This is a genomic window from Rhodopila globiformis (assembly GCF_002937115.1).
Classification (GTDB): domain Bacteria; phylum Pseudomonadota; class Alphaproteobacteria; order Acetobacterales; family Acetobacteraceae; genus Rhodopila; species Rhodopila globiformis.
In genome coordinates this window covers 1-48,267 of sequence record NZ_NHRY01000041.1, presented here as the reverse complement: position 1 = coordinate 48,267, position 48,267 = coordinate 1, and the positions used below count along the sequence as shown (strand labels likewise).

At 67.0% G+C, this 48,267-nt stretch carries 51 protein-coding genes and 1 pseudogene; 21 read left to right on the top strand and 31 right to left on the bottom strand.

The annotated features are described in order from the left end of the window. Positions 1 to 212: 212 nt before the first annotated feature. The 5 genes from CCS01_RS02675 to CCS01_RS02650 all read right to left on the bottom strand — a co-directional run bounded on the left by CCS01_RS02675 (position 213) and on the right by CCS01_RS02650 (position 3,365). Positions 213 to 1,670 carry an NYN domain-containing protein gene (locus CCS01_RS02675; RefSeq protein WP_146101540.1) on the bottom strand — a complete coding sequence of 486 codons (1,458 nt, stop codon included), beginning with the start codon at positions 1,668 to 1,670 and terminating at the stop codon, positions 213 to 215. 233 nt (positions 1,671 to 1,903) lie between these two features. Beyond that, a complete protein-coding gene (locus tag CCS01_RS02665) occupies positions 1,904 to 2,215 on the bottom strand; it encodes a HigA family addiction module antitoxin (RefSeq protein ID WP_104517279.1) in 312 nt (103 codons plus the stop codon). Positions 2,216 to 2,229: 14 nt separating this feature from the next. Continuing rightward, on the bottom strand, positions 2,230 to 2,358 hold the full coding sequence (locus tag CCS01_RS34135) for a type II toxin-antitoxin system RelE/ParE family toxin (protein ID WP_456307581.1): 129 nt from the start codon (positions 2,356 to 2,358) through the stop codon (positions 2,230 to 2,232). 312 nt (positions 2,359 to 2,670) lie between these two features. Then, the gene (locus tag CCS01_RS02655) at positions 2,671 to 3,030 is read right to left on the bottom strand and encodes a PIN domain-containing protein (RefSeq protein WP_170114615.1); all 360 of its coding nucleotides are present in this window, start codon (positions 3,028 to 3,030) and stop codon (positions 2,671 to 2,673) included. 86 nt (positions 3,031 to 3,116) lie between these two features. After that, positions 3,117 to 3,365: a type II toxin-antitoxin system Phd/YefM family antitoxin gene (locus CCS01_RS02650; protein WP_104517278.1), complete on the bottom strand. Its 249-nt coding sequence runs from the start codon at positions 3,363 to 3,365 to the stop codon at positions 3,117 to 3,119. Positions 3,366 to 3,515: 150 nt separating this feature from the next. Here CCS01_RS02650 and CCS01_RS02645 point away from each other — a divergent pair, with 150 nt between their 5' ends. Further along, entirely contained in the window at positions 3,516 to 3,731 is a 216-nt protein-coding gene (locus CCS01_RS02645) for a type II toxin-antitoxin system VapB family antitoxin (protein ID WP_104517277.1), read from the top strand. Next, positions 3,728 to 4,177, top strand: coding sequence for a type II toxin-antitoxin system VapC family toxin (vapC, locus tag CCS01_RS02640; protein ID WP_104517276.1), 450 nt, complete (start codon positions 3,728 to 3,730; stop codon positions 4,175 to 4,177). The genes CCS01_RS02645 and vapC overlap by 4 nt, the downstream gene beginning before the upstream one ends. Positions 4,178 to 4,212: 35 nt before the next feature. Here vapC and CCS01_RS02635 read toward each other — a convergent pair whose 3' ends face one another. Next, positions 4,213 to 4,563, bottom strand: a complete 351-nt coding sequence (locus CCS01_RS02635) for a hypothetical protein (RefSeq protein WP_104517275.1) — start codon at positions 4,561 to 4,563, stop codon at positions 4,213 to 4,215. A gap of 29 nt (positions 4,564 to 4,592) precedes the next feature. On the opposite strand from CCS01_RS02635, the gene CCS01_RS02630 reads away from it, so the two are divergent. The 4 genes from CCS01_RS02630 to CCS01_RS35965 are packed head-to-tail and all read left to right on the top strand — an operon-like array spanning position 4,593 to position 5,851. Further along, a complete protein-coding gene (locus tag CCS01_RS02630) occupies positions 4,593 to 4,919 on the top strand; it encodes a type II toxin-antitoxin system RelE/ParE family toxin (RefSeq protein WP_104517274.1) in 327 nt (108 codons plus the stop codon). Positions 4,920 to 4,930: 11 nt separating this feature from the next. Next, positions 4,931 to 5,233, top strand: a complete 303-nt coding sequence (locus tag CCS01_RS02625) for a HigA family addiction module antitoxin (RefSeq protein WP_104517273.1) — start codon at positions 4,931 to 4,933, stop codon at positions 5,231 to 5,233. Between the two features lie 50 nt (positions 5,234 to 5,283). Beyond that, a complete protein-coding gene (locus CCS01_RS02620) occupies positions 5,284 to 5,511 on the top strand; it encodes an antitoxin MazE family protein (protein WP_104517272.1) in 228 nt (75 codons plus the stop codon). Next, positions 5,405 to 5,851, top strand: coding sequence for a type II toxin-antitoxin system PemK/MazF family toxin (locus CCS01_RS35965; protein ID WP_408887472.1), 447 nt, complete (start codon positions 5,405 to 5,407; stop codon positions 5,849 to 5,851). Before CCS01_RS02620 ends, CCS01_RS35965 begins: the two co-directional genes overlap by 107 nt. Positions 5,852 to 6,016: 165 nt before the next feature. Here CCS01_RS35965 and CCS01_RS02610 read toward each other — a convergent pair whose 3' ends face one another. The 5 genes from CCS01_RS02610 to mnmE form a co-directional block, all read right to left on the bottom strand. After that, entirely contained in the window at positions 6,017 to 6,304 is a 288-nt protein-coding gene (locus tag CCS01_RS02610) for a DUF2442 domain-containing protein (RefSeq protein WP_104517271.1), read from the bottom strand. A 1-nt stretch (position 6,305) separates the two neighbouring features. After that, on the bottom strand, positions 6,306 to 6,521 hold the full coding sequence (locus CCS01_RS02605; protein ID WP_104517270.1) for a DUF4160 domain-containing protein: 216 nt from the start codon (positions 6,519 to 6,521) through the stop codon (positions 6,306 to 6,308). A gap of 114 nt (positions 6,522 to 6,635) precedes the next feature. After that, on the bottom strand, positions 6,636 to 6,974 hold the full coding sequence (gene mazF / locus CCS01_RS02600) for an endoribonuclease MazF (RefSeq protein WP_104517269.1): 339 nt from the start codon (positions 6,972 to 6,974) through the stop codon (positions 6,636 to 6,638). Further along, entirely contained in the window at positions 6,975 to 7,229 is a 255-nt protein-coding gene (locus tag CCS01_RS02595; protein WP_104517268.1) for an AbrB/MazE/SpoVT family DNA-binding domain-containing protein, read from the bottom strand. It abuts the gene before it with no gap. A 401-nt stretch (positions 7,230 to 7,630) separates the two neighbouring features. Then, positions 7,631 to 8,929, bottom strand: coding sequence for a tRNA uridine-5-carboxymethylaminomethyl(34) synthesis GTPase MnmE (gene mnmE / locus CCS01_RS02590; protein WP_104517267.1), 1,299 nt, complete (start codon positions 8,927 to 8,929; stop codon positions 7,631 to 7,633). A 130-nt stretch (positions 8,930 to 9,059) separates the two neighbouring features. On the opposite strand from mnmE, the gene bchE reads away from it, so the two are divergent. Further along, positions 9,060 to 10,769 (top strand): magnesium-protoporphyrin IX monomethyl ester anaerobic oxidative cyclase, encoded by a 1,710-nt coding sequence (gene bchE, locus CCS01_RS02585; RefSeq protein WP_104517266.1) that lies wholly within the window; start codon positions 9,060 to 9,062, stop codon positions 10,767 to 10,769. 16 nt (positions 10,770 to 10,785) lie between these two features. Then, complete coding sequence (bchJ, locus tag CCS01_RS02580) at positions 10,786 to 11,388, top strand: bacteriochlorophyll 4-vinyl reductase (RefSeq protein WP_204848115.1); 603 nt, start codon at positions 10,786 to 10,788, stop codon at positions 11,386 to 11,388. A gap of 204 nt (positions 11,389 to 11,592) precedes the next feature. Here bchJ and CCS01_RS02575 read toward each other — a convergent pair whose 3' ends face one another. After that, positions 11,593 to 12,006 carry a cupredoxin domain-containing protein gene (locus CCS01_RS02575; RefSeq protein WP_146101539.1) on the bottom strand — a complete coding sequence of 138 codons (414 nt, stop codon included), beginning with the start codon at positions 12,004 to 12,006 and terminating at the stop codon, positions 11,593 to 11,595. A gap of 630 nt (positions 12,007 to 12,636) precedes the next feature. Between CCS01_RS02575 and CCS01_RS02570 the strand changes: the two genes are divergently transcribed. Both CCS01_RS02570 and CCS01_RS02565 read left to right on the top strand, forming a co-directional pair. Beyond that, the gene (locus CCS01_RS02570) at positions 12,637 to 13,491 is read left to right on the top strand and encodes an FkbM family methyltransferase (RefSeq protein ID WP_104517263.1); all 855 of its coding nucleotides are present in this window, start codon (positions 12,637 to 12,639) and stop codon (positions 13,489 to 13,491) included. A 224-nt stretch (positions 13,492 to 13,715) separates the two neighbouring features. Continuing rightward, complete coding sequence (locus tag CCS01_RS02565; protein WP_104517262.1) at positions 13,716 to 14,672, top strand: glycosyltransferase; 957 nt, start codon at positions 13,716 to 13,718, stop codon at positions 14,670 to 14,672. On the opposite strand, the gene CCS01_RS02560 is transcribed toward CCS01_RS02565, so the two are convergent. Then, the gene (locus CCS01_RS02560) at positions 14,654 to 15,460 is read right to left on the bottom strand and encodes a DUF169 domain-containing protein (RefSeq protein WP_204848114.1); all 807 of its coding nucleotides are present in this window, start codon (positions 15,458 to 15,460) and stop codon (positions 14,654 to 14,656) included. The two genes, CCS01_RS02565 and CCS01_RS02560, sit on opposite strands and share 19 nt — an antisense overlap. Positions 15,461 to 15,530: 70 nt before the next feature. After that, entirely contained in the window at positions 15,531 to 16,052 is a 522-nt protein-coding gene (locus CCS01_RS02555) for a hypothetical protein (RefSeq protein WP_104517261.1), read from the bottom strand. Positions 16,053 to 16,637: 585 nt separating this feature from the next. Between CCS01_RS02555 and fumC the strand changes: the two genes are divergently transcribed. Together fumC and CCS01_RS02545 are read left to right on the top strand one after the other, a co-directional pair. Continuing rightward, on the top strand, positions 16,638 to 18,038 hold the full coding sequence (fumC, locus tag CCS01_RS02550; protein WP_104517260.1) for a class II fumarate hydratase: 1,401 nt from the start codon (positions 16,638 to 16,640) through the stop codon (positions 18,036 to 18,038). 53 nt (positions 18,039 to 18,091) lie between these two features. Then, positions 18,092 to 19,735 carry an NAD-dependent malic enzyme gene (locus CCS01_RS02545; RefSeq protein ID WP_104517259.1) on the top strand — a complete coding sequence of 548 codons (1,644 nt, stop codon included), beginning with the start codon at positions 18,092 to 18,094 and terminating at the stop codon, positions 19,733 to 19,735. 42 nt (positions 19,736 to 19,777) lie between these two features. Here CCS01_RS02545 and CCS01_RS02540 read toward each other — a convergent pair whose 3' ends face one another. The 4 genes from CCS01_RS02540 to CCS01_RS02525 all read right to left on the bottom strand — a co-directional run bounded on the left by CCS01_RS02540 (position 19,778) and on the right by CCS01_RS02525 (position 23,363). Then, positions 19,778 to 20,002: a hypothetical protein gene (locus CCS01_RS02540; protein WP_104517284.1), complete on the bottom strand. Its 225-nt coding sequence runs from the start codon at positions 20,000 to 20,002 to the stop codon at positions 19,778 to 19,780. A gap of 90 nt (positions 20,003 to 20,092) precedes the next feature. Further along, positions 20,093 to 21,037, bottom strand: a complete 945-nt coding sequence (locus tag CCS01_RS02535; protein ID WP_104517258.1) for a sterol desaturase family protein — start codon at positions 21,035 to 21,037, stop codon at positions 20,093 to 20,095. Continuing rightward, positions 21,037 to 22,002, bottom strand: coding sequence for a YVTN family beta-propeller repeat protein (locus tag CCS01_RS02530; protein WP_104517257.1), 966 nt, complete (start codon positions 22,000 to 22,002; stop codon positions 21,037 to 21,039). The genes CCS01_RS02535 and CCS01_RS02530 overlap by 1 nt, the downstream gene beginning before the upstream one ends. A gap of 35 nt (positions 22,003 to 22,037) precedes the next feature. Then, a complete protein-coding gene (locus CCS01_RS02525; RefSeq protein ID WP_158258193.1) occupies positions 22,038 to 23,363 on the bottom strand; it encodes an O-antigen ligase family protein in 1,326 nt (441 codons plus the stop codon). Positions 23,364 to 23,490: 127 nt separating this feature from the next. Here CCS01_RS02525 and CCS01_RS02520 point away from each other — a divergent pair, with 127 nt between their 5' ends. The 4 genes from CCS01_RS02520 (at position 23,491) to CCS01_RS02505 (ending at position 26,064) form a co-directional block, all read left to right on the top strand. Continuing rightward, entirely contained in the window at positions 23,491 to 24,411 is a 921-nt protein-coding gene (locus CCS01_RS02520; RefSeq protein ID WP_104517255.1) for an SMP-30/gluconolactonase/LRE family protein, read from the top strand. 349 nt (positions 24,412 to 24,760) lie between these two features. Then, positions 24,761 to 25,042, top strand: a complete 282-nt coding sequence (locus tag CCS01_RS02515) for a GlsB/YeaQ/YmgE family stress response membrane protein (RefSeq protein ID WP_104517254.1) — start codon at positions 24,761 to 24,763, stop codon at positions 25,040 to 25,042. Further along, on the top strand, positions 25,011 to 25,511 hold the full coding sequence (locus CCS01_RS02510) for a YidB family protein (RefSeq protein WP_104517253.1): 501 nt from the start codon (positions 25,011 to 25,013) through the stop codon (positions 25,509 to 25,511). The genes CCS01_RS02515 and CCS01_RS02510 overlap by 32 nt, the downstream gene beginning before the upstream one ends. Before the next feature lie 22 nt (positions 25,512 to 25,533). Continuing rightward, positions 25,534 to 26,064: an ester cyclase gene (locus CCS01_RS02505; protein ID WP_104517252.1), complete on the top strand. Its 531-nt coding sequence runs from the start codon at positions 25,534 to 25,536 to the stop codon at positions 26,062 to 26,064. An 864-nt stretch (positions 26,065 to 26,928) separates the two neighbouring features. Here the strand turns inward: CCS01_RS02505 and thiL are convergent. Beyond that, positions 26,929 to 27,879, bottom strand: coding sequence for a thiamine-phosphate kinase (thiL, locus tag CCS01_RS02500; protein WP_104517251.1), 951 nt, complete (start codon positions 27,877 to 27,879; stop codon positions 26,929 to 26,931). Positions 27,880 to 28,040: 161 nt separating this feature from the next. On the opposite strand from thiL, the gene CCS01_RS02495 reads away from it, so the two are divergent. Next, positions 28,041 to 29,618, top strand: coding sequence for a hypothetical protein (locus tag CCS01_RS02495; RefSeq protein WP_104517250.1), 1,578 nt, complete (start codon positions 28,041 to 28,043; stop codon positions 29,616 to 29,618). A gap of 405 nt (positions 29,619 to 30,023) precedes the next feature. Here the strand turns inward: CCS01_RS02495 and CCS01_RS02490 are convergent, their stop codons facing one another. The 4 genes from CCS01_RS02490 to CCS01_RS02475 all read right to left on the bottom strand — a co-directional run bounded on the left by CCS01_RS02490 (position 30,024) and on the right by CCS01_RS02475 (position 32,808). Continuing rightward, on the bottom strand, positions 30,024 to 30,260 hold the full coding sequence (locus CCS01_RS02490) for a hypothetical protein (RefSeq protein ID WP_104517249.1): 237 nt from the start codon (positions 30,258 to 30,260) through the stop codon (positions 30,024 to 30,026). A 120-nt stretch (positions 30,261 to 30,380) separates the two neighbouring features. Next, a complete protein-coding gene (locus tag CCS01_RS02485) occupies positions 30,381 to 30,827 on the bottom strand; it encodes a type II toxin-antitoxin system VapC family toxin (protein ID WP_104517248.1) in 447 nt (148 codons plus the stop codon). Position 30,828: 1 nt separating this feature from the next. Next, complete coding sequence (locus CCS01_RS02480; protein ID WP_104517247.1) at positions 30,829 to 31,110, bottom strand: FitA-like ribbon-helix-helix domain-containing protein; 282 nt, start codon at positions 31,108 to 31,110, stop codon at positions 30,829 to 30,831. A 177-nt stretch (positions 31,111 to 31,287) separates the two neighbouring features. Further along, positions 31,288 to 32,808, bottom strand: coding sequence for a YifB family Mg chelatase-like AAA ATPase (locus CCS01_RS02475; protein WP_408887471.1), 1,521 nt, complete (start codon positions 32,806 to 32,808; stop codon positions 31,288 to 31,290). A gap of 55 nt (positions 32,809 to 32,863) precedes the next feature. On the opposite strand from CCS01_RS02475, the gene CCS01_RS02470 reads away from it, so the two are divergent. Continuing rightward, positions 32,864 to 33,268, top strand: coding sequence for a DUF2237 family protein (locus CCS01_RS02470; protein WP_104517246.1), 405 nt, complete (start codon positions 32,864 to 32,866; stop codon positions 33,266 to 33,268). Positions 33,269 to 33,536: 268 nt separating this feature from the next. On the opposite strand, the gene CCS01_RS02465 is transcribed toward CCS01_RS02470, so the two are convergent. The 6 genes from CCS01_RS02465 to CCS01_RS02440 form a co-directional block, all read right to left on the bottom strand. After that, positions 33,537 to 33,896: a hypothetical protein gene (locus CCS01_RS02465; protein ID WP_104517245.1), complete on the bottom strand. Its 360-nt coding sequence runs from the start codon at positions 33,894 to 33,896 to the stop codon at positions 33,537 to 33,539. 162 nt (positions 33,897 to 34,058) lie between these two features. Continuing rightward, entirely contained in the window at positions 34,059 to 35,576 is a 1,518-nt protein-coding gene (locus tag CCS01_RS02460) for a S41 family peptidase (protein WP_104517244.1), read from the bottom strand. Then, a complete protein-coding gene (gene rnr, locus CCS01_RS02455) occupies positions 35,573 to 37,630 on the bottom strand; it encodes a ribonuclease R (RefSeq protein WP_104517243.1) in 2,058 nt (685 codons plus the stop codon). The genes CCS01_RS02460 and rnr overlap by 4 nt, the downstream gene beginning before the upstream one ends. Positions 37,631 to 37,748: 118 nt before the next feature. Further along, positions 37,749 to 38,423: a PIN domain-containing protein gene (locus CCS01_RS02450; RefSeq protein ID WP_104517242.1), complete on the bottom strand. Its 675-nt coding sequence runs from the start codon at positions 38,421 to 38,423 to the stop codon at positions 37,749 to 37,751. Positions 38,424 to 38,672: 249 nt separating this feature from the next. Then, positions 38,673 to 39,110 carry a helix-turn-helix domain-containing protein gene (locus CCS01_RS02445; RefSeq protein WP_104517241.1) on the bottom strand — a complete coding sequence of 146 codons (438 nt, stop codon included), beginning with the start codon at positions 39,108 to 39,110 and terminating at the stop codon, positions 38,673 to 38,675. Positions 39,111 to 39,364: 254 nt separating this feature from the next. Beyond that, positions 39,365 to 40,381 (bottom strand): polyprenyl synthetase family protein, encoded by a 1,017-nt coding sequence (locus CCS01_RS02440; protein ID WP_408887470.1) that lies wholly within the window; start codon positions 40,379 to 40,381, stop codon positions 39,365 to 39,367. Positions 40,382 to 40,674: 293 nt separating this feature from the next. On the opposite strand from CCS01_RS02440, the gene CCS01_RS02435 reads away from it, so the two are divergent. The 3 genes from CCS01_RS02435 to CCS01_RS02425 all read left to right on the top strand — a co-directional run bounded on the left by CCS01_RS02435 (position 40,675) and on the right by CCS01_RS02425 (position 46,108). Beyond that, positions 40,675 to 40,881, top strand: coding sequence for a putative signal transducing protein (locus CCS01_RS02435; RefSeq protein ID WP_104517240.1), 207 nt, complete (start codon positions 40,675 to 40,677; stop codon positions 40,879 to 40,881). After that, positions 40,878 to 41,690, top strand: a complete 813-nt coding sequence (locus tag CCS01_RS02430; RefSeq protein WP_104517239.1) for a tRNA1(Val) (adenine(37)-N6)-methyltransferase — start codon at positions 40,878 to 40,880, stop codon at positions 41,688 to 41,690. The genes CCS01_RS02435 and CCS01_RS02430 overlap by 4 nt, the downstream gene beginning before the upstream one ends. Positions 41,691 to 42,808: 1,118 nt before the next feature. Further along, entirely contained in the window at positions 42,809 to 46,108 is a 3,300-nt protein-coding gene (locus CCS01_RS02425; RefSeq protein ID WP_104517238.1) for a transglutaminase family protein, read from the top strand. Positions 46,109 to 46,510: 402 nt separating this feature from the next. On the opposite strand, the gene CCS01_RS02420 is transcribed toward CCS01_RS02425, so the two are convergent. Continuing rightward, positions 46,511 to 47,707 (bottom strand): cation:proton antiporter, encoded by a 1,197-nt coding sequence (locus tag CCS01_RS02420; protein ID WP_104517237.1) that lies wholly within the window; start codon positions 47,705 to 47,707, stop codon positions 46,511 to 46,513. A 158-nt stretch (positions 47,708 to 47,865) separates the two neighbouring features. Continuing rightward, positions 47,866 to 48,267: pseudogene (locus CCS01_RS34540) on the bottom strand (hypothetical protein); the annotation flags it as partial.

The following is a 48,267-nucleotide window of genomic DNA, read 5'->3' as shown; positions in this document are numbered from 1 at the left end:
GAGTGATGGGAGGGGGGGGTGGCGGCCGTTGGCCGGGAGCGGAATGGCAGGTTCCAGTGGTTCGGCACGGTAAAGTGGACATTGTTGTCGAGCAAATACCTCGGCAAGATTCGACCCGACTTGGCAATCGGGATTGGGGCGACGCGCCTTGAAGTGGTTTCTGAGAAACCCCTTCGTTACGCGTTTCGATGGAATCCTTCAACTAAGGGCCATTACTTACCAAAAATCCTTATGATCTCCCACGTCAGCTTCGCTGCTCCTCCCGCCGCCTTCGCTGCCCCGACCGCCAACATCCTCCCAACGTACCATCTTGCGCGACTCTTGTCATATTCAACAAACGATATCTTCTCTCTTCCGATTGGTCTGTATTTGTTAATAATTTCAATCAACGCTCTCGGCCTGAGCGTCGCCGAACTGTCCCCGCAATGAGGGCACTTGACATTATCGTCAATAATAGCAACAAAGTCATTTCTTTTTATAGAGACGAATGCGTTGAATTTATCATAGTCATTTTGAATTGATGCAAGCTTCCAGCATTTCAGGCAAACCACATTTCGGGTGAAAAAATTCAGGAACGATCGAGTAGCTTCATCCCAACTATATCCATAAAAGGGGACTCCTATTTGCTCCACGCCGTACGTGGCAGCGGTCTTATCGAACTCATATGATAGGTTTTGCTCCGACAAAAACCTCCGCATGGCATTCTGCGTTTCCATAATGATTCCGGCTTCGACCGCACCATCAGGAATGTCATACGAAAATCGGGGTTTGCCAGGCGGGACATGCCGGTTTACAATTTCCGCAAGCTTAGCGGGTCTTGTCGTGATTGCGCCTTTTCCGCAGTTACGGCAAACGCCATTATCAACATATTTATCAAACTTTGACTCTATCGGGTAAATACTCCAGCAGTTTGTGCAAATTTTTGTGTTATCGAAGAATTTTTTAAAACCTGTCATTGCTGAATCCCAGATGAACCCATCGAAATTGACATGACTCCCATATTGCTGAAGAAAGAGCTGTAACTCCTTGCGCGTTTCCTGAACGTGCCTTAACTCAAGATTCAAATCTCCGTCTGAGAGATACAATTCGTCCGCCTTATTATGCCGTGGAGGTTTAGTGGCGGAAGACTTAAATTGATCGAACAGTTCTTGCAAATTTCTGTCGTTAGCGATGCGTATGTAAGGAAGCTTTTCAACCGTCATTATGCCATTAGGCTGCATATTGCCCTGTATAAGCCGGTCTGTATATCGATCTTCTAACCACTTATATTTGCCCCTATAGTCTCTATAAAGGTCGTTCGTGATAATTTTGCATTGCGTTTGGTCCGCAAATTCGCAGATTGCACTGTCCGCCCTTGTCGATGCCGTCACGCGATAAAATTTTTCCCTGTAAACCGAGAGGAGTTCGTCCAATATTTGGATCTCGCTCTCACCGCCATTTTCCCTAAGAATATTATCTATAGAGGCATCGAACACGCAATAGAAGTCATCTCCATTTGCAACTATGGTGTTGACAATTCGGAATATCGGCCGTAATGACGGAACGCTAGTAGGTATATTCCGCTGCCAGAAGGCCACGTTGTTTCCGTCTATTACATATTTTACTAACATTCTTGATGCTCCATGACACTTGCCTTTGCCACTGTTCCTGGAGGCAGGCAGGTTCGACACGTCTCATATCGTTATAACAAGGGATATCGTATTAGTCTACCGGTTCCCGAAAGTCTTAACCAACTTCCACGGTCCTCACCAGCAGCGCGGCACCACCCAAAGGCTGTTGGGAGACATCCGATTCGAAGACGACGGCCGAGAGGCCTGAAAGACGACAAAGGTGCTTTCCCGCCACCGCTGACAGGGCCGAGCTATCGAGGACCAGACCCTCCCGTTGCGTTGTCATCCCCACATCACGTAAGCCCCGGCTGCTGCGGCTTCTGCTCCGGCCTGACCGGGAGCGCGTCGATCTCGGCGCCGGCCGCCTGCTCAGCCAACCGGAGATCGTAAGCAGCCTGCAGATTGAGCCAGAACGCCGCCGAGGTCCGGAACCAGTGGCCAAGGCGCAAGGCGGTGTCCCCGGTGATGGCCCGCCTGCCGTTGATGATCTGCGAAACCCGGTTCGCCGGAACGTTGATCTGGCGGGCCAGCTCGGTCGGGGAGACGCCGAGTTCTTCCAGTTCGTCGCCAAGGATTTCGCCGGGATGGATCGCGGGTCTGGTCATGCTGGCTTCCTTCGTCAATGGTAATCCACAATCTCGACATTGCAGGGACCGGCGGCGTCCTGCGGCCACGCGAAGCAGATCCGCCACTGGTCGTTGATACGGATGCTGTATTGCCCGGCACGGTCGCCCCTGAGGGCTTCCAGGCGATTGCTCGGCAGGCCGCGCAGATCGCCCAGGCTGGTGGCAGCGGACAGGATCTCGAGTCACTTGTGGGCCTGCCGATCGAAACCGGAGAAGGCCGCCACGCGCTCACCTGCCGCGAACCGGGCCGTTCGCTTATCCCGAAAGCTCACGATCACACGCCACCATGACAGAATTTACGCTTGACGTCAAGCGTCCAGATCTTTTCCGGCGATCTGTCTGGCGATGCCACGACCCATAACTGGCCGGACCTGCAACGACTGTTTCAGAACGCTGATTCAAGTACCCGGATGACCACACCAGGCGCTTCCCCGTCACCCGGACTGCGTTGCCTCGTCCGGTGACACCACCTCGACCCCGAAGACCTGGAAGTGCCTGCTGTTGCGCGTCACGATGGTGATAGCGTGGGCTTTCGCAATGCCGGCGATGGTGGCATCGGCCATGCCAGGATCGTGTCCCGCGGCAACCGCCCTGGCTTCAAGCCGACCCGCCAACGCCGCGGCCCTTGTATCAACGGCGATGATCTTGTCGTCATAGCTGGCAACCAGCCCCGCAAGCCAGCCCCTGAGGCTCGCCGCTTTGGCGCTTGCCCCCTTGTGCTCCAGCAGGGCTATGCCTTTCTCGATCTCATGGACGGTGACGACGGACAGGAACACCCGGCCGCCGGCATCCATGCGCTCCTACCTGAGAAACGCCGCCGGTGCCTCGGCGCGCGCCGGCGAGAGCATCGAAATGACGTTCGTATCGAGCAGGTAACCGCTCACAGATCGACCGTCCGCGACGGCGCAGGATTGCGCTCGAACGTCTCCCCCGGAAAGGTCCGCAGATAAGCGACCAGGCCAGGACGTTTCTTCGCCATCGCCTTGCGGGCGATCTCCGCCGCCTCGACCGGCACCAGGGCGGCAACCGGCTTGCCGTGCCGCGTGATCGTCACGAAATTCCCTTTGACGGCTTCATCGACCAGGCTGGAGAAGCCCGCCTTGGCATCCTTCAAACTGACGATCGGCATGGCGCCTCCGGCGCGTATGGTCACAGGTGACCACATTAGGTCGCCCCGGCAACGGACTTCAAGGCTATTCCGCTGTGGCGCGGCCGACGTTGCCACACGTTGCACGGTATATGTATAACCATCCCCACCCATTACACACAGACCAACCCAATGCGGACCAACATTGAGATCGACGACAGGCTGATGGCCGAGGCCATGGCCGCAAGCGGCCTACCCACCAAGCGCGAGACGGTCGAGGCCGGGTTACGCCTGCTCGCCCGCCGCAAGCGCCAGGCCAGTGCGCGCGACCTGTTCGGCCAGGTGCAATGGGAGGGCGACCTCGACGCCGAGCGCCGCGATGATCCCGCCGGCCTGTCGGCGCGGTGACGACAGCGGTCTTCGTCGACAGTTCAGTCTGGATCGACCATCTCCGCGGTGCCGTCACGCCAGGAACGCGGGGGCTGCGCAGGCTGCTCGACGCGCTCGACCCCGACGCGAGCGAGGACGATCCGGCCGAGATCCTTGTCGGCGACCTGGTGCTGCTGGAAGTGCTGCGCGGGATTTCCGACGACCGCCAATACGACGCGACACGCAGCGCACTGCTCGCCTTCCCGCAGGTTCGCATCGGCGGCACGGCGACGGCGCTCGCTGCCGTGGATCATTATCGCAGCTTGCGCCGGCGCGGGGTTACCGTGCGCAAGGCGGTCGATTGCCTGATCGCGGCCTGGTGCATCGCGCGTGCCGTGCCACTGCTGCACGCAGACCGCGACTTCGCGCCGTTCGCCGAGCACTGCGGACTGCTCGTCCATGGGCGCGAACCGGGCGCGTCCTGACGGCTTCCGCCTGTCAAACGTTGCCTCGTCCGTGGTCATATCCCGGCATCGCAGGGTTCGGCGGCATCCGGCGGCCATGCGGCGCGCGTCCCGTCGATCGCATCGGTGGTTATGGCATGGACCAGCCTGATTGTGCGCGCGAGCCGGTCCGAGGCGAAGGACGCGAGCGCCCGGCGATCAGCGCGCTCCCCCTGGTCGTGATCCGCCTCGTCGAGCCGCCCGGGTAAGAACCCGGCATCCTCACAGGCCCCGTTGCCGATCGGCACGATAAGCCGCATGCGGCGCACGGCCGGCGTCAATTCGCCGGCGTCGAGGGTCGAGTCAGGCGGCCTCGAACGCCTCCCGCACAGCGACCCCTGCCCTGTCTTGACTGGTATCTGATACATACCATATATCACCCGCGGCGGAGACAGGCATGGCCATCACCGGTTGCAGGGATCGACGGACCGAGCGCTTTCTGGCCGGCGAGCGTGTCGCGGCATGTCAGGCTTTCGCGGACGCTGCGGTCAAGGCGCTGACGAAGCTCCAGGCAGCAATTGTCCTGGGTGACCTGCGCAATCCGCCCTCCAACCGGTTCGAAGTCCTGGGCGGCGATCGGAAGGGCCAGTCCAGCATCCGCATCAACCAGAAGAACCGCGTGTGTTTTCGCTGGGCGCCGCATGCGCCGATCCCGCCGGGAACGGATGCGCTCCTGACGCCAGGCGATGCCTGCGACGTTGAGATCGTCGTCGATTACCACTGACGGAGGATAGGATGACCAACCCGATCGACAACCTGCCCCCTGTCCATCCCGGCCGCTTCCTGCGGGATGAACTGGATGCCCTGGATCTCAGCGCACGGGCGTTCGCCAGGCGTCTCCATGTCCCGCACAACGCCATCACCGGCATCATGAACGGCGACCGCGCGATCAGTGCCCTGATGGCGATCCGGCTTGGCCGCGCGTTCGGCACCACGCCGCAGTACTGGCTGAACCTGCAGACGATCTATGATCTCAAGAAAGCGCAGGCAGACATGCCAACCGACGTATTGGAGATCGAGCCATGCGTGGCAGCATGAGGATGCAGGTAGCGCTCTACCTGTAAGCACGATCTCCCGGAGCCACCCCCATGCCCCGCCCCGCACGCCATGATGGCCTCGACAAGTTTCGCCGCTATCGGGCAACCCGCCGCGCCAGCGGGATGAAGTTGCTCCGCGTGTGGGTTCCCGATCCACAGGCGCCAGGGTTCCGTGCGGAAGCCCGGCGCCAGGCGATGCTGCTGCAAGGCGCCCCGGAAGAGCAGGAGGCCCTCGACTTTATCGAGGCCGTTGCCGACTGGGGCGACACCGGCCGGTGAAGCGTGGCGACATCATAACGGTCGCCATCACGGGCCATCACCGCAAACCCCGCCCGGCCCTGGTCATTCATCCGATTTCCTCCCCGGGACCGAGAGCGTCCTGGTCTGCCTGCTCACCACCACGCACCGGGATGCACCGTTGTATCGCCTGTCGCTGCCCGCCGGCGCGGCAACCGGATTGCATCAGGACTCGCAGGTAATGGTGGACGAGATCAGGGCGGTTCGCCGCGACCGCTGTGGCGCACCGGTCGGGCGGATCGACGCAGGCGACGCTGCTGGCGCTGGGGCGGCTGCTCGCCTTCGTCACCGGCATCGCGGACTGAAGCGGGACCGCGGTTGATCCTCGTCTGGCCTGCCAGGACCATTGTCCGCATGTCCGCGGCCTGGACACCGGAGGTCGAGCCGGACTGGGAAGCAGGCCCACCACGTACCGGCACCGGGGTTGCGGAACACGTCGTTTGAACGAGGCCATGACGCTGTCCGCCTCGCGCCGTCGCCCCCCGCTCTACCGTGGCGAGCGCCAGGCAGCCGAACCCGCCGGTGCCCGCGCGCCTGCCAGAAGGCCTTCGGTTCTCAGGTCCTCATCGAGGTCCGGCCAATGAATGCCATAGCCGGCACCCGCCACTTCCCAATGTGAGCGCTGGGCCGCCGTCGCCGCTTCCAGCCTGGGATACCAGGCCAGAGGCACGGTGATCGTGCGTCCGTCCATCAGCGCGACCGACAGTTCGTCCTCGCTGACCCTGACGTCGCGGACCCGGATATCGGCGCCTTCAGCCCGTGCCGAAGAACGCATGTCATGCCTCCAGAAGTCGCGGTTGATGGTGCCGGACCAACCGTAGAATAACACCCAGATCATGAGCGACAAAGCCGGCATTGCTGGCCAGCCGGACAGGCTCCAGCCATACCTTGGCCGATGCCCCGCCTTTGTCCAGATGCACATGCGGCGGCTCGTTTGGCTCATGGCTCCAGAAATAGACCCGGAAGCCATCAACGCGCAGGATGGTTGGCATCGATCGTCACCTTGGACAAACGAAGGTTCCTTTCGTGCGTTTAAGGATGCCGGGGCGGTTCCGGCAAGTATCCGCGGCACCCGGTTACGACGGCGCCGCCCCCACCACCAACCGTCACGTCCCGATCAGCGCTCGCAGCTTCGCCCGGATAACCGCCATCTCCTCCCGCGTCGCCGCCCCTTTCCGGCTTGCCCCGCGTGTCCGCCAATCAAGGCTCTTCACCTGGTCTGCCAGCACGACGGCAGGCGGCGACCCCGATAGCGGCACTTCGAACGGATAGCCCTTGATCCGTGTCGTCACCAGACAGCAGACCACCAGGCCGATACGGCCATTGTAAGCCGCGGGGCTGAGCACCACGGCAGACCGGCGTCCAGCCTGCTCGTGCCCGGTCTGCGGGTCGAAATCGAGCCAGATGATATCGCTCGTATCCGGTACGAAGCCGCCTCGAACCACCTAGAGACGTTCCTTGCCGACCCGTGGGCCAAAGCCGGTTTCCTCGTGGATATTCTCATCGGTGACCGCCGCGAGCAGGTCCGCAAGGCTGAACGCCGGTTCCGGTATCGGCTCGATGATCACACGGCCGCCCTCCTCGCGGATGTCCACGGGTTGGTCGAGCGACAGCTTGGCAGCCTCCATCACGGCAGCCGGGATGCGAACCGAGGCGCTGTTACCCCATTTCTTGACCAGAACCTGCATCGGCCCCCTCATATCGACAATGTCGATACATAGGAAGCGGTCGCCACGGCGTCAATGCCGCGTTTATGGCGAAACGCGCGACAGGCACCGGCCGCCCAAGCCCTGGCCGATGATGAAACCCGGCCGAGGCCCAAAGCCCCGTATGCGATAGCGCTGAACGCGGTGACCGGCAGGACGGTGTTGACCGCTCTGATGATCGCACGCAGGGGGGAGTCCGACGGTGCCTTACAGTGCTGATGCAGAAGAAGGCGTGGATGCCAAGCCTGTGCCCGGCATGACGATGAGACGCCGGTGCCAACGTGTCAGAACTTCGGGCGCCTGGTACTATGTCCTCCGCCCGGGCAGCCTCACGGCCACTCTTCTTTGGCCCGGGGCTTCAGCGGCCGGGTTATCCCGATTGAAAAAGCCCCGCCCTACTTCCCGATGCAGAACCGGGAGAACACCGTGTCGAGAATATCCTCCACCCCGACATGCCCGGTGATCCGCCCCAGTTCCCGCATCGCCAGCCGCAGATCCTCGCCGCGCAGTTCCGGCAGGTCCGCCCGTTCGGCGTCCGCCAGGTGCCCCGCCGCCGCCAGCAGAGCGGCGCGGTGGCGGGCGCGGGTCAGCGGCGGCGGGCCGCTGCTCTCCGTCATCCGGCGCGCGGCCGAGGCCAGGGTGTCGCGCAACGCCGCCATCCCCTCGCCCGTCTTCGCGCTGATCCGCAGCGCCCCCTCCGGCAATGGCTGTTCCCCTGGCCGCCCCAGGTCTGCCTTGTTGGCGACCAGCACCTGCTTCCTGGCCGCCACCGCCTCGGTCCCCGCCTCCACCACCAGCAGCACCAGATCAGCGTCCTCCGCCCGCGCCCGCGCCCGGCGCACGCCCTCTGCTTCGATGAAATCCGTCGTTTCCCGCAGCCCGGCGGTGTCAACCAGCGTGACCGGCACGCCCCCCAGCACCACCCGAGTCTCCAGCGCATCCCGCGTCGTGCCGGGCACCGCCGAGACGATGGCGACCTCGCGCTCGGCCAGGGCATTGATCAGCGTCGATTTCCCCACGTTCGGCGCGCCGGTGATGGCGAAGAACAGCCCCTCGCGCAGCTTCTCACCGCGCCCGGCATCGTCCAGGTGCGCCCGGATTTCCCCGCGCACCGCGCGCAGCGACGCCAGCAGCTGGTCCTCGACCTCCGGCGGCAAATCCTCATCCGGAAAATCGATCAGCGCCTCCTGGTACGCCAGCACCCCGCGCAGCCGATCGGCCCAGTCCTGGTAGAGGGCGCCCAGGGCACCGTCGAGCTGGCGCAGAGCCTGGCGCCGCTGCGCCTCGGTCTCGGCCGAGACCAGGTCGTGCACCGCCTCGGCCTCCAGCAGGTCCATCCGCCCGTTCAGGAAGGCGCGGCGGGTGAATTCCCCCGGTTCGGCCGGGCGCAGGCCCAGGCCAACCAACGCCTCCGCCACCCCGTCGATAACTGCACGGCCGCCATGCAAATGAAGCTCGGCACTGTCCTCGCCGGTGTACGACCCCGGCCCCGGCAGCCACAGCACCAGCGCCTGGTCCAGCACCGCCCCGGCCGCGTCCCGCAGCCGCCGCAGCGCCGCAACCCGCGGAACCGGCAGGCTTCCGCCGCACAAGGCGGCCACCGCCGGACCCGCCGACGGCCCGCTCAGCCGCATCACCGCGATCGCCGCCCGCGCCGAGCCGGAGGCCAGCGCGAAAATTGTGTCATCCAACATGCAACATTTATAGCACTGAGGCGGCTTGATGAACCGGTGCCGCGCGGTTTATCCAGCGGCTTTGATCTGCGTCAATGCCTGGCGACGGTGGTGCGTCAAGGGTGGTTGACAGATCGGGAGGTCATTCAGCGTGCGTATCCTTCTCATCCATCCGAACTACCACTCTGGCGGCGCCGAGATTGCCGGCAACTGGCCGCCCGCCTGGGCTGCCTACCTCGCCGGCGCATTGAAGGCGGCAGGTTACTCCGATCTGCGGTTCATCGACACGATGACCAACGACATCTCCGAGGAGAACCTGCGGAAGATCCTGGCCGAGGAAAAGCCCGACCTCGTCGGCTGCACCGCGATCACGCCCTCGATCTACAAGGCCGAGCGGGCGCTGCAGATCGTCAAGGAGCTGCACCCGAACGCCGTCACCGTGCTGGGCGGCATCCACGCCACCTTCATGTACCAGCAGGTGCTGACCGAGGCCCCGTGGATCGACGTCATCATCCGTGGCGAGGGCGAGGAAATCCTCACCAACCTGGTGCGCACCGTCGCCGAGGGCAACTGGCCGGCGCAGAAGCACAGCATCAAGGGCCTGGCCTTCACCGACCAGACCCCGGAAGGCGCCAAGATCGTCGCCACCGCCGCCGCGCCCACCATCAAGGACCTGGACTCGATCGAGGCCGACTGGGACATCCTGGAGTGGGAAAAGTACATCTACATCCCGCTGAACTGCCGGGTCGCCATCCCGAACATGGCCCGCGGCTGCCCGTTCACCTGCTCGTTCTGCTCACAGTGGAAGTTCTGGCGCGACTACCGCTTCCGCGACCCGAAGAAGGTCGTGGATGAGATCGAGACGCTGTACAAGAAGCACAACATCGGCTTCTTCATCCTCGCCGACGAGGAGCCGACGATCAACCGCAAGAAGTTCATCCAGTTCTGCGAGGAGATGATCGCCCGCGGCCTGAATGAGAAGGTCCTGTGGGGCATCAACACCCGCGTCACCGACATCCTGCGTGACGAGGAATACCTCGCCATGTACCGCAAGGCCGGCCTGATCCACGTCTCGCTCGGCACCGAGGCGGCGGCGCAGATGAAGCTGGACCTGTTCAACAAGGAGACGAAAATCTCCGACAACAAGAAGGCGATCCAGCTGCTGCGCGACGCCGGTATTGTGGTCGAGGCGCAGTTCATCGTCGGCCTGGAGAACGAGACCCCGGAGACCCTGGAAGAGACCTACCGCATGGCGGTGGAATGGGGTCCGGACATGGCCAACTGGTCGATGTATACCCCCTGGCCCTTCACCAGCCTGTTCCAGGAGATGAAGGACAAGGTCGAGGTTTTCGACTTCGACAAGTACAACTTCGTCACCCCGATCATGAAGCCCGCCGCCATGGAGCGCGGCGAGCTGCTCGACCGGGTGATGAACAACTACCGCCGCTTCTACTTCAAGAAGGCGCTGTTCCACTATCCGTGGGCCGGCACCGGCGATCGGCGGCGCTACCTGCTGGGCTGCCTGAAGGCGTTCCTGAAGTCCGGCTTCGAGCGCAAGTTCTACGACCTGGGCAAAGTCGGCTACTGGGGTCCGCAGTCGAAGAAGAAGGTCAACTTCCACTTCGACGACAAGCGCGCCATCCTGCCGGCCTCGACCGACGACTGGGAAGCCGCGGCGGATCGGTCGCGCAAGGCGCAGAAGACCGCGCCGGGCGGGGTCCCAGGGGGGATGATGGCCTGCGGCGGCGGCACCGAGCAGATGGAGGAACTCTCCGGCACGCCGGCCGGGGCGCCTCTGGCCTGCGGCGGCAGCCAGCAGCAGATGGCCGATCAGGACGCGGCCGCCGGCGGCGCGGACTGAGCGGCGCATGCATGGCATGACGGATGACCCCCGGGATACGGGGGTCATTGGACCAAACTCGGTCCTGCAACTGATCGAGGCGCTCAGGCTTGCCGGCCTGGGCGCCTTTTGCACGCAGGTGTTCGAGCGCGCCGGGGTTTCCGACTGGCTGCTGAACCCGCCGCAGGCGATGGTGGATGAACAGTTGGTCGGGCGGCTGCACCAGACGGTGCGGGCCATGGCGCCGCCCGGCCAGGGCAAGGCGCTGATGGCCGAGGCCGGGCGGCTGACGGCGGACTACATCCTGGCCAACCGCATCCCCAGGGCCGCCCAGGTGGTGCTGAAGCTGCTGCCGCCCCGTCCGGCGGCGGCGCTGCTGGTGAAGGCAATCACCGCGCATTCGTGGACGTTCGCCGGGACGGGGAAGTTCTCCGCTGTTGCCGGCCGGCCGACGGTGTTCACGCTGGTGGGCAACCCGCTGTGCGCCGGGGAGAAGGCCGCCGTGCCGGTGTGTGACTGGCACGCCGCGGTGTTCCAGCGGCTGTTCCAGGTGCTGGTGTCGCCGAAGGCCCGGGTGGTCGAGACGGAGTGTGAGGCCTCCGGCGGGACGTGCTGCCGGTTCGAGGTGGACTGGCGGTAGCCTGGAGTCCGGAGGCGCGGTCGGCCAGCCCGCCATCGTCGGCCCATCGTCATGGCCGGGCGTGTCCCGGCCAGCTCCCCCCAACCGTCGAAGCGCGGATGGCCGGGACACGCCCGGCCATGACGGAGGGGGTCCAGCCTCTCCAGCCACGCCTGTGCCTGTGTCAGCTCCCCCCACAGATGGCCCGCCCCGGCGCGCAACGTGCTACGGCGTCACCTCGATCGTCCCATGCATGCCAAACAGGCTATGCAGGAAATGCGTGCACCGGAGCGGGTAAGTCCCCGGCTTGCGCGGCACCAGCGCAATTTCAACCGTTTGTTCCGAACCGACGGATATGTCGCCATCCGGCGGAGCCGACGAACCCGTCGGGTAGGAACTGGCGGCAAAGAACGCCGGGGCGCTGAAATCGTGCCGCCCGCTGCTGTCGTTCACCAGCCGCAACCGCACCGGCATGTTGGCCTTGAGGTGGAGATGGTCGGGGTCATAGGAAAAATTCGACATCCGGACCGTGATGGTTTCGGCAGCGCCGGTGGCCGCATTGCTTTGCGCAACGCCACCAAGCGGCAGGATGAACACGAATGAAATTCCGACAGCCAAGGCGCCTGCGATCATCCGCATGGTTTCCTCCAGCACGAAGACGTTCAAGACCAACAGAATGGCATCGCGTTACGATAGCAAATCACCGTCCGGTTGGAACGTTAGCCCCGCCGTAGCTCGCAGCGGTGCGATGACATTGCCCTTCTGCGGCTCCCAGCCGGGTTTTCGGGTCGACAGCCGGAATCGAGATGGGGCGGGATATCAGTTTCATTGCAGCCCCTCCCTGCTCCGCGCGACCATCGGATTGGATGAACGCGGGGGGCGATCCTGGTTACTTCCCGCGATTGCCACTTTCGAAACGGTTTGGGGTGGACGTCGGGAAAGCCCTGCGCCAACGGAAGCCTCCTGCCGCGGTACAAAACGTTGGAGCGTATCATGGCTGGTTCTCGGTCGTGATCGCCGGGCAGCGATGCGACGGCGCCGACGGTTGCAGGGTCTGGCCAGGGCGGCTCCGGCGCACGTACCGCGGCCTGGCTGTGACGATACAGTCAGCGTGGGCTTGCCGAGGACCCGGTGGCTGCCATCTCGGCCGCATTGATCCTGAGCGACCCTTTGCGATTCACGACGAATGAGGCTGCCCCGGTGACTCGTCATTTACCATTCCGTGCCACGGTGTCATGGTGCCGGCAATCAATTTCGGAGTAGCGATGAATGCCGATTGCAAACGCTGTTCGTGCGCCGATCTGGCAGCCTGGCAAGGTAAAGAGCATGGTAGCCCAACTTGCCTATCCTGTTTTCCTCATGCTGAACCGCCCGTCAATGACCTGGTTCGGTAATCTGGCGTATGATTTTGCGCTTCGCTGCAATGGCATCGCCATCACCTTTGGCGGAACGCATGGATTGACGGCGGCGGAAGAGCACTTCCTTGACCGTATCAAAGGTCGTCTGCAAGGTGGTGTCCTGCTCGACGTCGGCGCCAACCACGGTGCCTATGCGCGCCGCCTGCGGCAGTTGGCGCCTACCGCCCGCATCATCGCCTTTGAACCTCATCCTGTAACTTTTGCTTATCTCGCGACACGGATGGCCGACATGCCTTCAGTCGCACTCATCAACCAGGCCGTTGGCGCCCAGGCGGGTTCCTTCACCCTGTATGACTTCGGCACATCGGACGGATCGACCCAGGCGAGTTTAAGTGAGGCTGCGGTGGGGTTGTATTCCGCGGACATCGTTCAGCACCCTGTCGAGTGCACCACAATTGACGCCTTCATGTCCCAGTCTGGCCTCGAATGCATTGATTTCCTCAAGATTGATACAGAGGGACATGATCTGTCCGTCCTGCAAGGCGCGGCCGCGGCGCTACGAGGAAAAAAGATCAAAATGATCCAGTTCGAGTTTGTTCCCGCCAACATTGCCACGGGCGTCACCATGCACGACTTCTTCAATGTCCTCGACGGGTACCGTATCAGTCGCCTCTGTCTGAACGGTGCTCTCCGGCCATTCACATCGTACGACGTGAAACGCTGCGAAATCTATGTGACGCACAATCTTGTTGCCACGCCATTGTAAGGGCTCGTCGCAATTGGATCAAAGCCGGCCGATCGGCTGGCCGATGCGGCACCCGGCGGCAGGAACAACGCGAAGCCATCCCGGACAGCCGCACAGGCTTTGCCGCCATCCGCCACGGCGCAACTATTGGCCTTGAAATACGATTTTCCGAGTCACTATGGTGCGCCGGAGCCAGGGATTGCAGCTTGCAATCCGCAGTCAGGGCGAGACAGGGACACGGTATCATGTGGGATTGGAACATCGCAGTGTTCTGCCGCAACGAGCAGGCTTCAATAGCCCGGTGCATCGAGAGCCTGACGCACGCCAGCAGGGGGCGTCGTGCCCTGATCACGCTGATCGTCAACGGCTCGACCGACGACAGCGCCGAAACTGCGTTGGCGGCAGCCGAGCGAAGCGGAATGCCGATCCTCATCTATGCAATTGCCTATGCCGACAAGGCGAACGCCATTAACCAGTTTTTCTACGAACTGCGACAGCCCGCAAAACACTACTTTTTCGTCGATGCCTACGTGAAGATCGGACCTCGGGCCCTAAGGGAACTCGAATCCTGCCTGGCGACACGACCCGATATTGCGGCTGCCACCGGGATCGGGGTCAACGGCCGCACGATGTATCGGAACGCCCAGACCACGCTGACCCAGGGCGGACACCTGCATGGCCAGCTTCATACCCTGAGGGCCGACTTCATCAACCGCCTTGTGGCAAGCAAAATTCGCCTGCCTATCAAACTTTATCGCGGGGACGGACTGCTTGGCTCCATGGTCATACACAATCTTGATCCGCTTCATACCCCTTGGGAACCAAAGCGCATCGGCAGCAGCCCTGGCGCAACTTATGAAATACCTGCCACGTCGATCTTCCGGCCCAGCGATCTGCGGCGGCAGTTCCATCGCGAGATCCGCCAGCAGCGCGGTCACCTGGAGAATGCCGCCATAAAGAGCATCATTTACGAGAAAGGCTATGAGGGCCTGCCGTCATCGGCCAGCGACATGATCCTGGCCTATATCGAGCGCTTCGGCCTGCCACGGGTCCCGCTCGCCGATCGGCCGTTCCAGGCGCTTGCGCTGCGCCATCTGAGACGCGCCCAGCGGCCCGAGCCCGCCCAGCTTCAGCCACGGCTGCTATCCAGTCTGAACACCGAACCCGCCGACGAGCAGCAGCTTCAACTCTTCCCCGCGTAGCTCTTCGCCATCCCCTCCCCCGGATCGGCCTGCGGGCCGAACGGCATGATCGGATACCGCAGCCCCGCCTTCGCCAGCCCATGCAGGCCGGTGACCGCGCGTTGAAAATCCTCCGGCGGGCAGGCCATCAGCATCTCGTCGTCCGCCACCGCGCCATACCGGCGCTCAGCGTAGCACGGGATCGACAGGCTGACGGTCCGCGTCTTCAGCGCATGGCCCCAGCTGTCGGCGCAGGCGCTCTCGCCGGTGATGCTGAAGTCGTAGCGGCGATAATTCCGCCACTGCAGCCCGTTGATGAACAGGATCATCTGCGCCGGATTGCCGTAGAACAGGCAGACGTCCGGCGGGCTCAGCCGCCCGGAGCGCAGCGGCGAGATCGCCAGCCCGTTGTAGCGCCCCGGCGGCACCCGCGGCATCTGCGCCTGGTGCGCCGCGGCAGCCGCGCGGTTCTCGAACCACACCCCCTCCATCTTGCGGCCCGAGGTATAGATCTCCCCCGGCGCATCCAGGCCGATGACGCTGGAGCAGCTCGAGAACGGCGGCACGTTCTCGGTGGTGACCCCCAGGGTGAAGCCCGCCATGCGGGATTGGGTGACTAGCTGGCAGGTCGAGAACGTCTTGCCGCGTGCCGGCCGCCGCAGCCCCGGGATGGCCTCCATCGCCTCGACATCCTCGAACAGCTTCATGCCGATGGGGAATGTCCGCAACCGCAACAACTGGTTGAGCTGCTCGGCCAGGTGCGCGAGCGCCTTACCGTCCAGCGACGGCGGGCTGGGCATGTCGTTCATGGTTGTGTCCTCCCTTTGGCCGCATGGTGCCACGCGCCGCGGCGGAGGGAAATACACGGCGCCCCCGGCTTCACCGCGTGGCGACGCTGAAGTGCAGGTCGGAGGCACTGGTGATCGTCAGTTTGCCCCCGCTCGTCGGCAAAGGTCCGGCGTTGTCGAAGGTGACCGGCAGCCAATGCACGGGGCCAGTGCCGTCGTAGCTGGCCAGCACCGGCGATTGCCACGCCAGCCCCTGGCTGGTGGTGGGGTCGGAGAACCCGGCGATGCCGAACGGGTCCGGCGCCGGTACCGTGGCCGCTGCGAACACGGTCGGGATCGTCGGCGACAACGACAGGCCGCCGATTTTGATCGTGTCCTTCACCGCCGGCACCTCGAAAGCCGGCCCGGGGGCAATACCCAGCACGGTTTGCAGGCTCGCGGTGTTGCCCACCAGCCGCCAGTGGAACGTGGCGTCGGTGAAGGTCGTGGTGCTGCCGGCGGTGTCCGTCAGGGTGCCGCTGAGCCGGCCGGTCAGGCTGTAGACGATCGGCTCGCCGTTGCCGGGAGCCTGGGCGTCGCTGCCTGCCGAGGTGTCACATTGAGCCCGATACATGATTTCGTTTCCTTTATTATTATCAGCCGCACCTGCGGCTATCGGCCACCGCTTCTGCCAAAACAACGTATGCACTGCAATGGCATTGAATACTTGTTGAAAGGAGGGCATTGTCTGGATCTCAACAGGTCAGCACTCGTTGTGCCTGATGTGCCGATAGCACCCGACCTTGCGTCAGGCCGGGCCGCCCGTGCCAGGACACGACGGCCTGTGCCGCGCGGCCTCTGATCATCGGCACTCATGGGGCCCGTCCCGGCGTTCCGTAACGAATATCCGTTCCGCAGGCAGGGATGGTGCCGGTGTCCGGCGCTGCAAGGTTTGCAGCCAGGCCACAGGCTTCGCGGTTGAGAGCAATCGAAACCATTATGGCTTCCGCTCAACGCCTGCTCACGATTTGCCTATGACCAACGTTTTGATCGAACAGGTTCGCAAAGACCTGTTGCGGTTTTCCCGGCCACCGCTCTATGCTTCGTGGCATTATTGCGTACTGCAGGGTTGCGGCAGCCGCCGGGCACCATCCGGACGCGGCGCCGGTCATCACGTGACAGCTGGCGAAAGCCGGGCCAACAGCGTCGGGAAACAACGATGGCAGACACGCGGAAAGAGACGGACAGTCTCGGTGAGGTCGAAGTCCCGGCCGACAAGCTGTGGGGTGCCCAGACCCAGCGCTCGCTGGAACATTTCAGCATCGGCAAGGACCTCATCCCGCGCGAGATGATCACCGCCTATGCCACGCTGAAGAAGGCCGCCGCCATCGCCAACCACGACGGCAAGCGGCTGCCTGAGGAACCCTTCACGCTGATCCGGACCGTTTGCGACGAAATCCTGGCGGGCCAGCACCACGACATGTTCCCGCTGCACGTCTGGATGACCGGCAGCGGCACCCAGTTCAACATGAACGTCAACGAGGTGATCTCCAACCGCTGCTGCCAACTGGCCGGCACCCCGCTCGGCAGCAAGCGGCCGGTGCATCCCAACGACCACGTCAACATGGCGCAGTCGTCGAACGACACCTTCCCCTCGGCCATGTACATCGCCGCCGCCGTCGGCGTGAAGCAGCGCCTGGTCCCCGCCGTGCAGGCCCTGCACGACGCCATCGCCCGCAAGTCCGCCGACTGGACCGATATCGTAAAGATCGGCCGCACCCACATGCAGGACGCCACGCCCCTGACCCTCGGCCAGGAGTGGTCCGGCTATGCCGGGATGCTGGCCGACAGTCTGGCCTGGATCGAGGCAGCGCTGCCCGCCGTCTATCGCCTCGCCCTCGGCGGCACTGCCGTCGGCACCGGCATCAATTCCGCACCCGGATTCGCCGAGGCGGCGGCGGCCGAGATCGCCAGGCTCACCGGGCTTCCGTTCGTCAGCGCACCAAACAAGTTCGCCGTGCAGGGCGCGCACGACGCTTTGGTGCAGTTGTCCGGCACGCTGCGCACCCTGGCCGGCTCGCTCTACAAGATCGCCAACGACATCCGCCTGCTGTCCTGCGGCCCGCGCGCCGGCTTCGCCGAACTGCACATCCCGGAGAACGAACCCGGCTCCTCCATCATGCCCGGCAAGGTGAACCCGACGCAGGCCGAGGCGCTGACGATGATCGCCGTGCAGGTCATGGCGAACGACGTCGCCGTCGGCTTCGGCGGCGCCGGAGGCTACCTGGAGATGAACGTCTACAAGCCGCTGATGATCTACAACATAACGCACTCGGTCACGCTGCTGACCGACGGCTGCACCAACTTCCGCCGGTTCCTGGTCGAGGGCACCGAACCGAACCGCAGGAAGATCGAGGAATACGTGGAACGGTCGCTGATGCTGGTGACCGCGCTGTCGCCGGTCATCGGCTACGACAAGGCGTCCCACATCGCGCACTACGCGCTGGACAACGATCTGACCCTGAAACAGGCGGCGCTGAAGCTCGGTTTTGTTACGGAATCCGAGTTCGACCGCGTCGTCGATCCCGCGAAGATGGTCAAACCCTACGTCGCCAACTGACCGGATCGCCTTCCGGGCACCGCCGATTTCAACACCAGGAGTGGGGAAACAAAATGACGGGGCTGAATGCGGACCATGGCAAGCGTGGGGTGGACCTGCTCCACGATCCGTTGCTCAACAAATCCACCGCCTTTACCGAGCAGGAACGCCAGGCTCTCGGGCTTGTCGGCCTGGTTCCGGATGCAACGGAACCCGAGGATCTGCAGCTCCGCCGCGTGCTGCTGCAGCTCGGCCACAAGAACACCGATCTCGATCGTTATATCTACCTGGTGAACCTGCTCGACCACGACGAGACCCTGTTCTACCGCACGATCATGTCGGACCCGGCCCGCTTCCTGCCGATTGTCTATGACCCGACCATCGGCGAGGCCTGCCTGAAGTTCGGCCACATCTTCCGCGGCCCGCGGGGCATGTACCTGTCGATCAGGCGCCGCGGCCAGGTGCGGGAAGTACTGCGCAACTGGCCGCAGCAGGATGTGCGTTTCATTTGCGTCACGGACGGCGGACGCATCCTCGGCCTCGGCGACCTGGGCGCCAACGGCATGGGCATCCCCATCGGCAAGTTGCAGCTCTACACCGCCGCCGCCGGTGTGCCGCCGCAGGGCCTGCTGCCGATGTACCTCGACGCCGGCACCAATAACGAGCAGTACCTGCAGGACCCTCTGTACCTCGGCCTGCGCCAGCCGCGCCCGCCGACGGAGGAATTGTTTTCTTTCGTAGACGAATTCATGGACGCCGTGCAGGAGGTCTTCCCTGCCTGCTGCGTCCATTTCGAGGACTGGACCGGCACCGACGCGGTCCACCTGCTGGAACGCTACCGCGACAAATACTGCGTCTATAACGACGACGTCCAGGGTACCGCCGGCATCACGCTCGCCGGCATGATCAATGCCACCAAGCTCAAGGGCACGCAGCTGAAGGACGAGAAGTACCTGTTCCTCGGCGCCGGTTCGGCCGGCATCGGCCTGGCCAACCTGCTTTGCTCCGCCCTGGTCGGCCAGGGCATGACGCTGCAGGACGCCCGCTCGCGAGTGCACATGTTCGACGTCAACGGGCTGCTCGAATCGACCCGCACCGACCTTGTCGATTTCCAGCGCCCCTACGCCCACCCGCATCCGCCGACGCGCGACTTCGTGGCGGCGATCCGCAGCATCCGGCCGACGACGATCATCGGCGTCAGCACCATCGGCCACGCCTTTACCCAGCCGGTCGTGCAGGCGATGACCGAACTGAACGAACGCCCGGTGATCCTGGCCCTGTCCAACCCGACCGAGCACGCCGAATGCACCGCCGAGCAAGCCTACGCCTGGTCGGCCGGCAAGGCGATCTACGCCGCCGGCGTGCAGTTCCCGCCGGTGCACATCAACGGCCAGACCTTCCTGCCGGGCCAGGCCAACAACTTCTACATCTTCCCCGCCGTCGGCATGGCCATCTACACGACTCGGGCCAAACGTGTCAGCGATGAAATGTTCATCGAGGCCGCCAAGGCTGTAGCCGATCAGGTGCCGGAGGCGATGCTGAAGCAGGGCCTGCTGTATCCGCCCCAGGCCGACATCCTGGAGACCGAAATCAAGACGGCCACGCGCGTCGCCAAGCTGGCGTTCGACACCGGCCTGGCGCGCGTCGATCGTCCATCGGACATCGAGGCCCTGGTACGCAGCCACGTCTATCGGCCTACATACAAGCCACTGATCTGAAAGGCCGGTGCCGCGGCGCGCATGAACCGCCGCGGCCGCCGATCAGGCGGGAGCGATGTCCAGCCGGCGCTCGATCCGGCCGAGCCGCAGGTCGATCCGATCGATGCGTTCGGATTGGCTCGCGAAGTCGCCATGCAACAGCGTGACCTTGGTTTCCAGCGACGTCACCCGACGGCCCAGATCGCCGACCACCGAGGTCAGGCGATCGACCTTCTCGTCGATCCGGCGCAGATAGACCAGGATCAGGTTATCCGGTCCGTCGCTCATCTCAGGCTCCAGCAGTTGTGCGCCAATGTCATCCATTGCGCTGTTATGGATTATATTGCTTAACAACCGGTTAAGAAAAGACCCTTGTTATCACATTTCCTGCCGCACCCGGCCGCCGAACGACCGTGCCAGACGCCGCAGCCCCGCCATCTGCTGCTGCGCCCAGGTCCCCGTCGCCAGCGCCTCCTCGCCCGACGGATCGCCCGTACGAACGTATGCACGGCCAAAATCCGCCGTGCCGAACAGCATGTCCCACCACGGCAGCACCGCGCCGTAGTTGCAGCTCCGTTGTCCCGCCGCCAGGATCCCGTGATGCGCGCGGTGGAACCGCGGCGAGATCAGCAGCCGCTCGCCCAGCCAGCCGAATGATAGCCTCACATTCGCGTGCGACAGCGATTCCAGGAACCGCAGCACCAGCACCAGCAGCGGGAACTGCATCGGCGGCACGCCGATCAACAGGGCGATGACGCTGAACCAGACGAAGGCGATCAGGTCGTCCAGCACGTGGTTGCGGTCATCCGACCAGAACGTCATCTGCCGCTGCGCGTGGTGCAGCGCGTGCAGCGCCCACCACCAGCGGAACCGGTGCGACAGCCGATGCCGCCAGTAATCGGCGAAATCCAGGATGATCGCATACAATACGAATGTCAGCACCTGCTGCCCGAGCAGCGCCGGAAACAGTCCCTCCAGCGTCGGCGGCACCCAGCCCTGATCCGCCATCCAGCCAGTGACGGCAACCTGCGCCCGGTAGAACAGCACATACGTCACGAACGGCAGCACGCCAACGCGTGACAACAGCGTATACAGCACGTCCACCCACACCGCGTCGCCGTTCGGCCACCGCTCCACCGGCCGCCAGCGTTCCAGCGGCAGGCACACCGCGAAAGTCAGCGCCACCTGCGCCACGCCGTACAGCGCGAACAGCGCCCAGCCATACGCCACGTCCTCCCAGTTCATCAGCCCGAACTGGTAGAGCAACGGGACCAGGACATGCTCCTCCAGCCACCCGGCGGCGAGGTCGAACGGATCGCCCATCAGCGGCTCGACACCACGGTCGGCGACGGCGCGCTCGGGTTCAGGAACAGCCCGTGCGGCGAGCGCCCGACCTGGATCGAGCCATAATGCCCGGTCTGCGGATCCAGCACCGCCACCTTCTCCGCCCAGCGCCTCGTGATCCACACCTTGCCGTCCGGCGCGAACGCCAGGTCGTCCGGCCCGCCCGGGATAGCGTAGCGGCGGATCAGTTTCAGCGTCGCCGCGTCCAGCGTCACCGTGGTGCCGCCGGCGCGGTTGTTGACCCACAGCACCTTGCGGTCGGGCGAGAGGAACAACTGATGCGCGCCGCGGCCGGTCACCACGTGTTCCAGCACCTTGCCGTCGGACGGATCGACCACCGCGATGTAATCCGTGCCCATGTCGGTCACCAGCACATGCCCGTTCAGCCACAGCGTGCCGGCGGGAGTCCGGCCAACGGGGACGGTCCATTTCTCCGTCATCGTCCGCAGGTCGAACGCCGCCAGCTTGTCGCTGTCCTGGAGGGTGACGAACACGGTGGCGGAATCCGGCGAGAACGTCAGGTGGCTCGGCGTCGCCACCACCGGGAAGCGCTTCAGCAGCTTCATGCCGGCGGCGTCGTACACATCCACCTGGTTGCGCGCGAGACCATTCACCACCAGGTACCGCCCGTCCGGGCTGAACTGCAACTGGTACGGATCCGCCATCGGCAGCCGCTTCTGCACCGCCCCGGTGTTGGGATCGAGGAACATCATCTGGTTTCCGGCGGTATCACCCACCAGCAGGCTCTTGCCGTCCGGGCTCAGCGCCACATGATGCGGCTCCCGCAGCGCCGGGATGCGGCGCACTTCCTTCTGCGTCGCCATGTCGATCACGCTGATCGATGCGCTGTTGGAATTGACAACGAAGGCGATGCCGGCCGCCCACGCCGGCGCCGCCGCGCCGATGGCAAGAACATAGGCAAGAACCAGGAAAACACGCCGCATGACCAGGGACACTCCGGCAGGATGGCGCGAATCCCCTACGCTACCTGCGGCGGCGCGTTCAAGGCCAATCGCGGCGCCGCCCGGCCGGCGTCGGCGAACACCGCGGCGGTGAAGGCGAAGAACACGCAGGCGGGGGTCGAGATCAGGATATTGTCAGTGGCGGCATGGCCGGCGAAGGCCAGGAAGGCGAGTCGCATGATCCGGCGGTCCGAGGGGCACAGGCCGGCCGTTCGGACCAGCACCCAGGCCGCGAACAGGCCGATCAGCGTGGCGCGGCCAAGCTGGCCGCCTTCGACCTCGATGCGGAGATACTCGTTGTGCGCCGCCCACGTATGCAGCAACTGGGCGATCGCCCCGTGCGGCGGGATGATCGCGTTGCCGGCGCCGAGGCCCCAGCCCACCCAGGGCGACTGCGCCGCGGCGTCCTCGAACGGCGGCCACAGCAGCGCGCGCCCGCTCAGGTTGCCCGCCGCATTGGTCAGCACGTTGAACAGCCGGATGCCGGTCATGTCGGCCGCGAACGGCAGCAGCGCCAGCACCACCGCCGCGCCCGTCAGGCAAAGCAGCAGCCGCCAGCGGGGGGGAAACACGGTGGAGCGGATGGACACCAGGCTCAATCCGGTGACCGCCACCGCATAGGCCAGCGGCGCCCGCGCCCCGGTCAGCAGCAGGATGACGAAGTTGGCCACCAGCAGGCCCAGGTGGCCGGGCCGTCCGTGGCGGTACAACAGCACCAGGCAGGCATAGATCGCCCAGAGGGAGACTCCCGCCAGGAACGCCGGATGGCCCAGCCCGGTCAGGCGCATCCCGCCGCTGTCCACGAACAGCGGCCGCAGACCCGCCGCCGCCAGCGGCATGCAGGCGGTGACGGCCGCCACCGGGCACCATGCCGTCGCGCGGATGATCGCGTCGCGCCACGCGCGCGGCGGGCGGCAGAAGCAGAACGCGAACGGCGCCACCGAGCCGATGCACGACCGCAGGCTGGCGCCCGCGGTCAGCCCGGGAAACAGCCCGTGCGCCAGTCCGGTGATCAGCATCGCCAGGTAGGCCCAGGCCGGGTTGAGCCCGTCGAACCGCGCTCCGTAGCGCAGCGCGCACAGCAGCGCGAGGACGATGCCGATTGCTTTCACCACCGCGATGGTAAGCTGGAACATCGCGTCCCCGCCGATATCGTAGATGGTCATCTCCAACGTCATGCCGGCGGCCAGCAGCCAGGCGACGCAAAAGCCGGCGACGTGCCGGTAGGCCAGAAACAGGATGCCGGCCATGGTCGCGGCGACCAGCCCCGCCCAGAACAGCAGCGGCATCACCAGCCCGCCGCCGAACGCCGCCGCCAGCAGCAGGGAAGCGGCGGTCAGCACCCGGGTATCCGGTCGGCTTGCCAGACGGAGCGACAACATCCGCCGCGGTATGACCGGGAAAAATGAACAAAGGGTTTACGCCCCCGCCTCCGGCTCTATCCTGCCGGCAAACAACCGAGGAAACACCATGAGCGACATACGCGTCATCGCCACCGGCCTGCGCTTTCCCGAAGGCCCCGTGGCCATGAAGGACGGCTCCGTCGTCCTGGTGGAAATCGAGCGCCAGACCCTGACCCGCGTCCACCCCGACGGCCGCACCGAGGTCGTCGCCCACACCGGCGGCGGCCCGAACGGCCTGGCGATCGGCCCTGACGGCGCGTTCTACCTCTGCAACAACGGCGGCTTCCAGTGGCGGCTGGAGATGAACCTGCTGCGCCCGGCCGGCGTGCCGGCGGACTACACCGGTGGCCGGATCGAGCGGGTCGATCCGGCCACCGGCAAGGTGACGGTGCTGTACGACCGCTGCGGCGGCAACCGGCTGCTCGGCCCCAACGACATCGTGTTCGACCGGCACGGCGGCTTCTACTTCACCGACCTGGGCAAGGCGCGGGCGCGCGATCGCGACTGGGGCGGGGTGTACTACGCGCTGGCGGACGGCTCGCACATCACCGAGGTGGTGCACCCGATCCTGACGCCGAACGGCATCGGCCTGTCGCCGGATGGGAAGACGCTTTACGTGGCCGAAACCGAGACCGGGCGGCTGTGGGCGTGGGACGTGCTGGCGCCGGGCGTGCTGGGCAAGGCGCCGTTCCCCTCGCCGCATGGCGGGCGGCTGATGGTGGGCCTGGGCGGCTACCAGCGCTTTGACAGCCTGGCGGTGGATGCGGCGGGGAATGTCTGCGTGGCCACGCTGATCAACGGCTCGGTCAGCGTGGTGGCGCCGGCGGGCGGGCTGCTGCGACAGGTGGCGATGCCGGACATGTTCTGCACCAATATCTGCTTCGGCGGGCCGGACCTGCGGACGGCGTACATGACGCTGTCCGGGACAGGGCAGCTTGTGGCGATGGAGTGGGACGGGCCGGGGCTGCGGCTGGCGCACGAGGCGTGAGGGCAGCTGCGAGGGTGGCGGAGCGAGGTCGTCTCTATATCGTCATGGCCGGGCGTGTCCCGGCCATCTGCGGTTCGACGGCGAGGGTGGATGGCCGGGACACGCCCGGCCATGACGGTGAGAGAACGACCGCGGCGCCAAACCTTTCTCCAGCCGTCGCCTTCCTGATAGTCATGGAGACACCCTTATCCATGACGATAAGGCAACGGACTGGCCGCCACACCCGATAAATTGCCCGTGACACACCACCAATTACTCTGGACCGCCGCTGCCCTGCCGCCATGCTCCCGCCAGGACTGCCGATCAATCACCGGCCGCGCAGCCGGACCAGGACAGGAGGCACGCCGGCATGACTTTCATCTGGGCCCTGATCATCGGCTTCATTGTCGGAGCGGTTGCCAAGTTCATCATGCCCGGCAAGGATCCGGGCGGCATCATCATCACCATCCTGCTCGGCATCGCCGGGTCCGAGGTCGCAACGTTCCTCGGCCGCGCCATCGGCTGGTACGGGCCGAACCAGGGCGCGCGGTTCATCGGCTCGGTCGTTGGCGCCATCATCATTCTTGCCATCTACCGGTGGTATATCGGCCGCCGCGCCAATGCCGGCGGCCCGGCCGGCCCGCGCTACTGACGCAACGATCAGCTTCGGGGGACAGACACACATGAGCGGATTTTTCGGCCAGATCCTGCAAGGCGTCCTCGGCGGCGGGCAGCAGCAGGGACAGGCATCGGTCCTCAACACCATCCTGCAACAGGTGCTCTCGGTGCGCGAGGGCGACCAGCAGGGCATCCCGGCCATCATCGCGAAATTCCAGAACGCCGGCCTCGGCGACCACGTGCAGTCCTGGATCGGCACCGGTCCCAACGCGCCGGTTTCGCCCCAGCAGGTCGGCTCGGTCTTCTCGATGCAGCAGATCATGGAGTGGGCCCAGCAGTTCGGCATCACGCCGGAGGTGCTGCAGAACCTGCTTGCCCAGGGCCTGCCGCAAGTCATCGACCACCTGACGCCGCAAGGCCAGGTGCCCAGCCAGCCGCCAGAGGCCGGCGACCTCGCCGGCGTGCTGGGCCGGATCCTGGGCGGATCGTCACGGCCGGCGTAACGACAGACGAAAGGCAGGATGCATGGCGGACCACGATCTCGTCGCCCTGTGGGAGGCGCATTGCCGTTACGAGTTCGAGACGCGCGACGTCAATGCCACCATGGCAACGATGGTCGAGCAGCCCTATGTCAACCACATCCCGACGATGACCGGCGGGGTCGGCCAGGCTGATCTGCGGCGGTTCTACAGCAATCATTTCATCGGCGTGAATCCGCCGGATTTCGCCTTGCACCCGGTCAGCCGCACAGTCGGCGCCGATCGGCTGGTGGATGAGTTCATCGTCAGCTTCACGCATACCAGCGAGGTTGACTGGATGCTGCCCGGCATCGCGCCGACGGGACGGGCGGTCAGCATCCCGATGATTGCCATCGTGCAGTTCCAGGGCGACAAGCTGGTGCACGAGCATATCTACTGGGACCAGGCCTCGGTGCTGGTGCAGATCGGCCTGCTGGATCCAAGGGGCCTGCCGGTGACGGGCGCGGAGCAGGCGCAGAAGGTGCTGGACAAGACGCTGCCGAGCAACACGCTGATGGCGGGGTCCAGGCGGCGGTAGCGGCGGTACTGCCTCACCGTCATGGCCGGGCATGTCCCTACGGGATGCACACATCTCGGAAACGGTCCGCCGCTGCGTTTCTCTTTCGTCATGGCCCGGCTTGTCCGGGCCACCTGTCGCGGCACAAGTGCTGGAATAGGTGGCCCGGACAAGCCGGGCCATGACGATGGTGGAACGCTCTTGGCGCCCAGGCAAGCACTTGATTTTACGGTCATTTCCGACTCGTTTCCAGGATGTGTGCATCCCGTAGGGCATGTCCCGGCCATCTGCGCTTCAACGGCAGGGGGTGGATGGCCGGGACACCCCCGGCCATGCCGGTGAGGCAACGGACCGGGCACCAAATCCTTCTCCAGCCGCCGCCCTATCCTGATACGCATGGGGCGTGTCCCGGCCAGCCGCCGTTGAATTGAGCAGGGAGGCCCCCGCAGAGCCGCCTTCTCACACCACTTGGCACACGGGTCACGTATACCGCGGCGGTTTCCGACAAGTTGCCATGCCCGAAGGCGCCAGGGCTCGTGCTCGGTCTGCGTGCCACAACGCTCATGCTCCTCGGACACCAGGGTTCCGCTCTCGCCTGTGATGCCGTGGCGCGGCACGTCCCACGCCGGCTGCGCACGCAACCCGTGTGGTGCAATATCGCCTTTGCTGCTTCATCGCGTCCATGCAGCGTCTCGAACAGCTCCTTGCTTGTCGGATTCGGCCCTTCCCCCGATGGTCTGGAGTACTATGGCCTCGGCTGACTCCTCCAAGCCCGTCGGAGGCCATCGCTGACCACCTTCTCCGTTTCCAGAGAGGCGAGGAGGCCTCCCGGGGTAAGACAGTCTTCCTTCCCTCGAGCGCTGCCGGATTTACCGCCATGGCGTTCTAAAAGTGGCTCCAGCCCCCCTTCGCCAACGTAAGAGGCGTGCCGCCGGCCTGGCGCACCACGACCTCGGGCGATCCGGACAAAAACCGTCCGATGCGCGTCACGGCAACCCCGGCCTGCGCCGCCGCCGCCAGCAGCGCGTCGGCTCGATCCTGCGGCACGCCCAGCAGCAGTTCGTAATCGTCGCCGCCGGTCAGGCAGGTTTCCAGCCAGGCCGGACCCGCTGCTCGCGCCGCGTCCGACAGCGGCACCGCCTCGGCCCGGATCTCGGCGCCGATGCCGCTCGCATTGCAGATATGCCCAAGGTCCTGCACCAGCCCGTCCGACACGTCCATGCCGGCCGAGGCGATGCCCGCCAGCGGCAGGCCTACCCGCGGCTGCGGCAGGCGGTAGCGGTCCAGCAGGAAGCCGCTGGGGTCTGCCAGCCGGCCGAGCGCCACCTGAAGGCCCAGCGCGCCGTCGCCGATGGTGCCGGTGACCCAGATGTCGTCGCCGGCCCGCGCGCCGTTGCGGCGGACCGCCGCGCCGGCCGCGACATGGCCGATGATCGTCAGCGACAGTGATAGCGGCCCCGGCGTCGAGGTGGTGTCCCCGCCCAGCAGCGTGACGTCATACTGCGCCTGGTCCTGCGCCAGGCCGGCGGCGAAGCCGGCGAACCAGGAATCGGGCGTCCCCTTCGGCGCGGCGACTGTCATCAGGTAGCCGATGGGCGCCGCGCCCTTGGCGGCCAGGTCGGACAGGTTCACCCGCAGCAGCTTGCGGCCAACCAGGTCAGGCGGGTCGTCTGGCAGGAAGTGCACGCCGCCCACCATCGCGTCCACCGTCAGCACCAGGTCGCGCCCCGGCGGCGGCGTCAGCAGCGCCGCGTCGTCCCGCAGGTCCAGCGCGCCAGGCCCGGCGAGCGGACGGAAGTGGCGGGCGATCAGGGAAAATTCAGCCGGGAGTTCCATCGCCGGAGCGTAGCAGATCCGCCGCGGGAGGAAACGCCGCCGCCGGCCGGGCGGAGACGGCGGGCCCGTTACTTTACAGGCATTGTTTTGTGCCCGATATCCGCCCCGGCGCCTCGCCGGGAAGGCGCCGGTCGAATCGCTTCTCGCCGGACAGGATGCGTATGGTGAAGGCTGGCTTGTCGATCCCCGCGTCCGGCGCCGTTCCGCCCGCCATGACGCGCGCGCGGGCGGAGAACCGGGCGCTGCCGTGGTGGGCGGCGATGGCCGGGTTGTGCCTCGTCCTGCTGGCGCCGCTGGCGGTCTGCGACGTTCCGCCCCTGGCGGATTATCCCAACCACCTCGCCCGCTGGTTCGTGCTGGCGTCCCTGCCGGGAGACGCGGACCTGGCGCGGTTCTATGCCCCGCACTGGTCGGTGATCCCCAACCTGGCGCTCGACGTGGTGGCGCCGCCGCTGATGCGGGTCGTGCCGGTCTATCTCGCCGGGCGGCTGATGATCGCCGCCTGCGTGCTGCTGCCGGTGCTGGGAACGGTCGCCTACGGCACGGCGCTGGGCGGGCGATGGTGGCCGCTGGGCGTCGGATTGCTGGCGTACTTCAACTGCGTGCTGTACGGGTTCCTGAACTTCGCGTTCGCCCTCGGCCTCGCGCTGCTGCTGGCCGCGGCCTGGCTGCGCTGGCGGGAGCGGTTTCCGGCAGCGACGATCGTCATGGCGGTTGTCGGGGCGCCTGTCCTGTTCGCCTGCCACCTGATGGGCCTGGTGTTCTTCGCCGCCCTGATCGGCGGCGCGGAGCTGGTGCGGGTGCAGCAAGCGCCGCGCCCGCTGCAGCAGACAGTGCGGCGCGGGGGCGTGCTGCTGCTGGTCCTCGCCGCACCCGCCGTGCTGTATGCGATCTCCGACCTGCACGAGCTCGGCGGCGACGCGGTGTTCGGGCCGCCGGCGGAGAAGCTGTTCCAGCTTGCCGATGTCTTCAGCAACTATGCTCCGGCGCTGGATTACCTGACCGCCGCGGCCGCCATCGGGCTGCCCGTGCTGGGCCTCGCGCTGCGCCGGGGACGGATACCGCCGTTGGCGGCCGTCCCCATGATCCTGCTGGCGATCGCGTTCCTGGCGGCGCCGTCCGCGTGGAAGGGCACCTTCCATCTCGATACCCGGCTGGCCGTCATGCTGGATGTCATGCTGTTCGCCGGTTTCGTGCCCGCGCGCTGGCCGCGCTGGCTCGGCTCGGTGGTGGCGGCGGGGCTGGCCGGGCTGTTCGTGGTGCGCATGGCGCTGCTGACCACGGCGTGGGCGGCGCACCAGGCCGATATCGCCGACATCCGCTATGTCCTGGCGCCGGTGCGGCCCGGTGAGGCGGTGTACGTCGCCGCCGCCGGCATCCAGGCGGCACCCAAGGCCCGGGCCGCCGCCCCGCGCTGGCGCGTTCTGTCCGACGGCACCCGCACCGATGCCCACCTGGGCGCCCTGGCGCTGATCGAGCGGCGGGCGTGGTGGCCGTTCGAGTTCGACAACGCCTCGCAGCAGCCGCTGCGAACGCGGGAGCCGTACCGCGCGCTGGCCCTGCGCGTCGGCAACCTGCCGGACCGCGACCAAGCCGCCGCGGCCGACGTCTGCGGCTTCGACTACGTTCTGCTGACCGGCGCCGACACGGTGCCGCCGCTGCCGGCGGCACGGTTCCTCAAGCTGCGCCAGTCGGGCTTCGCCGCGCTGTACCGCATCATCGCCTGCCACCCGTCGTGACCGGCGCCCGGCGGCGCATGACCCGTCAGGATCATCGGATGGCGAACAACCTGGCAAAAGCCAATGCTCGCGATCGGACCTGCCGGACCGAACCGGAAGCCCTGTCCACGTGGCAGCCACCGAGGAAGACGGCAGCACGTTGCGCCGGCGCCGCCACGACCGAACCTACCAGATACCTGCGACGACCGCATCCGCACCGGGTCGTGCGATATCCCCCTGATCCCCTGCGGCCCTCCAATCCCCTCCCTTTTCCTCTGTGTGAACAGAAATGCGCCATCAATCCCCGCTGCCCCCGGCGGGGACGCACCCACGCCTGCCACCCCCTGCCCTTCCAACCCCCACTGCCTCCAAAGCCGGCAACGAGCCTCTCTCCAGCACGCCAGGCCCGGGCAGCCGCCCGGCTCTCTACTCGCAGGCGCAGCCGTCGGTCATCCCGCTGTCATGGCGCACCAGGTGATGGTCGATCCACTCGGCGACCAGGCGGCGGGCTTCACTCAGGGAGGCTTCCGGATGATGGATGCGATACAGCGCGGTGCAGGCCTGGAAGGCGGACAGGTCGTCGGTGCCGATCTGCCGCAGCTCGCTGTAGGCGGTGATGACGGCACGTTCACATCGGCGGCCAATCGGACTTGCCTGCGCCATGGCGGGACCCGCTCCTCAGTTGCGAATGATTCGCATGATGCGGCGGAGCTTAAACAGTGCCGTATCGAACGGCAAGCGCTGCCGCGGGAAGGTTTGGTGAAAATAAGCGGCTGTGGCCCGTCAATCGACCAGCTGTGAGCGTGCCCAGGCATCCAGCGGGACGACCATGGCGGCAAGATCGGGATGGGTCCGCATCGCCCGGGCGAACGGGGCGTCCGACACGACGACGGACGTGGCTCCCATCGCGATGGCAAAGGCGATATAGAGGGTGTCGTAGGTCGAATGGTTGACCGCGAGGCCGATATCCAGAGCGATCTCGTGCAGGTTCATGCCGGCCGTGTTCACCGGTTCGACGACGGCGCGCAACAGGGCCAGCCCGTTCCTGGCTTCGTCTGGCGTCAGGCGTTGGCGGCGCACCTGTAGCCAGAGCACATTGGTTGCTTCGCCAAGCCAGAAGTCCGGGACGAGAAGGTCCGGTTCGGCCGCAAGCAGCGCCTCCGCCAGATGGCTGTCGGGTTCCTGAAGCACCCATTTCAGGCCGACCGAGGCGTCGGCGACGAGCGCCACGTCAGGTCTCGTCGACCGTCCCGGCCAGCGCCGCCAAGCGCATATGACGTGACTCCCGGAGCTGATCCGCTGCGGACGGCGACCCGCGCCCGGCGGTGCGGCGCCGGAACTCGGCCAGGCGTTCAATGATCTGCTTGCGGGCCGTTGCCGGGTCGTTGCAAACCAGGACGGACTGGAGGATGGCGCGATGCTCTGCCTCGGCGGAACGGCCATGCTCCGCGGCGCGGATGCGGAGGCGACGCACGATATCGTCGTCAAGATTCCGAACGGTCAGGGTCGCCATGGGTGAGGTTCCATCGTGCTGTCATCCGCTGCAATGACAGCATAGTGGCGCGAAGACGGTTTGTGAAGCCCGTCATGCATGAAAACCATCGCTGGAGACCATGGGCGGCCCGTTCCCGACATGGGGACATCAGGATTGGCCGATCGGCGGTGGGACTATCGCTTGGCCTGCATGCCGCTACCGCCCCGGCATCCGGTGCCGGAACGCCAGCGCCTCGGCGATGTGAACTCGCCCCACCACGTCCGCCCCGGCCAGATCGGCAATGGTTCGTCCCACCCGCATCGTGCGGGTGAAGCCGCGCGGCGACAGGCGCAGCTTGTCCATCGCCTGCTCCAGCAGCTTCTGCGCGTCCGGCGCCAGGCGAATCGTGTGCGGATCGGCCTCGGCATTGCACAGCGGCCCGTCGGCGCCGAACCGCTCGGCCTGGATCTGCCGGGCCTTCGCGACCCGGGCGGCGATCGGTGCCGTCGGTTCCCCCGGCGGCGCATGTGACAACTCCGCCGCCGTGGCCGGCTGCACATCGACCGCGAGGTCGATCCGGTCCAGCACCGGGCCGCTGACCCGGTTCTGGTAGTCCTCGCCACAGCGCGGCGCCCGCCCGCATTCCCGCCCGCCGTCGCCCAGGTAGCCGCAGCGGCACGGGTTCATCGCCGCGACCAACTGGAAGCGCGCCGGATACGTCACGTGCGCCGCCGCGCGCGAGACCGTCGTCCGCCCCGTCTCCATCGGCTGGCGCAGCGATTCCAGCGCCTGGCGGGGGAACTCCGGCAGTTCATCCAGGAACAGCACGCCACGATGCGCCAGGCTGACCTCGCCGGGCCGGGCGCGGTGCCCGCCGCCGCTCAGCGCCGCCTGCGAGGCCGAGTGATGCGGTTCGCGGAACGGCGGCCGCATTACCAGCCGCCCGCCATCCAGCAGCCCGGCGACGCTGTGGATCATGCTGACCTCCAGCGCGCAACCTGGATCGAGGTCGGGCAGCAGGCCCGGCAGCCGCGCCGCCAACATCGACTTGCCGGCGCCGGGCGGCCCGACAAGCAGCAGGTTATGGCCGCCGGCGGCGGCGATCTCCAGCGCGCGGCGGGCTGTTTCCATGCCCTTCACGTCGCGCATGTCCGGGCAGGGCCGCCCCTCGGCCACGCCGGCCAGCTGCGGCGGGGTCAGCACCTGGGTGCCGCGGAAGTGGTTGATCAGGCTGATCAGGTCGCGCGGCGCCAGCACCTCGATCCGTCCCGCCCAGGCCGCCTCGCCGCCCTGCCCGGCCGGGCAGATCAGGCCAAGCTCCTGCGCCGAGGCGCCGATGGCGGCGGGCAGCACGCCGGCGACCGGGTTCAGCGAGCCGTCCAGCGACAGTTCGCCCAGCGCGGCGTAGCCGGCGATCTCATCGCGCGGCAGCACCTCCATCGCCGCCAGCAGGCCGAGCGCCAGCGGCAGGTCGTAGTGGCTGCCTTCCTTCAGGATGTCCGCCGGCTTCAGGTTGACCAGCACCCGCTTCAGCGGCAGCGACAGGCTCATGGCGGCGAAGGCGGCGCGCACCCGCTCGCGCGCCTCGCCCACCGCCTTGTCCGGCAGGCCGACGAGGGCCAGGGCCGGCTGGCCGGGAGCGATCTGCACCTGCACCTCCACCGGCACCGCCTCGATGCCCGAGAACGCGAAGGTGTTGGCGATCGCCATGGTGGTGGATTGTGTGCGCTTGCTCATGGCGCCATTGTCGCCGGGATTGGTAAACAAAGTCGTAACCGAAGGAGGGATCCGCATGCCGTTTGATGAAACCGGCGGCCGTCCGGGCCGGCGCCCGTCGCGCAACGTGCTGGGGGGAACGATGGCGGTCTGCTCCAACCGTCCGCTGACCGGGTTCTTCCGCAACGGCTGCTGCGAGACCGGGCCCGAGGACATCGGCAGCCATACGGTGTGCGCGGTGATGACGGCCGAGTTCCTGGCGTTCAGCCGCTCGCGCGGCAACGACCTGTCGACGCCGCGGCCGGAGTTCGGCTTCGCCGGCCTGCAGCCGGGCGACCGCTGGTGCCTGTGCGCGCCGCGCTGGCAGGAGGCGCTGGAGGCCGGTGCGGCGCCCCGGGTGGTGCTGCGCGCGACCGAGGAAGGGGCCTTGCGCCATTGCCGGCTGGCGGACCTGACGCGGCATGCGGTGGACCTGAACTGACGCCGGGCCTGCCCAAAGCGGTTCGTGCCTTGGACCCGCTCGCCGATAACCGCTGCGGACACGGGCTGCACCGTGACAGGACAGGACGGTGCCCTGTCCCCAATGACGCGGTTGTCCCCCTGAGGGACTTTTGGGGAGGGACTTTTGGGCCCGCCGTACGGACGCCCCCGGCACGACCTTGCCGCCCCCTCGCTTTAATGAAGAAGCAACAGCCGCCCCCGCTTCGACGCCCAGGCCCGAGACAGCCGGCCGGCGTTCCGCGGGCCGGTCAGATGGCCGGCGTGTGGATCCTCGGCGCCTTCGCCATGGCCCGTTCCTGCCGCCGGGCCGCCAGCGAAACCGATGCCGGCAATGCGCCCCAGAACGGCGTTCTCCGATCCAGGTCCGGTAGCCCATCCGGCGGTGGCGCGTCGATGCCTTCCCAGACGACGGTGTGATAGCCAAGCCTCCGGGCGCATTGCTCCAGCCGCTGCCGCGCAACGAGCTGGCTGCTGGCTGGCTGGTAGATCGGCAACCGGTGCAGGTCGGAGGCGGACGCGCCGGACCGGTAGGTCACGCAGAACAGCCCACACTCGATCTCGTAGAGGCAGGCATGCAGCGTCGAGTCCGGACTATCTCCCCAAATCATGGATGTGCCCTTTTTGTTCTGTCCGGCTGGTGCTTCAGACGTCACCAGCGAGTGAACGCCTTACTATGCGCTTCAAACGTGTGGCAGACGATCACGATCTGGCGATACAGCCCGTAACCAAGCGTGATCACGTCATCGTCGAGGCGCCGCCTCAAAATCGCTTTATCGGTTCGACATCGGTGGAAGCAACGCCGCTGCATACGCCGCCGGGTTGGCGATCAGTGCCCGCGCCGCCGCCACGTCAGCGGCGCGTCCCTCGGCCGCGGGACAGGCCGCGCGGATCTCCAGCACATCGGCCGCCGGCACCGGCACCCGCGCCGCGCGCTCCCGCCGGATCACGGGCGCCATCGGCTGGATTCCCTCGGCCAGGCTGTCGAGTTGCCGGTTCAGGGCCTCCGGCCCGCGGCTGGTGCAGACCTGCGGCATCACGCCCAGGCCCTGGAGCGGCCAGCCCAGCGGCGCCAGCACCTGGCTCCAGGTCACGAACAGGTCGCCGCCATCCGGCAGCGGATCGATCGTCTGCACCAGGCCCTTGCCGACGGTCGCGCTGCCCACCACCACCGCGCGCCCCCGGTCCGCCAGCGCCGCGGCGAGGATCTCGGCCGAGCTTGCGGTATGGCCGTCGACCAGGACAACCACCGGCACGTTCTCGGCCAGCTCGCCTTCGGCCGAGCGCCAGATATGGTTGGCGTCCGGGTCCCGGCCGGTGGTGACCGCGATGACGCCCGCCGGCAGGAACGTATCCGCCGCGGTCACCGCCTGGCGCAGCAGCCCGCCGCGGTTGTCGCGCAGGTCCAGCACGATGCCGGCGACCGGATGCCGCGCGGCCAACGCGTCCTGCACCGACATCGCCAGGTGTGAGGCCGTGGTGTTGCTGAAGCCGGTGATCCGCAGCACCAGCATGCCGGCGGCGCGATGCGCGAACACCGTCTCGGGCGCCACCATCACCCGGCCAACCTGGGCATTGCGGATCCGGCCATCGCGCCCGCGCCACGACAGCGTCACCACCGAGCCGTCCGCGCCGGCCAGCATGGCGGCGATGGTCACCGGATCCTGGTCCCGCGTCCGCTGTCCGTCGATCGCCCACAGGATGTCGCCCGGCCGGATGCCGATGATCGCGGCCGGGCTGTCCCGCACCACGGTCCGCACCTCGATCTGCGAGCCGCGCAGCCCCACGGTCAGGCCGACATTCGCCTGGCCCGCCCGCCGGGCGCGTTCCTGGCTCGCCTCCATCGGCGGCACGTAGCGCGAGTAGGGATCGAGCCCGCTGAACATCGCGTCGAAGAAGCTCTGGATCACGCCCTGCGTGCCGACCCGGCGCAGCAGCGGCGACAGCTTGTAGCCGATCTCCGTCACGTCGGCCGCGGTCCGGGCCCAGGCCACCGGCGCCTGGTCCGTCGGCACCGGCGTCTCCAGCACCACGTCGCCGTTGCGGAACAGCCGCAGCCGCCCGTCCGCGGCGCCGATGCGGAGCACCGGGTCGAGCGCGGACAGGCTCTGCAGGCCCCAGACCGTCAGGTCGCCGAGCGGCACCGGTTCCAGGATGCGGGGCGCGATGAAGGACAGTGCCTCGCCATACACGGCGATCAGCCGCTCCTGGTCGAGTCCGGCATCCGACAGCGGCTCGGCCTGCGCCCGTCCGAACAGGAGCAGCAGCAGCAGGACACTGATCCGGATCACGAGTCGCGGGACCGTCTTCCCTTGTGCGGCCTTCCTGCCCTGGTTTCCGCCCGGCGCGTGGCGGGCCGATCGGCCAGCACGTGGAAGACCAGGCCACCGGTCACCGGGTTGGCCTCCGACAGCATCACTTCGACGTCCTGCGCCAGGCGGAACACCTGGTGCGTGCGGCGGCCGGTCAATGTCTGCTCCCGCTCATCATATTGCCAAAAATCGTCCGGCAAGGTTGCGAACGGCACGATACCGCTTGCGCCGGTCTCTGTAACGGTCACGAAAAGCCCGAAACGAGTTACACCAGATATGCGCGCGGCGAAACGGCTGCCGATTTTATCAGACATGAAGGCGGACAGGTAGCGGTCGATGGCGTCCCGCTCGGCCAACTGCGCCCGCCGCTCGGTTTCCGTTATGTGCTCGGCGGTTTCCGGAAACGCCGCGATTTCCTCGGCAGCCAGGCCGTCCCGCCCCAGTTTCAGCCCCCGGATCAGCGCCCGGTGCACCAGCAAGTCGGCGTAGCGGCGGATCGGGCTGGTGAAATGCGCGTAGCGCGTCAGGGCAAGGCCGAAATGACCAATGTTGTCCGGGCTGTAGGCGGCCTGCGACTGGCTGCGCAACATCACCTCGTTGACCACCTGCGCTTCCGGCGTATCGGCGAACCGCCGCAGCACGCGATCCAGGTCGCGCGGATGCACCTGGTTGCCTGGCGGCAAAGAGACGCCGAGTGTTGCCAGGAAGTCACGCAGCGACTCGAGCTTTTCCTCGCTCGGCGGCGCGTGGATGCGGTACAGGCAAGGCTGGCGCAGCCGTTCCAGTTCCTCGGCGGCGGCGACATTGGCCAGCACCATGAATTCCTCGATCAGCCGGTGGCTGCCCAGGCGCGGGCGCGGCGCGACGCTGGCGACGTGGCCCTGGTCGTCCAGCACCACCTTGCGCTCGGGCAGGTCGAGGTCGAGCGTGCCGCGCGCCTGCCGTGCCGCCAGCAGGGCATGGAAGGCGCCGTACAGATGCACCAGCGGCACGTCGCTGTCATCGTGGCCGTCGTACGCCTGCTGGACCTCCTCGTAGGTCAGCCGGGCGGCGCTGCGCATCAGGCCGCGGCCGAAGCGGTGGCCGATCTTGCGGCCGTCGCGGTCGATGTGCATCTCGACGAACAGGCAGCCGCGGTCCTCGTTCGGGCGCAGGCTGCACCAGCCGTTCGACAGCGCCTCGGGCAGCATCGGCACGACGCGGTCGGGGAAATACACGCTGTTGCCGCGCTGGCGGGCGGCCTGGTCGAGCGCCGCGCCCGGCCGGACGTAGTGCGCCACGTCGGCAATGGCGACGACGAGGCGGAAGCCGCCCGGCAGGTCCGGGTGCGGCTCGGCATACACCGCATCGTCGAAGTCGCGGGCGTCGGCACCGTCGATGGTGACCAGCGTCAGGTCGCGCAGGTCAGTGCGGCTGCCGCTCATGCGGACCGCGCGGGCGCGCCGCGCTTCCTCCAGCGCCGCGTCGGAGAAGACCTGTGGGATGTCGTGGGTGTGGATGGCGATCAGGCTGATCGAGCGGGCGTCGCCCAGCCGGCCCAGCCGCTCCACCACCCGGGCCGGCTTCAGGCCGAGGTGCTGGTGGCCGGCGATGGGTTCGCCCAGGACGATCTCATCCGGTTCGGCGCCGGCTTCCTGGCCGCGCGGCACGACCCACTCGGCCTTGTAGCGGCGATCGGTTGGGACGATGCGGTTTTCCGGGCGGCGGTGGCGGAAGATGCCCAGGATGTGGCCGGGGGTCTCGGCGACGCGGCGCAGGGTGCGGCCTTCGTAGCGGCCAGGTCCGGCCGGCCGCAGCCGCGCCAGCACGCGCTCCCCCGGCGCGAGGGCGGCCGAGCCGGGCTTTTCCGGAAGCATGCGGATCAGCGGCGGCGGGCCGGCGTTGCGGTCCCAGTCCACCGGACGGGCGAGCGGGTCGCCATCCGCGTCGGTGCCGATGACCTGGACCGCCGCGGTTTCCGGCAGCCGCAGCGGCGTTCGGCCGCGGTGAACCGGCGGTGTGTTCCGAGGCGCGGGCTTGCCCCGCTGTTTCATGCGTTTCGCCACGGCTCTTGCGATCGCGATTCAGGGTGAGGGAGACTGACGGACAAGCACTGCCTGTGCCACGTCTCCCCCGCGCCCGATAGGGGCGTGCTTGCAGCGGCGACGCCTTTCAGATCTCATTCCGGTAAGGCGCGAGGAGGCTGGCCGTCCTGGGCATCGCCAAGGCATCTCTTAGGTGCCGGAGATAGTCATCCGGGTCGCGTGCCGGTTTCTTCAGCCGAGCCCGCTGCTCCCTGGCCCCCGCCACGAATTGTGCGGCACGCGCCGGAAAGATGCGCTCGCAGAACACATCCGGCCTCTCCGCGCGGAGACCGTAACAGGACAGGATGCGTCCGGGGAAGTCACGGTCGTTGAACGTGACAATCGTGGATGCCTCGGCCACGATGGCCGTCATCACCACGTGAGCGTCCTTGCGCTCGGCGTCGCTGGCGCAAAGCGAGAGCACGTCTCGCAGGACATCCGGGTCCGGTGGCATGTTGGAACCTGGGAACGCATCCTCCATCTGGTTCCTGGGGTAGTCGAGGACGGACTGGGGGTCGCCGCATACTTCGGCCCGGTTGCGCACCCATTCGCCGTGGATCGCGTCCGACCAGACGGGCAACCAGGCTCCGGCGGAGGCTACGGACAATAGGAAATCCCGCAGCCCATTTCTGAGCACGACGTTTGCATCGAGGGCGGCGGTCTCGATATCTGGTTCCGGCTGTGTTTGGCCTGCAAGGAGCGTCGGCGCGGGAGGAACGGACGAATCTTTCTGGGACACAGAAGCAGACTGGGAATCGGACATTGCGAAAACGCCTTATGGCGGGGCGATCTCGTGCGGTGGGTTGTCCCTTCAACTTGGGTTGTCCCGCAGCCAGGTTGTCCGAAACCGGAGCCGCTGCCGTGGCGCCAAGTTAACTGGCGCCGCGCGTCACGTTAACGGGTTTAAAATAATATCGACAGATTTCGGACGGCAAGCCAAAAGTTACGATTTATTGGTGCCTGTTGTCGTGCGGCACGGTGAGCCTTCCGATACCATCGTCCAGGTCGTCAATCAGCCGCGGCCAAGCTCCTCCGTCTCGCCGATCAGGTTCGCAAGCGCGGCTGCGCGCCTGGGCTCCTGCTCGTGCTTGTAGACCATGAGATCACATAGCGGGATACGGTGGTGGGCGCCAACCATCCGGTGGGGCAGAATGCCCTTGCGAATGAGGTTCATCACGTAGGGGCGCGACACGTTCAGGAGCGCTGCGGCCTCCTGGGCGCTCACCTCCTGCGCAGGGGAAACGATCTCCACGCCCTGGCCAGCGCCCATCAACTCGACAGCCTTGACAAGAACCTCGGTAAGGGGTTGCGGCAGGTCCGCCTCGCCCCCCGCCAGGGACAAACGAACCCTCAGGTCGTCGCTGGAGCTCTCTCTACGCGCGTTCGACACCAAGCGATGCAACCGGCGGATGGCGGCCACGTCCTCCTCGCTTCGGACAAACGTAACCATCGCGTCATGCTCCCAACCTGGCGCAAGCTTATGCGCCACAACTGAATTATCTGCAATAGCTGAAACAGCTTAACCCCTTCAGCGCCTTGCCCTGCTCCCCAGAACCGCAAATGGCCTTTCCCGAATCCTGTCTCGACGTGGCCATTCACGCTCAAGTCCCGAAGCGGGACGGCGCTGGCGAGGACTGACGGTGAGGGCGCCTCACCGCCAGTCAAAACCTGCGGCCACCGCCGGAGGCGCCAAGCCGTCCAGCCTCAGCGCGCCCGGTGCACCGAGTAGTCGGCGACCCGTTCCAGCGCCCGGCGGATCGGGCTGTCGGGGAACACCAGCAGGGCGTCCTTGGCTTCCTGCACGAAGCGATGGGCACGGTCCAGGGTGGCCTTGATCGCGCCGTGCCGGGCGATGAGCTGCATGGCGTGGTCCAGGTCCGCGTCGGTCTGTTCCAGCGACTCGACGGTGCGCCGCCAGAATGCTTTCTCCGCTTCGTCGCCGGCCAGGAACGCGGTCAGCACCGGCAGGGTGATCTTGCCCTCGCGGAAGTCGTCGCCGATGGTCTTGCCCAGCGTCGCCTCGTCGGCAACGTAGTCCAGCGCGTCGTCCACCAGCTGGAACGCGATGCCCAGCTTCATCCCGTAGTCCGCCAGCGCCTGCTCCTCGCGCTCCGGCCGATTGGCCACGACGGCGCCGATCTGACAGGCGGCGGCGAACAGGGCGGCGGTTTTGCCCTGGATGACTTCCAGGTAGCGGCCCTCGGTGGTGGACAGGTCGTTCTGGGTGACCAGCTGCAGAACCTCGCCCTCGGCGATGGTCGCCGACGCGTTCGACAGGATCGCCAGCACGCGCAGCGAGCCGTCGTCCACCATCAGCCGGAACGAGCGGGCGAACAGGAAGTCGCCGACGAGCACCGACGCCTTGTTGCCGAAAATCGCGTTGGCCGAGGCCAGGCCGCGGCGCAACCGGCTTTCGTCGACGACGTCGTCGTGCAGCAGGGTGGCGGTGTGGATGAACTCGACGCAGGCGGCGAGGTCGACGTGGCGCGTGCCGCCGTCGCTGCCCGGGTAGCCGCACAGCCGCGCCGAGGCCAGCGTCAGCAGCGGACGCAGGCGCTTGCCGCCGGCCGCGACGATATGCGCGGCAAGCTGCGGGATCAGCGCGACCGGGCTGTCCATGCGCGCGACGATGACGTCGTTGCACGCCTCGAGATCGGCCTGGACCAGGCGGACGAGGCTGGACAGCGCGTCCTCGTTCACGTCCACAGGGGAAACGGACACGAGTGGCACACCGTATTCAACAGGACTGGCGAGGCCGCCCAACTGGTTCTCCCGCTTTTGGCTGAAGGCCGGCCCTTCATATCGGTCGTCGTCAAACAGGGTCAAGCCAGCATGACGGTGCAATGGAGAGTCACCGCGGTGACACGGAATGGCCGAAGGGCCGCCCGTTTTGAATGAGAGCCGGTATTTTCGCGCGGTCTTCCGCCGCTCTGGCGACTGCGGCGCGGCGCCGGGCGGGTCGCCGGTTTGCCCCCCCTGTTGCGAAATGGTACCAGCCGGACCACCATCACGGGATGCGTGTGGTCCTGACATCCAACAACCTGGTCCAGCTTTCGTTCCTGACCGCCTTGCTGGCCGACGCCGGGATCGAGGCCATCGTGCTCGATACCCACACCAGCATCGCCGAAGGCAGCGCCGGCGCGATTCCGCGGCGGCTGATGGTCGAGTCGGACGATTTCGACCGCGCCTGCGCGGTGCTGCGCGACGCCGGCGAGTTGTGAGCGCGGCGGAGCCGACGACGACCGCCGCGGCGGAGCCGCCGACGACCGCCGCGGCGGAGCCGCCGACGACCGAGGGGCATCTGCTCGGCGGCCGGGTGCGCTATGCCCAGCCGGCGAGCGGGTTCCGCAGCGGGATCGAACCGGTGCTGCTGGCCGCCAGCGTGCCGGCGCGGCCACGGGAGCGCGTGCTGGAGGCCGGCACCGGCGCCGGCGCCGCCCTGCTCTGCCTTGCCGCCCGGGTGCCGGCGATCCAGGCCGTCGGCGTCGAGGCGGACGCCGGCCTGGCGGAACTGGCGGCGGCGAACGCCCGGGCCAACGGGTTCGCCGACGTGCGAATCGCTGGCGGGCGGATCGAGACCGTGGCCCTGGACGGGCCGTTCGACCACGCGCTGGCAAACCCGCCCTATCATGCGCCGGACGGTTCCAGCTCGCCGGATGCACGGCGCGAGGCGGCGAAGCGCGGGTCCGAGGCGCTGATCCGGGGCTGGGTCGATCGCCTCGGCCGCAGCCTGCGCGACCGCGGCAGCCTGACGCTGATCCTGCCGGCTGGCATGGCGCCGGCCTGTCTCGCCGCCATGACGGATTGTCATACGCCGTGCACGACAATCTTCCCGCTGTGGCCGAAGTCCGGACGGCCGGCCAGGCTGGTGCTGCTGCGCGGCATCCGGCGGGGGCGCACGCCGATGCGGCTGATGCCGGGCCTGGTGCTGCACCGGCCGGATGGCACGTTCACCGACGCCGCGCAGGCGATCCTGCGGGATGGCCGGGCGCTGGCGATCGACCGCGACGGCGAACCGCAGCGGGATTGAGGCGGGTCGAATCGGCGGTGGCCTGCACAGGGGCGGGGGTCGTGCCCGGCCGTTGCCTCACCGTCATGGCCGGGACACGCCCTACGGGACGCACACAGGTGCGCACCGTTTGACGCCTTCGAGCATGGTCTGGCGCCGCACGAGGCCCCGGACAAGTACGATCGGCCCCGGCTTGCCACCATATCCGGTCCATCCGCCAAGCCGGGCGCAGATCCAGGCGGCATGGGCCAGCGAGCCGGACGGATGCGGGTTGTTCTGCCGTTCGGTCTTGCCTCGCAGGTCTCGACGTAGGTCAGGCTCAGCGTCGGCGGCAGTTTGGCCGCCTCGGCGGCGCAGTTGCGCCTGGGGCGCTTGATCGTCACCACACAGGCGCGCACCGCAACCGTGGCGGTGCGTGCCTTGCGCCTGGGCGTGGCCGGCCGATCCAACTGGATGCGGCCCAACTCGGGCGGCGTCCGGCAGGCGTCATACAGCTTGCTGCCATCGAGCAGATTGCGGTTGTGGTGCACCCGCGCCACGACATCAACCCGCTCAGGGCGGCAGGCGAAAGCCTGATAGAAGTCCGCCTCGCGATCCTCGACCATGCTCACCGCGGCCGCACCGGCAGCCAGCAGCGCGCCGTCGGTCGCATCCACCGCGATGGTCGGAGGCAGGTTCAGGCTTTGCTTGTCGCCGTCGTCGCGCAGGCTGGTGGTGTCCTGGATCGCCAGGACGTGCCGCCCGGCCACGCGCCCCAGCAGATCCGCCCGCGCCGTCGCCACCATCTCCCCGGGCGTCACGGCCCGGTTGTTCAGCAGCCGCCCAAGCAGGAAGGCTCCCCCTTTTTCCAAACGGTCATCGCCGAAATATCCCAGACTGGTCAGAATGGCCGTCTGCTCCCTATCAACCTGGTCCTGCCGGGTTGGCACGAAAAGCAATACCAATGGGGAGGACGGTCGCCGTTTCCAACTTATGTGCATTCGGTAGGGCGTGTCCCGGCCATGACGGTGGGAGAACGGCCGCGGCGCTTCCTGGGCGTTGCGCCCGGGACCGATCCTCTGCCATACGTCAAATGCCGGTTGCCTCGCCCCCTGGTGCAATGCAACATCGCGGTTCCCCTCCCTGCCCTGAGTCTCCGCATGCCGCTGCACGTCGCCCTGACGCACAAGACCTCGTACCACTATGACCGGTTTGTCGCCCTCGGCCCGCAGACCATCCGGCTGCGGCCGGCGCCGCAGGCCCGCACCGCCATCCTGTCCTACGACCTGACCGTCGAGCCCAGGCCCCACTTCCTGAACTGGATGCAGGACCCGCAGGGCAACCACCTCGCCCGCGTGGTGTTCCCCGAGAAGGTGGACCGCTTCGAGGTCACGGTCGATCTCGTCGCCGACATGGTGACGATCAACCCGTTCGACTTCTTCCTGGAGCCGGACGCCGAGACCTTCCCGTTCAGCTACGACTCGATCCTCGACCAGGAACTGGCCCCGTTCCGCACGGTGGAACAAGCCGGCCCGAAGCTGGCCGAGCTGCTGGCCGCCATACCGCGCGAGGCGGAGCGGACGGTCGACAAGCTGGTCGGGCTGAACCAGCAGGTCCAGCAGTTGGTGGCCTACATCGTGCGGCTGGAGCCGGGCGTCTATACGCCGGAGGAGACGCTGACCCTGGGCAAGGGCTCGTGCCGCGACTCCGCCTGGCTGATGGTGCAGGTACTGCGGCACCTGGGCTTCGCGGCGCGGTTCGTCTCCGGCTACCTGATCCAGCTTGCTCCCGACGTGAAGCCGCTGGAGGGGCCGCCCGGCCCATCGGCCGACTTCACCGACCTGCATGCCTGGGCCGAAGTCTATCTTCCCGGCGCCGGCTGGGTTGGCCTGGACGCGACCTCCGGCCTGTTCTGCGGCGAGGGCCATATCCCGCTCGCCGCCAGCCCCGACCCGATCTCCGCCGCGCCGATCACCGGGCTGGTGGAGAAGGCGGAGGTGACATTCGACTTCGCCATGTCGGTCACCCGCATCAAGGAGACGCCCCGCACCACCCGTCCCTACACCGAGGCGCAGTGGCAGGCGATCCTGGCGCAGGGGGCGACGGTGGATCACGCCCTGCGCCGCGGGGACGTGCGGCTGACCATGGGCGGCGAGCCGACCTTCATCGCCGCGAACGACATGGACGCGCCGGAGTGGAACACCGAGGCGCTGGGGCCGACCAAGCGCGCCTATGCCGGACGGCTGATCCGGCGGCTGATGAACCGCTGGTCGCCCGGCGCGGTGCTGACCCGGGCGATGGGCAAGCACTACCCCGGCGAGCAGTTGCCGCGCTGGGCGCTGCACTGTCACTGGCGCAAGGACGGCGAGGCGATCTGGACCGACCACGCCCTGCTCGCCTCCGATGATGATCGCGACAATGCCACGGCGCGGGAGGCCGCTTCCTTCGCGGCAAGCCTGGCGGAACGGCTGCAGGTCGATCCGTCGCTGGTAATCCCTGCGCACGAGGACATCTACTACTACCTGTGGAAGGAACGGCAGCTGCCCGGCAACGTGGTGGCCGAGGACAACCGGCTGCGCGACCCTCTGGAACGCGCCCGCATGGTCAAGGTGTTCCAGCAGGGGCTGGCGAGCAGCGTCGGCAGCGTGCTGCCGCTGCAGCGGGTGATCGATGGCGGTGCCCGCCGCTGGCAGTCGGGGCGGTGGTTCTTCCGCTCGGGCGAGATGTTCCTGATCCCTGGCGACAGCCCGCTCGGCCTGCGCCTGCCGCTGGACAGCCTGCCCTGGGCGCATCCGGATGATGTCGATGTCGACCTGCCGCCGGACCCGTTCGCGCCGCAGACGCCCCTGCCCCGCCGGCAGGCGTTCAGGCGGCAGGGGCCGGTGGGCAACGGCGGCATCGAGAACTTCCGCCCCATGCCGCAGCCGATCCCGGTGGTTGGCCAAGGCGACCCCGGCGTGGTGCGGACCGCGCTGACGGTCGAATCCCGCGACGGCACGCTGCACGTCTTCCTGCCGCCGCTGTTCGCGGTGGAGGACTGGCTGGCGCTGGTGGCCGCGATCGAGGACACCGCCGCCGAAACCGGCCGCAAGGTGGTGCTGGAAGGCTACCAGCCGCCGGAGGACGACCGCATCCAGACCTTCTCCGTCACCCCCGACCCGGGCGTGATCGAGGTCAACCACCACCCGACCGCCTCTTGGGCCGAGCAGGTGAAGCTGACCGAGGAGCTGTACGAGGAAGCCCGGATCGTCGGGCTGGCGACCGAGAAGTTCAACCTCGACGGCCGGCATGTCGGCACCGGCGGCGGCAACCACGTGGTGATGGGCGGAGCGCGGGCCGAGGACTCGCCGTTCCTCCGCCGCCCCGATCTGCTGAAGTCGGTGGTCGGCTTCTGGCACAACCACCCCAGCCTGTCCTACCTGTTCAGCGGCCAGTTCATCGGGCCGACCAGCCAGCATCCGCGGCTGGACGAGGCGCGGCAGGACACGATCGCCGAGCTGGAGATCGCCTTCTCCCACGTCAAGGCGAAGCAGCCGGTGGCGCCGTGGATCACCGACCGGCTGTTCCGCAACATCCTGGCGGACATGACGGGCAACACCCACCGGACCGAGTTCTGCATCGACAAGATGTACACCCCGGACAGCGCCTCGGGCCGCCGCGGCCTGGTGGAGTGCCGGGCGTTTGAGATGCCGCCACACGCCCACATGTCGGCGGCGCAGGCGCTGCTGGTGCGCTCGGCCATCGCCGCGTTCTGGGAACGGCCGTACGAGCGGCGGCTGATCCACTGGGGCACCCGCATCCACGACGACTTCATGCTGCCGCACTTCGTCGAGCAGGACTTCTGCGACGCGCTGGAGGAACTGGGCGGCCTCGGGTTCCCGCTGGAGCTGGACTGGTTCGCGCCGCACATCGCATTCCGCTTCCCCTATGTCGGCACGGTCGACGTGCGCGGCATGCAGCTGGAGGTGCGCAACGCGCTGGAGCCGTGGCACGTGCTGGGCGAGGAGCAGGTGTCCGGCGGCACGGCGCGGTATGTGGACAGCTCGGTCGAGCGGGTGCAGGCGCGGGTTTCCGGCTGGGTGGACGAACGCTATGTCCTGGCCTGCAACGGCGCGGCGGTGCCGCTGAGCCGGACGGATCGTGTCGGCGAGTATGTCGGCGGCGTGCGGTTCAAGGCGTGGAACCCGCCGAGCGCGCTGCACCCGACCGTCGGGCCGCACGCGCCGCTGACCTTCGACGTCTACGACCGCTGGAACGGCCGCAGCCTGGGCGGGCTGACCTACAACGTCTCGCATCCCGGCGGGCGCAGCTACGAGACCTTCCCGGTGAACGCCAACGAGGCGGAAGCGCGGCGGCGGGCGCGGTTCTTCGCGTTCGGGCATCGGGCGGGACTGATGGCGGAACCGGCGGTGCAGCCGTCGCGCGAGCATCCGCGGACGCTGGATCTGCGGCGGGTGTAGCGGGCTCTCCTATGAAAATGCGGTTCGCGCGGCCGTTGCCTCACCGTCATGGCCGGGCGTGTCCCTACGCAATGCACACATCCTGGAAACGAGTCGGAAATGACCGTAAAATCAAGTGCTTGCCTGGGCGCCGAGAGCGTTCCTCCATCGTCATGGCCAGAGCGAGCCGGCATGGGCGTTAAAGTGGCGACGGTCGTTTCGATCTCGTCGTGACGGGCGCAGAGCCGGCATCCACGCCTGTCGGCGCCGAGACCGTAGAATGGCGTGGATGGCGGCCCTACGGCCGCCATGACGGGGTGAGCTGGGCGGGGCTGCGGCAAATCGTTTCCGAGATTTGTGCATGCCGTAGGGACACGCCCGGCCATGAGGGGGAGCAACGACGGCCTCGCCCCGCCTCCTGCCTCACGCCGCCCGCCGCAGCAGGAACGGCATCGTCAGTCCCTGCACGATCACCGAGAACACCACCACGGCGAAGGTCGAAACCAGGATCTCGTTGCGGAATGCCATGTCCGGCGGCAGCGACAGCGCCAGCGCCAGGCCGAGCGCGCCGCGCAGCCCGCCCCACCACAGCACGTGCTGCGACCACGCCGGCACCTTCCAGCGCGAGCGGTAGAACAGCAGGCACAGCGGATAGACGGTCAGCGCCCGGCCCAGCAGCACCAGGCCGACGATGATGGCGCAGGCGGTGAGACCGGGCCGGGCGAACGACAGGCCGGCCACGGTCACGCCGATCATCAGGAACACCAGGGAATTGGCGATGAAGGCGATGAACTCCCACAGCGCCAGCACGAACTCGCGGCCGCGCTGCGTCATGCGGCTGCGCTCGTCGTCGCGCAGTACCGCCACCGTGCCGACGACCAGCCCGGCCGCGACGGTCGACAGCACCCCGGAGGCATGCAGCCGATCGGCCAGCAGGAACGAGCCGTAGGCGGCCACCGTGGTCAGCGTGCTTTCGACCATGCGGTCGGTGGTGCGGCCGACCAGCAGCAGGGCGGCGCCGGCGCAGATCAGGCCGATGGCGATGCCGCCGCCGGCGGTCAGCAGCAGGGTCTTGCCGGCTTCCATCCAGGTCGGCGCCGTGGCGCCCATGAGTTGCATGCCGCCGGTGGCCAGGGTGAACAGCACCGCCGCGACGCCGTCGTTGAACAGGCTCTCGCTTTCGACCAGCAGCCGCAACCGGCCCTCGGTGTGGTTGTCCTTGAACATGGCGATGACGGCGACCGGGTCGGTGGCGGCGATCAGCACGCCGAACAGCAGGGCGGAGCGCAGCGGCCAGTGCAGGACCAGCACGATCCCCGTCGAGACGACGGCGGCGGCGATCAGCGTGCCGGGGATCGCCAGCGTCAGCACCGGCAGCGCGTCGCGGCGCAGGTCCGGCCAGCGGATGTTGATCGCCGCCTCGAACAGCAGTGGCGGCAGGATGACGTCGAGGATGAACTCGTGCGTCAGGACGACGTTGACGCCGGCCTGGGTCAGCGCCAGGCCGATCCCGGCGATGACGAGGCCGACGGTGTAGGGCAGCCGAAGCCGGCGGGCGACCAGGGCGACGAGGATGGCGGCGACCAGCAGGTCGATCGTGTTGGCGACGATGGTATCCATGGTGGGGGTCGTATAGCAGCGGGCTCGCGGCCCGTCCCGCCGATCCATCCATACGGATGTGGAGGCGGGGGTGGCGGGCCAGCCTGAGTTGCCGCGACGATGCGACAGTGCAGGCCCGGCCGCGGCGATGCGGCGGTCAGCGCCAGGCCCGGCCGAACTCAGCCCGGGCCGCTTGGCTGGCCATCGGCGAGGCCGAGGATGTCGGCGAAAGTGGGCAATGGACCCGCCTGGGGGCCGGCGGACAGCAATCGGGCGGCCTCGGTCAGTGACTGGATGCGGACCAACTCGTCAGCGCGCTCGGCGGGCGGCAGGCTGTCCAGTCCGGCGGTGAATTCGGCGGCCACCTCGGCCATGGCGTCCGCCCAGATGGTGCGCCAAAGCTGCTTGTTCGCCGGATCGACGTGCTGCGGCGCGGGAGCGGGGAATTGCGAAGCCGGCGCCGCGGGCCGGGCGAGCGTGGTGCGGTGCTGCGGGGCCGGCGCGGTGGGGACCCCGGTGCGGGCAACAGTGGGGGCCGCCGTGGGGGACGCAGTGGGCGCCGCGGTGGGGGACGCGGTGGG

Coding starts and splice junctions, on each gene's coding strand:
- CCS01_RS02665 (WP_104517279.1), bottom strand. CDS start 2,215: ATGACCAGACCCGCGATCCATCCCGGCGAAATCCTTGGCGACGAACTG.
- CCS01_RS02655 (WP_170114615.1), bottom strand. CDS start 3,030: ATGGATGCCGGCGGCCGGGTGTTCCTGTCCGTCGTCACCGTCCATGAG.
- CCS01_RS02650 (WP_104517278.1), bottom strand. CDS start 3,365: ATGCCGATCGTCAGTTTGAAGGATGCCAAGGCGGGCTTCTCCAGCCTG.
- CCS01_RS02645 (WP_104517277.1), top strand. CDS start 3,516: ATGCGGACCAACATTGAGATCGACGACAGGCTGATGGCCGAGGCCATG.
- CCS01_RS02635 (WP_104517275.1), bottom strand. CDS start 4,563: ATGTATCAGATACCAGTCAAGACAGGGCAGGGGTCGCTGTGCGGGAGG.
- CCS01_RS02630 (WP_104517274.1), top strand. CDS start 4,593: ATGGCCATCACCGGTTGCAGGGATCGACGGACCGAGCGCTTTCTGGCC.
- CCS01_RS02625 (WP_104517273.1), top strand. CDS start 4,931: ATGACCAACCCGATCGACAACCTGCCCCCTGTCCATCCCGGCCGCTTC.
- CCS01_RS02620 (WP_104517272.1), top strand. CDS start 5,284: ATGCCCCGCCCCGCACGCCATGATGGCCTCGACAAGTTTCGCCGCTAT.
- CCS01_RS02610 (WP_104517271.1), bottom strand. CDS start 6,304: ATGCGTTCTTCGGCACGGGCTGAAGGCGCCGATATCCGGGTCCGCGAC.
- CCS01_RS02605 (WP_104517270.1), bottom strand. CDS start 6,521: ATGCCAACCATCCTGCGCGTTGATGGCTTCCGGGTCTATTTCTGGAGC.
- CCS01_RS02595 (WP_104517268.1), bottom strand. CDS start 7,229: ATGAGGGGGCCGATGCAGGTTCTGGTCAAGAAATGGGGTAACAGCGCC.
- mnmE (WP_104517267.1), bottom strand. CDS start 8,929: ATGTTGGATGACACAATTTTCGCGCTGGCCTCCGGCTCGGCGCGGGCG.
- bchJ (WP_204848115.1), top strand. CDS start 10,786: ATGACGGATGACCCCCGGGATACGGGGGTCATTGGACCAAACTCGGTC.
- CCS01_RS02575 (WP_146101539.1), bottom strand. CDS start 12,006: ATGCGGATGATCGCAGGCGCCTTGGCTGTCGGAATTTCATTCGTGTTC.
- CCS01_RS02570 (WP_104517263.1), top strand. CDS start 12,637: ATGCCGATTGCAAACGCTGTTCGTGCGCCGATCTGGCAGCCTGGCAAG.
- CCS01_RS02565 (WP_104517262.1), top strand. CDS start 13,716: ATGTGGGATTGGAACATCGCAGTGTTCTGCCGCAACGAGCAGGCTTCA.
- CCS01_RS02560 (WP_204848114.1), bottom strand. CDS start 15,460: ATGAACGACATGCCCAGCCCGCCGTCGCTGGACGGTAAGGCGCTCGCG.
- CCS01_RS02555 (WP_104517261.1), bottom strand. CDS start 16,052: ATGTATCGGGCTCAATGTGACACCTCGGCAGGCAGCGACGCCCAGGCT.
- fumC (WP_104517260.1), top strand. CDS start 16,638: ATGGCAGACACGCGGAAAGAGACGGACAGTCTCGGTGAGGTCGAAGTC.
- CCS01_RS02545 (WP_104517259.1), top strand. CDS start 18,092: ATGACGGGGCTGAATGCGGACCATGGCAAGCGTGGGGTGGACCTGCTC.
- CCS01_RS02540 (WP_104517284.1), bottom strand. CDS start 20,002: ATGAGCGACGGACCGGATAACCTGATCCTGGTCTATCTGCGCCGGATC.
- CCS01_RS02535 (WP_104517258.1), bottom strand. CDS start 21,037: ATGGGCGATCCGTTCGACCTCGCCGCCGGGTGGCTGGAGGAGCATGTC.
- CCS01_RS02530 (WP_104517257.1), bottom strand. CDS start 22,002: ATGCGGCGTGTTTTCCTGGTTCTTGCCTATGTTCTTGCCATCGGCGCG.
- CCS01_RS02520 (WP_104517255.1), top strand. CDS start 23,491: ATGAGCGACATACGCGTCATCGCCACCGGCCTGCGCTTTCCCGAAGGC.
- CCS01_RS02515 (WP_104517254.1), top strand. CDS start 24,761: ATGACTTTCATCTGGGCCCTGATCATCGGCTTCATTGTCGGAGCGGTT.
- CCS01_RS02510 (WP_104517253.1), top strand. CDS start 25,011: ATGCCGGCGGCCCGGCCGGCCCGCGCTACTGACGCAACGATCAGCTTC.
- CCS01_RS02505 (WP_104517252.1), top strand. CDS start 25,534: ATGGCGGACCACGATCTCGTCGCCCTGTGGGAGGCGCATTGCCGTTAC.
- thiL (WP_104517251.1), bottom strand. CDS start 27,879: ATGGAACTCCCGGCTGAATTTTCCCTGATCGCCCGCCACTTCCGTCCG.
- CCS01_RS02495 (WP_104517250.1), top strand. CDS start 28,041: ATGGTGAAGGCTGGCTTGTCGATCCCCGCGTCCGGCGCCGTTCCGCCC.
- CCS01_RS02490 (WP_104517249.1), bottom strand. CDS start 30,260: ATGGCGCAGGCAAGTCCGATTGGCCGCCGATGTGAACGTGCCGTCATC.
- CCS01_RS02480 (WP_104517247.1), bottom strand. CDS start 31,110: ATGGCGACCCTGACCGTTCGGAATCTTGACGACGATATCGTGCGTCGC.
- CCS01_RS02475 (WP_408887471.1), bottom strand. CDS start 32,808: ATGAGCAAGCGCACACAATCCACCACCATGGCGATCGCCAACACCTTC.
- CCS01_RS02470 (WP_104517246.1), top strand. CDS start 32,864: ATGCCGTTTGATGAAACCGGCGGCCGTCCGGGCCGGCGCCCGTCGCGC.
- CCS01_RS02465 (WP_104517245.1), bottom strand. CDS start 33,896: ATGATTTGGGGAGATAGTCCGGACTCGACGCTGCATGCCTGCCTCTAC.
- rnr (WP_104517243.1), bottom strand. CDS start 37,630: ATGAAACAGCGGGGCAAGCCCGCGCCTCGGAACACACCGCCGGTTCAC.
- CCS01_RS02450 (WP_104517242.1), bottom strand. CDS start 38,423: ATGTCCGATTCCCAGTCTGCTTCTGTGTCCCAGAAAGATTCGTCCGTT.
- CCS01_RS02445 (WP_104517241.1), bottom strand. CDS start 39,110: ATGGTTACGTTTGTCCGAAGCGAGGAGGACGTGGCCGCCATCCGCCGG.
- CCS01_RS02435 (WP_104517240.1), top strand. CDS start 40,675: ATGCGTGTGGTCCTGACATCCAACAACCTGGTCCAGCTTTCGTTCCTG.
- CCS01_RS02425 (WP_104517238.1), top strand. CDS start 42,809: ATGCCGCTGCACGTCGCCCTGACGCACAAGACCTCGTACCACTATGAC.
- CCS01_RS02420 (WP_104517237.1), bottom strand. CDS start 47,707: ATGGATACCATCGTCGCCAACACGATCGACCTGCTGGTCGCCGCCATC.